At 41.5% G+C, this 57,671-nt stretch carries 46 protein-coding genes (1 of these 46 running past the window's edge); 22 read left to right on the top strand and 24 right to left on the bottom strand.

Annotated features, from left to right (window positions below; genetic code table 11):
* The 6 genes from FK220_RS17070 to FK220_RS17095 all read left to right on the top strand — a co-directional run.
* A partial coding sequence (locus FK220_RS17070; RefSeq protein ID WP_152575571.1) for a glycosyltransferase occupies positions 1 to 228 on the top strand: 228 nt, incomplete at its 5' end.
* Between the two features lie 400 nt (positions 229 to 628).
* Complete coding sequence (locus FK220_RS17075; protein WP_152575572.1) at positions 629 to 1,831, top strand: glycosyltransferase family 4 protein; 1,203 nt, start codon at positions 629 to 631, stop codon at positions 1,829 to 1,831.
* Between the two features lie 182 nt (positions 1,832 to 2,013).
* Positions 2,014 to 3,135, top strand: coding sequence for a glycosyltransferase family 4 protein (locus tag FK220_RS17080; RefSeq protein ID WP_152575573.1), 1,122 nt, complete (start codon positions 2,014 to 2,016; stop codon positions 3,133 to 3,135).
* Positions 3,136 to 3,146: 11 nt separating this feature from the next.
* On the top strand, positions 3,147 to 3,761 hold the full coding sequence (locus tag FK220_RS17085) for a sugar transferase (RefSeq protein WP_152575574.1): 615 nt from the start codon (positions 3,147 to 3,149) through the stop codon (positions 3,759 to 3,761).
* Positions 3,739 to 4,338 (top strand): formyltransferase family protein, encoded by a 600-nt coding sequence (locus FK220_RS17090; protein WP_152575575.1) that lies wholly within the window; start codon positions 3,739 to 3,741, stop codon positions 4,336 to 4,338. Before FK220_RS17085 ends, FK220_RS17090 begins: the two co-directional genes overlap by 23 nt.
* 31 nt (positions 4,339 to 4,369) lie before the next feature.
* Positions 4,370 to 5,392, top strand: a complete 1,023-nt coding sequence (locus FK220_RS17095) for a GNAT family N-acetyltransferase (protein WP_152575576.1) — start codon at positions 4,370 to 4,372, stop codon at positions 5,390 to 5,392.
* A gap of 167 nt (positions 5,393 to 5,559) precedes the next feature.
* Here the strand turns inward: FK220_RS17095 and FK220_RS17100 are convergent, their stop codons facing one another.
* Positions 5,560 to 6,342, bottom strand: a complete 783-nt coding sequence (locus tag FK220_RS17100; RefSeq protein WP_152575577.1) for a class I SAM-dependent methyltransferase — start codon at positions 6,340 to 6,342, stop codon at positions 5,560 to 5,562.
* Between the two features lie 414 nt (positions 6,343 to 6,756).
* Complete coding sequence (locus FK220_RS17105) at positions 6,757 to 7,440, bottom strand: class I SAM-dependent methyltransferase (protein WP_152575578.1); 684 nt, start codon at positions 7,438 to 7,440, stop codon at positions 6,757 to 6,759.
* Positions 7,441 to 7,556: 116 nt separating this feature from the next.
* On the opposite strand from FK220_RS17105, the gene FK220_RS17110 reads away from it, so the two are divergent.
* Entirely contained in the window at positions 7,557 to 7,808 is a 252-nt protein-coding gene (locus FK220_RS17110) for a hypothetical protein (protein ID WP_152575579.1), read from the top strand.
* 270 nt (positions 7,809 to 8,078) lie between these two features.
* Positions 8,079 to 9,737 carry an Ig-like domain-containing protein gene (locus FK220_RS17115; RefSeq protein ID WP_152575580.1) on the top strand — a complete coding sequence of 553 codons (1,659 nt, stop codon included), beginning with the start codon at positions 8,079 to 8,081 and terminating at the stop codon, positions 9,735 to 9,737.
* A 214-nt stretch (positions 9,738 to 9,951) separates the two neighbouring features.
* Here FK220_RS17115 and FK220_RS17120 read toward each other — a convergent pair whose 3' ends face one another.
* The 8 genes from FK220_RS17120 to FK220_RS17155 form a co-directional block, all read right to left on the bottom strand.
* Positions 9,952 to 10,902, bottom strand: a complete 951-nt coding sequence (locus tag FK220_RS17120) for a glycosyltransferase (protein WP_238719088.1) — start codon at positions 10,900 to 10,902, stop codon at positions 9,952 to 9,954.
* Complete coding sequence (locus FK220_RS17125; RefSeq protein ID WP_152575581.1) at positions 10,889 to 11,992, bottom strand: glycosyltransferase family 4 protein; 1,104 nt, start codon at positions 11,990 to 11,992, stop codon at positions 10,889 to 10,891. The genes FK220_RS17120 and FK220_RS17125 overlap by 14 nt, the downstream gene beginning before the upstream one ends.
* Before the next feature lie 233 nt (positions 11,993 to 12,225).
* Positions 12,226 to 13,257, bottom strand: a complete 1,032-nt coding sequence (locus FK220_RS17130) for a glycosyltransferase family 2 protein (protein ID WP_152575582.1) — start codon at positions 13,255 to 13,257, stop codon at positions 12,226 to 12,228.
* Positions 13,254 to 14,156 (bottom strand): glycosyltransferase family 2 protein, encoded by a 903-nt coding sequence (locus tag FK220_RS17135; protein ID WP_152575583.1) that lies wholly within the window; start codon positions 14,154 to 14,156, stop codon positions 13,254 to 13,256. The genes FK220_RS17130 and FK220_RS17135 overlap by 4 nt, the downstream gene beginning before the upstream one ends.
* Positions 14,156 to 15,268 carry a polysaccharide pyruvyl transferase family protein gene (locus FK220_RS17140; RefSeq protein ID WP_152575584.1) on the bottom strand — a complete coding sequence of 371 codons (1,113 nt, stop codon included), beginning with the start codon at positions 15,266 to 15,268 and terminating at the stop codon, positions 14,156 to 14,158. Before FK220_RS17140 ends, FK220_RS17135 begins: the two co-directional genes overlap by 1 nt.
* A 1-nt stretch (position 15,269) precedes the next feature.
* Positions 15,270 to 16,703 carry a lipopolysaccharide biosynthesis protein gene (locus FK220_RS17145; RefSeq protein ID WP_152575585.1) on the bottom strand — a complete coding sequence of 478 codons (1,434 nt, stop codon included), beginning with the start codon at positions 16,701 to 16,703 and terminating at the stop codon, positions 15,270 to 15,272.
* Between the two features lie 251 nt (positions 16,704 to 16,954).
* A complete protein-coding gene (locus FK220_RS17150) occupies positions 16,955 to 17,365 on the bottom strand; it encodes a glycosyltransferase (protein WP_152575586.1) in 411 nt (136 codons plus the stop codon).
* Positions 17,366 to 17,524: 159 nt separating this feature from the next.
* Positions 17,525 to 18,733 carry an O-antigen ligase family protein gene (locus FK220_RS17155; RefSeq protein WP_152575587.1) on the bottom strand — a complete coding sequence of 403 codons (1,209 nt, stop codon included), beginning with the start codon at positions 18,731 to 18,733 and terminating at the stop codon, positions 17,525 to 17,527.
* A 659-nt stretch (positions 18,734 to 19,392) separates the two neighbouring features.
* Here FK220_RS17155 and FK220_RS17160 point away from each other — a divergent pair.
* The 6 genes from FK220_RS17160 to FK220_RS17185 all read left to right on the top strand — a co-directional run bounded on the left by FK220_RS17160 (position 19,393) and on the right by FK220_RS17185 (position 27,474).
* Positions 19,393 to 21,120, top strand: coding sequence for a N,N-dimethylformamidase beta subunit family domain-containing protein (locus FK220_RS17160; RefSeq protein ID WP_152575588.1), 1,728 nt, complete (start codon positions 19,393 to 19,395; stop codon positions 21,118 to 21,120).
* Between the two features lie 119 nt (positions 21,121 to 21,239).
* Complete coding sequence (locus tag FK220_RS17165; RefSeq protein ID WP_152575589.1) at positions 21,240 to 22,901, top strand: glucosamine inositolphosphorylceramide transferase family protein; 1,662 nt, start codon at positions 21,240 to 21,242, stop codon at positions 22,899 to 22,901.
* A gap of 138 nt (positions 22,902 to 23,039) precedes the next feature.
* Positions 23,040 to 24,155 carry a GDP-mannose 4,6-dehydratase gene (gmd, locus tag FK220_RS17170; protein ID WP_152575590.1) on the top strand — a complete coding sequence of 372 codons (1,116 nt, stop codon included), beginning with the start codon at positions 23,040 to 23,042 and terminating at the stop codon, positions 24,153 to 24,155.
* A 2-nt stretch (positions 24,156 to 24,157) separates the two neighbouring features.
* On the top strand, positions 24,158 to 25,243 hold the full coding sequence (locus FK220_RS17175) for a GDP-L-fucose synthase family protein (RefSeq protein WP_152575591.1): 1,086 nt from the start codon (positions 24,158 to 24,160) through the stop codon (positions 25,241 to 25,243).
* 411 nt (positions 25,244 to 25,654) lie between these two features.
* Positions 25,655 to 26,884 carry a DegT/DnrJ/EryC1/StrS family aminotransferase gene (locus FK220_RS17180; RefSeq protein WP_152575592.1) on the top strand — a complete coding sequence of 410 codons (1,230 nt, stop codon included), beginning with the start codon at positions 25,655 to 25,657 and terminating at the stop codon, positions 26,882 to 26,884.
* Positions 26,884 to 27,474, top strand: coding sequence for a sugar transferase (locus FK220_RS17185; protein WP_152575593.1), 591 nt, complete (start codon positions 26,884 to 26,886; stop codon positions 27,472 to 27,474). Before FK220_RS17180 ends, FK220_RS17185 begins: the two co-directional genes overlap by 1 nt.
* Before the next feature lie 459 nt (positions 27,475 to 27,933).
* Here the strand turns inward: FK220_RS17185 and FK220_RS17190 are convergent, their stop codons facing one another.
* The 9 genes from FK220_RS17190 to FK220_RS17230 all read right to left on the bottom strand — a co-directional run bounded on the left by FK220_RS17190 (position 27,934) and on the right by FK220_RS17230 (position 39,284).
* Positions 27,934 to 29,115 (bottom strand): OmpA family protein, encoded by a 1,182-nt coding sequence (locus tag FK220_RS17190; protein WP_152575594.1) that lies wholly within the window; start codon positions 29,113 to 29,115, stop codon positions 27,934 to 27,936.
* A 219-nt stretch (positions 29,116 to 29,334) separates the two neighbouring features.
* Positions 29,335 to 29,736, bottom strand: a complete 402-nt coding sequence (locus tag FK220_RS17195) for a hypothetical protein (RefSeq protein WP_152575595.1) — start codon at positions 29,734 to 29,736, stop codon at positions 29,335 to 29,337.
* Between the two features lie 67 nt (positions 29,737 to 29,803).
* Positions 29,804 to 30,949, bottom strand: a complete 1,146-nt coding sequence (gene bshA, locus FK220_RS17200) for an N-acetyl-alpha-D-glucosaminyl L-malate synthase BshA (RefSeq protein WP_152575596.1) — start codon at positions 30,947 to 30,949, stop codon at positions 29,804 to 29,806.
* 150 nt (positions 30,950 to 31,099) lie between these two features.
* The gene (locus tag FK220_RS17205) at positions 31,100 to 34,012 is read right to left on the bottom strand and encodes a glycoside hydrolase family 3 N-terminal domain-containing protein (protein WP_152575597.1); all 2,913 of its coding nucleotides are present in this window, start codon (positions 34,010 to 34,012) and stop codon (positions 31,100 to 31,102) included.
* 132 nt (positions 34,013 to 34,144) lie between these two features.
* Complete coding sequence (locus tag FK220_RS17210; protein WP_152575598.1) at positions 34,145 to 34,627, bottom strand: ABC transporter ATPase; 483 nt, start codon at positions 34,625 to 34,627, stop codon at positions 34,145 to 34,147.
* A 93-nt stretch (positions 34,628 to 34,720) separates the two neighbouring features.
* A complete protein-coding gene (locus FK220_RS17215) occupies positions 34,721 to 35,512 on the bottom strand; it encodes a (Fe-S)-binding protein (RefSeq protein ID WP_152575599.1) in 792 nt (263 codons plus the stop codon).
* A 30-nt stretch (positions 35,513 to 35,542) separates the two neighbouring features.
* A complete protein-coding gene (locus tag FK220_RS17220) occupies positions 35,543 to 36,880 on the bottom strand; it encodes a (Fe-S)-binding protein (RefSeq protein WP_152575600.1) in 1,338 nt (445 codons plus the stop codon).
* Positions 36,881 to 36,886: 6 nt separating this feature from the next.
* Positions 36,887 to 37,855 (bottom strand): MlaD family protein, encoded by a 969-nt coding sequence (locus tag FK220_RS17225; protein WP_152575601.1) that lies wholly within the window; start codon positions 37,853 to 37,855, stop codon positions 36,887 to 36,889.
* Between the two features lie 55 nt (positions 37,856 to 37,910).
* A complete protein-coding gene (locus FK220_RS17230) occupies positions 37,911 to 39,284 on the bottom strand; it encodes an N-acetylmuramoyl-L-alanine amidase family protein (protein ID WP_238719098.1) in 1,374 nt (457 codons plus the stop codon).
* 180 nt (positions 39,285 to 39,464) lie between these two features.
* Here FK220_RS17230 and FK220_RS17235 point away from each other — a divergent pair, with 180 nt between their 5' ends.
* Positions 39,465 to 42,209, top strand: coding sequence for a putative LPS assembly protein LptD (locus tag FK220_RS17235; protein ID WP_152575603.1), 2,745 nt, complete (start codon positions 39,465 to 39,467; stop codon positions 42,207 to 42,209).
* A gap of 82 nt (positions 42,210 to 42,291) precedes the next feature.
* A complete protein-coding gene (locus FK220_RS17240; RefSeq protein ID WP_152575604.1) occupies positions 42,292 to 42,672 on the top strand; it encodes a RidA family protein in 381 nt (126 codons plus the stop codon).
* An 80-nt stretch (positions 42,673 to 42,752) separates the two neighbouring features.
* On the opposite strand, the gene FK220_RS17245 is transcribed toward FK220_RS17240, so the two are convergent.
* The 4 genes from FK220_RS17245 to FK220_RS17260 form a co-directional block, all read right to left on the bottom strand.
* Positions 42,753 to 43,604 (bottom strand): N-acetylglucosamine kinase, encoded by an 852-nt coding sequence (locus FK220_RS17245; RefSeq protein WP_152575605.1) that lies wholly within the window; start codon positions 43,602 to 43,604, stop codon positions 42,753 to 42,755.
* 85 nt (positions 43,605 to 43,689) lie between these two features.
* Entirely contained in the window at positions 43,690 to 44,691 is a 1,002-nt protein-coding gene (gene gap, locus FK220_RS17250) for a type I glyceraldehyde-3-phosphate dehydrogenase (RefSeq protein WP_152575606.1), read from the bottom strand.
* A gap of 24 nt (positions 44,692 to 44,715) precedes the next feature.
* Positions 44,716 to 45,702, bottom strand: coding sequence for a 6-phosphofructokinase (pfkA, locus tag FK220_RS17255; protein ID WP_152575607.1), 987 nt, complete (start codon positions 45,700 to 45,702; stop codon positions 44,716 to 44,718).
* A 300-nt stretch (positions 45,703 to 46,002) separates the two neighbouring features.
* The gene (locus tag FK220_RS17260) at positions 46,003 to 50,466 is read right to left on the bottom strand and encodes a translocation/assembly module TamB domain-containing protein (RefSeq protein ID WP_238719089.1); all 4,464 of its coding nucleotides are present in this window, start codon (positions 50,464 to 50,466) and stop codon (positions 46,003 to 46,005) included.
* A 57-nt stretch (positions 50,467 to 50,523) separates the two neighbouring features.
* On the opposite strand from FK220_RS17260, the gene tsaD reads away from it, so the two are divergent.
* Together tsaD and FK220_RS17270 are read left to right on the top strand one after the other, a co-directional pair.
* Positions 50,524 to 51,546 carry a tRNA (adenosine(37)-N6)-threonylcarbamoyltransferase complex transferase subunit TsaD gene (gene tsaD / locus FK220_RS17265; RefSeq protein ID WP_152575608.1) on the top strand — a complete coding sequence of 341 codons (1,023 nt, stop codon included), beginning with the start codon at positions 50,524 to 50,526 and terminating at the stop codon, positions 51,544 to 51,546.
* Positions 51,547 to 51,633: 87 nt separating this feature from the next.
* Positions 51,634 to 52,341 carry a 16S rRNA (uracil(1498)-N(3))-methyltransferase gene (locus FK220_RS17270; RefSeq protein WP_152575609.1) on the top strand — a complete coding sequence of 236 codons (708 nt, stop codon included), beginning with the start codon at positions 51,634 to 51,636 and terminating at the stop codon, positions 52,339 to 52,341.
* Between the two features lie 57 nt (positions 52,342 to 52,398).
* Here FK220_RS17270 and FK220_RS17275 read toward each other — a convergent pair whose 3' ends face one another.
* Positions 52,399 to 53,187, bottom strand: a complete 789-nt coding sequence (locus FK220_RS17275; protein ID WP_152575610.1) for a DUF1223 domain-containing protein — start codon at positions 53,185 to 53,187, stop codon at positions 52,399 to 52,401.
* A 45-nt stretch (positions 53,188 to 53,232) separates the two neighbouring features.
* Here FK220_RS17275 and FK220_RS17280 point away from each other — a divergent pair, with 45 nt between their 5' ends.
* The 4 genes from FK220_RS17280 to FK220_RS17295 form a co-directional block, all read left to right on the top strand.
* Positions 53,233 to 53,883 (top strand): DUF4159 domain-containing protein, encoded by a 651-nt coding sequence (locus tag FK220_RS17280; RefSeq protein WP_152575611.1) that lies wholly within the window; start codon positions 53,233 to 53,235, stop codon positions 53,881 to 53,883.
* Positions 53,884 to 53,898: 15 nt separating this feature from the next.
* Entirely contained in the window at positions 53,899 to 54,999 is a 1,101-nt protein-coding gene (locus tag FK220_RS17285; RefSeq protein WP_152575612.1) for an AI-2E family transporter, read from the top strand.
* A gap of 7 nt (positions 55,000 to 55,006) precedes the next feature.
* A complete protein-coding gene (locus FK220_RS17290; RefSeq protein WP_152575613.1) occupies positions 55,007 to 56,209 on the top strand; it encodes a class I SAM-dependent methyltransferase in 1,203 nt (400 codons plus the stop codon).
* A gap of 489 nt (positions 56,210 to 56,698) precedes the next feature.
* Positions 56,699 to 57,671 carry the 5' portion of a SusC/RagA family TonB-linked outer membrane protein gene (locus tag FK220_RS17295; protein WP_152575614.1) on the top strand. 2,384 nt of this gene lie beyond the right edge of the window, so only the first 973 of its 3,357 coding nucleotides appear in the window; the start codon lies at positions 56,699 to 56,701; its stop codon lies off the right edge, out of view.

Consider the following 57,671-nt stretch of genomic DNA (forward strand, 5'->3'; position numbering starts at 1 on the left):
GACTGTATTTCCGGACCGTCGGAAATAATAACCCATAACCATGACGGGTTGTTGGTGGAAGACCAAAATATCGAGGCCATGGCCGTACAACTGCACCAACTGATGAACGATGACTCCTTAAGGGCGAAACTAGCAAGAAATGCCCCTAGGGCACTGGATAAGTTCTCAATCGAAAATGTTGGGCGACAATGGGAGGACATGTTCCGAAAAGTCCTGGCCGACAATTGACCATTGGGGCTTGCGCCCATTCAGAAATTCCGACCGGAAAAATTCGAACGAGAACTAAATAAGTATCAACAAAAAGTCACTTTCGGCAAACCAAAAACAAATGAAGTCACCGGGTACAAAGGAGAATCAAAGCTGTGCTATCAATTTACTAAAGTACATGATATATGAATATTTGTGCAAGATTACCTATAAACATTTTTAACGACATATAAATGTCATATGAACATAAGACGAAAAATATACATATGAAAGCTACAATTTTGTTTACCGAAACGGCATAAATAAACGTATACGTATAGTCTTTATTCGATTAATATGAAAAAGAAAGGAAGATGGATAGGATACCCAATTTACTTTAGAGCGATCTCTCCGGCAAAAGAATAAAAAAAGACCAAAAAAAATGAAGCCAAAACTAATTCGTATAACAACGATACCGGCCTCCCTCGGCGGGCTATTGCGTGGCCAGTTAAGGTATATGTCAGACCACTTCGAGGTTATCGGCATCGCTTCGGCCACCGGTGGTGCGAATGCCACGGAAATAGATGTTTTGGAAAATGTAGGAGTCCAGCAGAATAGCCGGGTGATTCCGGTTGAAATGACACGAAAAATCACTCCATGGAAGGACTTAAAAGCTACTTGGCAACTATACAAGATTTTCAAAAGCGAAAAACCCTATATCGTACACACACACACCCCAAAGGCAGGAACCTTAGGTATGATGGCCGCTTTTTTGGCCAGAGTACCCCATAGGCTGCACACCATCGCCGGTTTACCTTTGTTGGAGGCCAAAGGAGCAAAAAGAGTGTTGTTGGATACCGTAGAGAAAATGACTTATGCATGTGCTACCGGTTTATATCCCAACTCCTTTGGTTTGAAGGATATACTCATCCGAAGTAAATATACCAAAGCCAGCAAGTTGAAGGTCATCGCAAATGGAAGCTCCAATGGCGTTGACACAAGTTTATATGACCCAGGACTGTTCGATCAGAAAACCAAAAACGACCTCAAGAGCGAGCTTGGAATTAAATCAACCGATTTTGTATTCATTTTTGTGGGGAGATTGGTAACGGATAAAGGCCTCAATGAATTGGCAAAGGCCTTTAAACTTATCAATTCGGAATTTGAAAATACGAAATTATTGCTAGTAGGCTCGCCAGAAGCAGAACTTGACCCCTTGCTTCCAGAAACCGAACTCATCTTGAAAAATAACAAGGGTATTATTTCCGTGGGTTCACAAAGAAATGTACGCCCCTATTATGCAATAGCAGACATGCTAACGTTTCCGAGTTACAGGGAGGGCTTCCCGAATGTAGTTATGGAAGCGGGCTCGATGGGACTTCCGAGTATTGTATCCGACATTAATGGATGTAACGAGATTATTCTTGAAGGTAAAAATGGCTACATCGTTCCGGTCAAAAATGTCGATACACTTTACGACCGTATGAAAGAGGCCTACCTATTGGCTAAAAAGGGAAAGTCCCTAGAAATGAATGCGATTCGTGAACTGATCATTTCAAGATATAGTCGTAGCATGGTATGGGAAGAAATTTTAAAAGAGTATCAACGCTTACCCAATAAAGATAAGAACCATCCTGACCAATAATTCAACGTTGGGATTATTTTTATGATCGGTAATATGCCTGCCTTTCAACCCGCTTTTAAAGGCCTTTGTCTTAAACCCTTAGTTTTTGTCTTAATTTTATGTAAACTTGCCTTTTGATAGGACCTTAGTACAACATCGATGCTATTTTTTCCTAAGCCGATTTTTTTAAAGTCAATTACCCTATGAAAGTAGCCTTTCTTTTAAGTCGAATTGAGCAAAGTGGGGTTACTACACACACCCTAGATCTTGCCAAAGGCTTGGTAGATATGGGACATGAGGTTTGTCTCATCACTGGGGGTAAGGTACCGAATGCCACTTCAAGGGTAGACGACTTTTATAAGGAGTTCGAAGACCTTGGGATACTGATAAAAGAGTTTAAAACCCCGATTGGAACCATATTACAGAGAGTATATCACTCCCTAACCTCCGTTTTAAAGATTATTACCGAAATCAAGGAATACGACCCTGATGTGATTCATTGCCAATCACCGTACATGACTTTTCTGCCATGGTTGATGCGTACAAAATTCACGACTACCTTGCATATTTTATACTTGAAGAGGAACTTCAAGTTTAAGAACCCTACACATCTTATTGCCATCAGCAAGGAGTCCTATGAGTTTAGTAAAAAAACATTTGGCATCAAAGACAAAGACATTACCCTGATTCATCATGGAGTGTCCGAGCGTTTTTCGATACCTATTTCAAGGGAGGAAAATCAGAGCCTTAAAGAAAGGTTGGGAATTGAGGAACATAAACTGATTATCGGTTTTGCGGGAAGTATTTCGTTACGAAAAGGAAGCGATTTGTTGGTGGCCGCACTTAAGGGGTTGTCGGACAGGACCAAAAACAAAATCCATTTCGTTTTTCTAGGTGGTGTGGCCGGTAGTGATGAGCATACTTGGCTACAAGGTATGATTACAGAGGCCGAGGTTGGTAATTTAATTACCTACGTCCCATTTGAAGATCCCAAACCTTTCTATGATATTTTTGATATTTTTGTATTACCCTCGCGAATGGAATCGTTTCCCTTGGTGACCATAGAAGCCATGATGAGCGAATGTTGCCCCATTCGAAGTAATACAGAGGGCGCCTACGAGCAGATTGATCATGGCGTAAACGGATTGCTATTTGAAAACGAAAACGTACAAGAGTTCATAGAGGCTTTGGAAAAACTGGCCAACGACCCGGCGTTGAGAAAACAACTGGCGGAAAATGCCAAAAAAAAGGCGCTAAGTCGATTCACCATTCCCGAAATGACAAGGAAAACCTTGGAGGTCTATGAAAAAATCAGAATCCATTAAAGGTCCATCATATGTACGGAAATGGCGTAAAAAGACTTCTTGATTTTCTGGTTTCCCTGGTCCTGCTTGTTCTCCTCTCCCCTATTTTTTTGACCGTACTCATTATTTTACTGGTTACTAATCATGGAAAGCCCTTTTTTGTTCAGCCACGACCAGGGAGGGATGAAAAAACATTTAGGTTACTCAAATTTAAGACGATGACCGATGCCAGGGATAAGAACAATACGCTACTGCCCGATACCGACCGATTGACCAAGGTGGGTATATTCGTGCGGAAGACCTCCTTGGATGAAATTCCGCAACTGATCAATGTGTTAAAAGGCGACATGAGCCTTATTGGACCCAGGCCCCTTTTGATGCGGTATCTACCGTACTATTCGGAGAGGGAAAGAAAAAGGCATCAGGTGCGACCGGGTATTACCGGTCTAGCGCAAGTATCCGGTCGGAACAACTTAAATTGGGACGATCGTCTTGCAATGGATGTCAAGTACGTAGAAAACCTATCGTTCACGTTGGATGTAAAAATTTTTTTTAAAACAATTAAAAGTGTTCTCAGCTCCAAGGATATCGTGGTCGATGCCGGAGCAGTAATCCCAGATTTGGATGTATACAGATCAAAAGCTTAAGTGGGCGATTCTAACTACCGGATGGGGTAGAAATGCCAAAGACACGATTGAGGCCTTCCAAAAGGGAATGCTGAAACGTTCTACCATAGATGTACTGTTTTACCAAGCACTGCCCTCGGGTGCGGTCGATGCTGCAACGGAAGCCGGAATAGCCACGAAAAGGTTCATCAGAAAAGAGTACGATACTCCGGAGTCCTACCAGGACGACATCTGTAGTGAGCTAAAAAATAGGAATATCGATTACATATTCCTTTTAAGCTATAAGTATATCGTTCGACAAGGACTGTTGGATGCCTTTCCAAATAGAATAATCAACATACATCCCTCTCTTTTTCCCAGTTTTTTGGCCACTACCACGGCCATCCAAGAAGCTTTGGATTACGGGGTGAAAATCTCCGGAATTACCACCCATATCATTGATGATAAAATCGATGAAGGAACCATATTGTGTCAGGAACCGATTAGGTTCGAGGAGGGCGAGACTTTTGAAACCGTTTATCCCAAATTTGCCGAAAAAGGAAAGAAAATAATATTGGACACCATAACATTGATAGAGCAAAGACAATTCGACCACTAATACCATCGGGTCCCTGAAAATTAATACCTCAATGCCAATACAGATAATCAGTGATAAGACAGCATGGGAAAATGTATTGAATGAAATCGGTGCCTACGATTTTTACCATACCTACGATTACCATCACATTTCTAAAAAGGAGTTTGAAAACCCTATTTTGATTACCTACAAGGAAAAGGATATCGTGATTGCCATTCCTTTTTTAAAAAGACCTATCAATGATACCGATTACTTTGACCTGACCTCGGTGTATGGCTATGCCGGACCCATTTCGAAGAACGTTCCTCCAGATTTTGATAATCAAAGATTCGCAACCGAATTTAAGACCGCTCTTGACGGGCTCGCGGTCGTAAGTGTTTTTTCAAGGCTCCACCCCTATTTTGAAAACCAATCGAATATTTTGGGTGGATTGGGAAACACGCCTGTGTTGGGAAAAGTTGTGAATATAGACTTGACACAGGATTTGGCTACCCAACGCGCCCAGTACGGGAAAAGTACCAAAAATAGAACCAATAAATGTCGTAGGGTCTGTACGGTTAGAAAGGCCGAGACCGATGCCGATATCAACTTGTTCATAGACATATACTACGAGAACATGGACCGTTTATCGGCCAGTAAGGACTATTATTTTACTAGGGAGTACTTTTTCGATTTTATGAAATGTGACGGTTTTAAAACCGACATACTTTTGGTAGTGCACAATGAGACGGGAGAGGCCATGGCAGCTTCTATGTTCGTAAAAACCAAAAATATCGTACAATTTCATCTTTCGGGAACCAGGACCGACTATCTGTATCTGGCACCCGCCAATGTTTTTCTGGATGAGATGCGAATAAAGGCCACTGAAGCAGGGTACAAAATCTTTAACCTGGGTGGCGGTTTAGGGAGTAAGGAAGATTCCTTGTTTGATTTCAAGGCCTCGTTTTCAAAAGACTATAGGGAGTTTAGGGTTTGGAAGTTTGTGGCTGACCAGGCAATCTATGACCAACTCTCCGGAGAAAGGAAAGCTGAAGAAGGCAGGGCGTTTTTTCCGTTGTATAGAAGCCCAAATTAACTAGCAAGCCATAGTACTATTCTCATTTTTTATCGGTAGAAGTATCGCAATCCCTTTACGCCTAAGCCTTATAACTTCTTAGGCTTGAGTATGATTGAAGCAGTGGCGACTTCTATTGACATAGTAGTGCTCACGGTAGGTTTCTGATAATCCAAAACCACCTCTTTCTAATCATTTGGTGTGCGCTTATCCCTTAGGACATAGCAAAATGACCCGGAGAATCCAGTTTTTGCCAAACTTTTTCTCATGCCCATCAATTTGTATTTAAAAACTCCATAGGCCGTGTAATAATGTGGTCCATTTTCCACGCTTACTATTTCAAATCCATGATTTTTAAAAAGGTTTTTCCATTTACGTTTTGTAAAAGAAAAAATATCATGTAAGAAACTCGGGTTTGTGCCAATGGGGTGTAAAAATAAGACATTGATAATCTTACTCTTCGTATTTTGTTTTTCTGTTTCTACTAGATTCTTACCATAACTATTGGCATCTATGACCAAGGTATTGGGTCTTATCCAGTTGATAAAGAATTTTGGCAATAAGAGATAATGCCAAAAATTTGTACCCAAAGACCATGGAGTAGAAGGCACAACATGTACCATCAATCCATTTTTTTTGACAACTCTCCTGCATTCATCAAAAAATAAGTCAAGTTCCCTAATCTCTACAATAAGATGCGAGGTGAAAATAAAATCAAATTGGTTCGATTCAAAGTCCAATTTGGTTGCATCCCCAACCGCCACCGGAAAATGTTGGGGATAGATTGGAAATAAATCAATTGATGTGATGTCGTATCCAAGGTCATGAATCCTTTTTGCCATAAAACCATCTCGACCCCCGATTTCCAGAACTTTGATATCTTTTTCAACCGGTAAATATTTTATAACAGTATCAAGTTCCGCATTTCTTTTAAAAGATAACCAATCTTTTTTCTCTATATTTTGCTGCATATATTTAGACTGTTTAACACCAATTAGATAATTAACCTCAAATCTAAAAAAATATTGTATCCTTTGAAGGCTTCATCTATGGGGGGCTTTTAGTATGTATCATTTTAGGGAAGAATTCTTTCCCGAACAAACCTTTTATTTCCTAGGCGGCACGTCACACAAAGGCAACGAGTGTTTTAGGTATTCTAATCCGCCATACATTTTCCTTTGATCCAAAAAATTGCTTACTGAATTACTACCTACGAGTACTGTCTTTTATTCATATTACTGAAAATGGTCATTGTTATAGGATATTGCGCATTTTTAAATGTAAAGTAAGCAACATGCCATACCGTCGATTCCCTGTTGTGTTATTCAAGTTTATCCCTATCCGTGTAATCATTTTATGACCGCATTCAGTTATTAAGTGTGGTTTTATTTTTCCGCTATACCATAAATTATATATTTCCAATTTTCAGGGCAAGCTTTATTTAAAATTAAATCATCTATTGTTGAAAGAAAAATTCTCTGTCTTTCGTTTCTTCCAAATGTTGCAAGTACACCAGTAGTCTTTATGTCGACACTTGAAAAGTCTTTAAGAAATTCTCTCATTTCTTTTAAAGTCACATATCTCCACGTATTTCCCCACTTGACATATCGTTTTCGTAGTCGCTGATGAAAAGGGGAAGCAAGAAGATTTTCTGCAAACAAAAGCTTCCCTCCCGGTTTTAAAGCTTTATAGATTTCTTTGAAAACCTTTTGTTGACCTTTAAAGTTGTTGTTTCTACCGATTCCGCCGATTATTGATTTAAATACTATAATGTCAAAATAGTCCTCGTATGGAATATCGGCAGCGTCAATGTCTTGATATGTTATTAGCGAAGATATATTGTAGCGCAAGTGAAGTTGTTCTGCCGTTTTTTTCGTGTTAATAAGGTCAGAACAAATGGTTTTTTTTCCTTTTAAAGCAAGCCATAGAGAAAGTCCGCCTTCTCGGCCGCCCAACTCAAGTCCATTTTGAATTTTCTCCCAGTCGATACTTCTTTCCCAATATTCCAGTGCTTTAGACCAAGATTTTATATCCCATTGGATTATATGTCTGGTTAATTCCGTAATCATTGATCGTATTTGTTTTAATTCCGGGCACCATTTTACCCAACCTGGTTGTAAGCAAGCTTCCCTAAAAAACCAACATTTTAAAAGTAGCATAATAATCTCAATCGTAAACAGTAATTATGGGAAAAAGCAGATTTTCACCGAACCGGATTGCAAAGATCTTACGGAGTTCAAATAGAGTGCCATCGCTGCCTAAATATGCTGCGGGCACGGCATGGCCAGGCCCATTTTTAGAATTAAAGGGTAAAATACTAAAGGAGGTCACGAGAAAAGGAAAATTACTTCTTGACGTTTCTCTTACACGTAAACTTGTGGAGAGGGCCATAAGCATTTCGAACAAAAAGGTTATTGTCCATGACATCTTGAAATAAAATTCTTTAGTATTAAAAACATATCTATTGCTATCATCAAAAAAATTAGAGGACTGAAGGTTTATGTTCGGTGCCGACAACATCAAATGTTAAAAAAAAGCGCATCTTATCGAATAAATCGGTATTTCGTAGTCCGAAAACGGATCTCTCCCGTATTTTTAAGCAACCAAATCATAGATTAGAATAAATTGCGAATTAACAGTAAAATCTTAATCACATTTTATTTTTTAAATAACCTGGTAATTACAAATTTTTAGCAAAGACCTACTTATGAAATTTCCCCATGGCAACGTCATCTATCTGACAATGTTTACTATTGTACTGTGTTTAGTTCTCTCCTGTACCAAAGATTCCGATTTGCTTTCCCAATATGCAACAGATGATTCCAGCGGTCAAGTAGACTTCGTAAATTATCTAAAAGACGATAACTATACTGCATCCATGAACGAAAGTCTTACCATGGACGTCTTATCGAACGACACCTTTAGCGATCCGGAACGCGTGAAGATAATTGAAACATCATCCCCGCTAAACGGGGAAATCATAATTATTGAAAATAAAACCTTACTGTATATCCCCGCCAATACTTCGACGGAACAAGAAAATGACCAGGAAGCTGATTCACCGGAAACGGAGTCATTTACTTATACCACGGAGGCAGTAAACCCTGATGAAACGGTCGAAATTGATAGCGCTACCGTCACCGTGAATTTTTCGGATGAAACAGTGGAAAGCGAGGTCTTTGACAAAATGTCTAAAAGTCAACTAGCCCTAAATGCCCATAATGCATTGTATGATATAACGCTACCACCGAGTCCCAATGATCCACTGGGGGAACCATACGATGGCGAATACGGAAGAATACTGAGACTATGTGAGCACGGGAATCAAGGGGATATCTATCATTTAGACGCATTACAGGGGGTTATTGCCCTTTTTGAGGCGACAGGGGATAAAAAATATTTGAATGACTTTATAATCGCCGTCAACACCTTGTTCTCCAAAGCCGTACCAAGTTCAGCGCTCCCTCAAACAGGGGCATCTTACAACGATTCCTATCTAAGTTGGTGGGGAGATGCCGATACAAGTATTTCAGGCAAGCCGGTCCCGAGTGTGGGCGGGCAGTTTCAACTCTACGAAAGTAGAGGATTTATGAGTGTGGCAAGACTGCTGTACGTCATGCATAATAGCCCGGGGCTTTTGGGAGAATCGATTATAGTAGATGGCAAGACGTACCGCGAACACTATGAATATATCCTTAATTTCCTTCAGGTAAATTTTTGGGAGAAATGGCTTTCTAGAAATTCCTTAACCTTCCAACATTCTGGTGTTGACAGCTCCTCCGCTTGGGCCTACATCGGATGGCACCTTTGGAACTGCACCGGGGATTCTCAGTACAAGTATGTTTATGACAGGTTCAATAGTGACATAGGTATCGAAGGAACTACTGGTGGTATGCGAGAGCTACTAAAACCAAACGCGGCGAACGCAAGCGCCTATCAATGGAATACTAGATTTAACGGGGAGCCATATCAGGGAAGAAAAATCGTTGACCATGGCCACGCTGCCAGAGTGGTAAAATTTATGGTCGAAGACTATACAGTTGGTGAAATGTTTTATACGGAAGAGGATATGAGCGCCTTAATTCGCACCGTAGACGTATTTTGGCCTGAAAACTTCACAAATTATCAGATACGTTATTGGCTCGATGGTCAGCCGGATTCTGAGAAAGATAACCGTAATTTTATGCCGGAAGGGTGGATGTGCCTTGGACGTTTTGATGAAGCATTGCAGAATCGATATGAAAATATGGATACTGGCTTTTTTGTAGAAGCTAGAACTTCTGGAGTTCATTGGGCAGAATTGGCCTATAACAGGGCTTATCTGGAAGGTTCTGTTCAATACCCTGAAAACTTTAAACCTAGATGAGATGAGGATTAAAGATATCCAGGTTTAAAACGAGGGTGTTTTTATATCTTAATCAGGGCTTTAATCGTTTTCGGCACATCAGAAATTCTCTGCGGTCCGTCCCAAGAATTCAATTGAGTCTATGAAAGCCTTCGAGTATTAGGAATTATGGTTTTGGTAGTAGGAATTGGGGTTTTATCAAAAATGGATATTATCGGTCAAAATTGGAAACAGCCTATAAATACTTATCGTAAATTTTCTTAAGCGCTGACAGACTTTCATCCAAATTGAAATCCCGTACTAGTCTTCTTAAATCTTCCTCCGGAGCCCGTAATGATTTATAAAGGGCATCGGCGAGTTCCTGCGGGGAATCATTGCAAACAAAGCAATTCTTGGTCCTCGCGGCGTAGGCTTCAAGATCGCTCACCTGTGTACTCACAAAAGGCTTGTTGCAAGCCAACATCTCCTTTACTACGTTGGGCCATCCCTCATGGGTCGAGGTCAATAATAGAACGTCCATACCGTTCATAAAATTACAAACTTCGGAATGGGGTATCCTACTCATGGTTACCAACTCTGTGTTGGGTAGTTTTTTACGCAAAAGTTCAAAACTTCGCTGAGCCAATGAGAATCTTTTTACCGGATTATCCAAGTGTACGGCGGCAAACAATACTTTCTTGACTTTGTTTTCTGCTGGAATTCTTGAGGGTTTAAATTTATCCAAGTCAATCGGGTCTGTTATTGTTTCGACTTCTGCCCCCGGAACACTTTTTAACACCTCTTTCTTCATCGCATCCGACATCACAATGATATGATGAAACCTTTTCAAAGAAATCCTGGTCATTTGAATTCCCATAAGTATTCTTAGTTTTTCTAAAAGCGAAGTACTAGGGGAAACATACCAATCCGACCCCTTAAGTGAAAGTATTCTCGTACAGCCCATTAAGCTTGTTAGAAAACCAACCGCAGAGCCGTATTGGGCATGGGCAATATCGTACTTCTTGGCCAATACTCTCAACTTCAACAAATGCCTTAAAAGAACAAAAGGATTTTTAAGATTGTCTACATGGTATAAATCTACCCGGTCTTTCACAGATTGATATTGGGTATACATCCATCCGCCCCCGACGCCAACGCCTCCAGGCGAACTGTGCACCCATAGAATATTTTTCCTATTTTCTTCCATTTATAGCGGTTTTCAACACAGATGTAAATTTCGATATATTTTCGCTTGTAGAGAATAGGGATGTGGCCGTTGCAAGAGCTCGTTCACACCAGCTCCCGTAATCATCCGATTCCAATATGTCTAACAGGCCTTTTGACAAATCAGAGTAACTTCCTTTACAATCGATTCCTATTGCGTATTTTTTCATTATACCGTCCGGATCGGAATTGAATGCCAATACCGGTGTTCCACACATCCAAGCCTGAATAAACGTGTTTGAAAAACCCTCCGATGCTGAAGTATTGACCAACAAACCTGATTTTATCAAGAATGAATTAATATATGCATTTGTCTTCTCCCCATGATATTCAACATTTGTGGCGACCTTTAGTTTTTCTTGTAAGCTAAAACCGTATTCCGACTCGGGTATTTTTCCAATCACGTGAAATAGAAAATTTGTTGATTCAAAGTCCTTGGCCAATTTTAAAAATACTTCAAGTTGCTTAACTGGTCTTGAGTTGCCAATCCATACAATACTGTTTTTATCCTTCTGTTCGTGTCCCATAACTCTGATATCAGGATGCATGTTGGGAATCTTGGCCGCCGGCTCATACCCTTTTTGACGAATTTTCTGCTTTTGATAATCCGTTTGACAAATGATATAAGGTCGTTGTTTGAGTATATCTTTAAAAATCCTTTCTTTAAAAAAGCTTTTGTAGCCCTTATTGAATTCCACAGAATAATTGTCCGCAATATGGAGCACAAATGGAATTTTAGACTTATTTGCGAATTTCGAGAGCCTGTAGGTAAAAGTATTAAGTATCCGCTGATAGATTACATCAGGATTTTCTTCAGCGATGATAGCGTTTACTTTTGTCATGAACCTCCTATAAAGCGTAGCTTTTTCAACTGTGCCAAAAGGGGTTGTCAACTTATAAACCTTGAAACCATTGTGCAATTCTTGACCTTCCAATTCGTGTCCTTCGGAAATATAGATTACCTCATAATCGAATTTAGTAAGCTCCTCGGCAATAATTTTTGCCTGATACTCCGCTCCACCTTTTATCAAGGGATAATAAGGAACAAAAAAACATATCTTACAAATAGCCATTAACTGTGTTTAAGACTAATTAGTGTATTTAACAAACTGTGCAAATATCGAATAACGGTTTTTAAATCAATAAAACCGTCATCTATCTTACTTGACAAATCACTCATTTTACTAAATTTTGGATACAGATTTCTTCAACTAATACTTTAGTAACAATCGACAGAAGCAGAAACCGAGACCCAGGGCAAAAGCAGGAATAATTTTTTAAAAGATTAGACTTTCATAATTTACTTCTATCTTGAAATGGCAAAATCTTTCTTTCCAAGTTTTTTCTTCAGGACATTTACCAAAAAATAGCCCTTTAAATAGCCCCAACCATAACTTACATGTATCAGAGGAAACAAAAAAGGGACTACAAAAAAAAGGGCGGGTCGATTTACTTTTTTGGCTAAGGTGGCCCCGACCAAAAATGCCATTATTAAATAAACGAAAAGGAGACAAGCCCAAATCAGCTGAAAAATTAAAGGTATAACAGGTAGCAGGATCGCCGAAACCAAAAATAATGTGAATAGTGGTGGTACAAATTGACGCAAAGTAGCGGAAGCACCCAATTTTTTATTTACCAAAGGTTTAAACAGGCCGTAGTGGTAAAACATTTTCATTAAACTATGCACATTGCCACGCGCAAAATATTTTATTTTTATCTGCGGTATTAAATGGATTTTTCCGCCATTTTTAATAATTCTACCATTGAACTCATCATCTTGATTGCGAATAAGGTCGGTATCGAACATACCGATCTTGTCAAACAACGACCTTTTAAAACATCCAAAAGGTACGGTATCCACCTCCCTGATATCCTTACTCCCAATTCTAAACGTAGAGTTGCCAATGCCAAAGGGATGAGATATTGCCAAGGCTATACCCGTGGCGACCAACCCGTCATTTGCCGGCAAAGTAACACATACACCACCAACGTTGTCAGAATTTAGGCGATTCATTTCACCGACCAGCAGGGAGATGTAATTCAAGGGATATATGGAATGCGAATCCATCCTAATGATAATTTCGCCCGTAGATGCCTTGATGGCATAATTTAAGGCATAGGGAACCACCTTTTCAGGGTTTGAAATTAATCTTGCATTCGGCCGATCGGCGATCATATTGGCTACAACGTTTGGCGTATTGTCGTCGCTATCGCCGTCAACGATGATTACCTCGGTAAACTTAGAAGGATAATCTTGGGCAAAGATAGATTTCAACGTGTCAGCAATATGTGCCGATTCGTTTCGTGTAGGTACAATTATTGACACTTTCTTCTTCATGGTCGAAATTCTTCTTCAATAATTTTTGGTTTTCTCTTCAATCCTATCTTTGTCAAAAATCGATTTATCATATAATCGACCAGCACACCCATGGTAATTAAACCCCTTTGTCTTTTTAATAGCGCTAAAGCTCCTTTTACATCGAAATTAGAAACTCTCTCAACAATACTGTTCAATATTCGGGTTTTTTGGTATAACCTTTCTTCGTCACTCGTTATTTCGGAACTATCTACATAATATAGTCTGTGTTTCTCAATATCCGGCAGTTTCCCCATCGCCCTATTCTCAGCATCCATGACGTAATAAGAAAGCACTTTGTTCACAATCCAAATATTGCCTCTACGTGCCAATTTTTCAAAAACTTCCATATCCTCCCCATGGGTTAGGTGTTTGCTGAACATTCCGATGGAAAGTAAGGATGTTTTTTTTACACAAAAAGTAGACATATTCAACACGTTGTACCCTGACTCATTGGTTGCTTTGAAATAATCGACAATTCCACTCCTAAGCGCCACACTTGATTTTAATATGGTACCATCCTTATTGATACGTGCAAAACCAGTAGCAATTACCTCAATATCAATGGGCCTTTCAATTACCTTTGAGATTTCCAACAGATAATCTTCATGCCAAAAGTCGTCCGCATCCAAGAATGCTAGCCAGTCGTAATTGGCCGCTTCAATACCCTTGTTCCGTGCACTTGAAACACCACCGTTCGCTTTTTTAATCAAGCGAATACGATCATCGGTGAAATTCTCCACAATCTCTACACTTTTGTCCGTAGACCCATCATCAACGACAATAAGCTCAAAACTAGCATACGTTTGCTTTAATACGGACGCAATGGTTCGCTCGATACTTAACTCCTTATTATATAAAGGTATTACTACAGAAAGCATTAGCGAATCTTAAAAGCGGTAAAATTTAGTCTAGCCTTTTCTATCATTTCTTCTTTATATGCAGGCGGGATATAGGTTCTATCATTTTGCAAAATCGACAATACACTTTGAGCGGCCTTTACAAAATCAATTTCCCCATCGCCCCAGAGATACGATTCATCTTGACCAACGTCTTTTAGAAAATCCGTACATTTTTTGTGGTACTCAATGGAAAAGAACGGTACGTCGGCAAAACAGGCAAAAATAGACGCATGAAGACGACTGGAAATCATAACGGCGCATTCGCGAAGTGCATTCCAAGTATTGATGGTAGAACGCTGGTACTGGAAGATCTCATAGTTCACGATTTGGCTTTTTTGAATAATTTCATTTGTGACCGCTTCGTCTCCTCGAACAGGATTGGCATTAAAGACGAAAAACCGAAATTCATAATTGCCGTGGTTCGAAAGATAGCGTAATAAACTGATTATAAAAGTTCTTCTTCTTTTCTCATTCACTAAATCGCCGTTGATCAAATGGGATTCTTCGTTGTTGAAACTAATTCCGATAATATTGCTATTTTTCTCTTTTGGAAGTTTTGAAAAATTATAGATTTCAGGAAGCATAGCCGCTATATCGAAAGACTCCACCGGATTGTATTCGAGGTTTAGACTACTGGCGTATTCATATGATCGTTTATCGCGAACACTTAGAAAATCCATATGTTTTAGATACTCAATAATTTCATTCTCCTTTTTCACGCTCTTGAACGGGCCTATCGATACACCAATTGCTCCGAGTTTTAGTCGCTTGTGCCTTACTTTCATCCGTAAAGTAACATCCTTTATACTCCCTGGTTGTACATCATTAAAGACCGATCCGCCTGCCAATACGGAATACTTCGTTTGGTGTAACAACCATTTTCTTTGTAACAGGTAGGTTTTTGGTATGGAGAAAGGATAACCCAAAACCGGTTCAAGGGTTTTTGGCAATAATCCTTCTTTGGCTAGAAACCGTTTGGATTCCACTCCCCAAAATTTTGAACTTCCCCAATTAGCGATTTCCACAAAAGCATCATCACCGGTATTCTTCATTCCATAATACCCGCTGAAAATAATGTCGGTCTTGAACATATTAATTTTTTAATATCTGTTTAAATTCATTGAAAATAGGCCTGTTTACTAAATAGCTAAAGGAAATATAACATGTGAAATAAACCGGTCCCAGTATCAATAAAACGAAAAAATTATTGAAATCTGATAATGGTAAAACGTTACTAATAAAATATGCCGCAACAAACGAAATCAATCCTAAAATAATAGGGAACATAAAATCATAAAGTTGTTCCTTAAGATGATACCCTATTAATTTTCCGCAAACATATCCATTTAAAAAGGCAAACAAAAAAGAGCTTATGGTCAATAGCCAAATCAAGGCTAAAATGCCATAGGGAAGTATTATAAAAAATGCGGTTGCTCCAATCGTTTTTTTTACAATTTCCAAAATCAGAAGTAAATCACTGCGGCCTTTCACCTTAAGGATATTCAAATTATAGGTGCCAATGGGCCTCACAATCGATGCGATACATAAAATCTCAAAATATGGTACTGCGGGCAGCCACTGATCTCCGAATAAGAATAAAATGACTGGTTCGGCCGCAAGAATTAGAAAGAACATGATAGGTACTATGACAAACAAGACCATTTTCATAGTACGTTTGTATGCGTTTTTTAAAGCTTCATCTCCATCTAGTGCGGCAAAAACGGGAAACGTTACCTTCGAGAGTACACTGCTCAAATTCTGCACTGGAAGGAGACGTAAGGTTTCAGCCTGGGTGTAAAACCCGACCAAAGAGGGTGAAAAATATTTCCCGATAAAAATATTGTACATATTGTTATATATGGTATCAATTGAACCGGTCAGGGTTATCTTATACCCAAAATTAAAATGGTCCTTGAACTTAGTCCAACTAAATACAAGGGTTGGCCTCCACTTAATATAAATCCAATTTAACAGCATGAAAACTATGGACTGCGATAACTGTAACCAGACTAAGCTCCATACCCCATATCCTTCCAACGCCATAACAACGCCGACAATACCGCCAACAATTGTCGATGGAACCTGCAACTTCATTTGGGTCTTAAAATCAAGTTCCTTGGTCAATTTTGTGGTATGCACACCGACCAAAGACCTAATCACAAAAGAAAGGGAATAAATCCTTAATATAAGGGCCAATTGTGGGGTGTCATAAAAATTGGCGACCGCGGGGGCACCAAAAAAAATAAGAAGATAAACCAAGGTGCTAATCGCTATATTAGTAAAAAAAACGGTCGAGTAATCAATTTGGGTAAGCTTCTTACTGCGTATCAATGAGGTGGTCATTCCACTGTCCATCAACATTTGCCCAAGAGAGATAAAAACAGCCAGCATGGCTATCAACCCAAAGTCTTTCGGCACTAATAACCTCGCCAGCACAATTTGGACCAAAAAACCAATGATTTGAGTGCTGAATTGCTGGGAAAATGTCCAAAAAATGCCAGAAAGTGCTTTTTGTTTTAATCCCATGAGTGTCCTGCACAATTATTAATTAACATATTATTCTACAAAAAATTTATGGTAATCCGATTAAAAAAAATGAAATTAATTTTTTGTTCTTTCATCTATTTTTACTTACTATTTCAAATCATTCTTTGGCTGCAAGAAGTTTACAATTCTCTTTGCCCTCTCCTTAATGTCAAATTGCATCGAAGATTAAAAGCATGATTTTACATTTCCATCAGTTTTTCTCCATCGCTAAGAATTTCATCCAGAGCCGACTATATTACATTAACGTCGTGCAGGTCAACCAAAATCGAAACAAACGGGTCGCATTGCACCCTTATTTCAGGCATATCCGACGAAACCACGGGAAGGCCAAAGGCTATGGCTTCAACAATCGCGTTACAAGATCCGTCTTGTAACGTTGGTAGGGCAAATACATCACATTCGAACTGTATTTCCGATACCAACTCGGCTACTACCTTATCTTCAAATACGATGGCTTTGCCAAAACCAGAATCGAGAATTGTTAAGTACGCAATTACGGAAGCTACTAGCGCATAGAGGCCGTACTCGTTTTTGCCCATCATCCGTAGCATGTAAGGGGTGTACAACAGCCCTACAAGACTGCTTACCGCCAAAACCACGTATGACAAGAGAGCGCCTTCCTTTAGTTGGTTTACGGCCATAATGGTTTAGTAAAAGGTTGAATCAAAAAAAACGAAAATGTCTTGCTAACCTTAGATGACCGAGCGCAGACGTTCATAAATCTGCCCTTGCATTTGGTCTTTTTTAGCCAGTGTAAATCGACCAACTTAAACCAACCATTTCGAATTTTTGGCCAATAGCTATAATCTTTCATTAACGCCCTTTTTTTCATAAATATTACTCGAAATTTCTTCAATTTGAGTAGTTGACGCTATTAATAGGGCAAAGAAAATCCACGCGAAAATAATACCAATGGCTCCACCGGACTTCGACAAATTTGCTAGAATGACCAAAAAAAGAACAAGGCCCAATACCTGCCCGGTTTGCCTGTAACGATCCCAAAGCTTTTTAGCAATACGCCAAAGAAAAAGCGAGAAGAAAAATACTCCCAGAATCCCCGAAGTAAGCCAAATCTCAAGAAATATATTGTGGGGCAACTCTGCCTTTTGACCATATTTAAGCATAGCAGGATTAACGCCTGAATGGCCGACACCAAAAATAAAATTATCTTGAATTACTCTTTCTGCAGACTCCCAAAGTTTGGTTCTACCACCTGTTTCAGCATTCTTAATCGTACTTTCAATACGCTTTGCAAAATCACGGTCATTTACCATAATATAATTTATAAAGTATATGGAGAAGAATAGACCGACCGCAATCAAAACTATTTTCTTCACTACTTTGACCTTAAGTAATACCAACATGAAAAAAAGACCTAAAAACAATGAAAGCAGTGCCCCCCTGGAGGCACTTGCTATAAGCAGCATTAGCAATGGCAAGATCAGTAAAATACTTAATACCCATTTTTTTAAGCTCACCTTTTGTCCAGCGACACCTCCTATAACGATCAATATGGCGAGCACACTTTTGAACCCGGTAAGGTTGGCATTCTCCCCAAAAAGAAATAATCTACCACTATGATAAGTGATTCCGACTCCTGCCATGAGCAATAATGCAGTAATTAGAAGGCTTAATACATATACCTTTAATGCATTTTGTAAAACTGTTTTATTAGTAACGGTATGAGCCGTGATCAACACCATTAATAATGCCAGCTGAATAAACCTGGTATTGAATATCTCAATTAAATCCAAAACGTAAATATCATTTACGATTGTTGAGAATATACCAGCAAGCACAAGAAAAAATAAGGGTACAACATACTGTTTTAAAAATCGAAATCTGAGATATTGCTTAAAAAAAGGTAGAGAAGACATTACATACAATACAGTCACCATTCTTGCAATCGTAATAGTGCCTGCAATACCGAAAGGATCCCAATACTCAAAAGTTGCCGAAAAAATTAGCAGGTAAAGTAAGAAGTCATTTAGTTTCTTCAAAAAAATCATTTGGTAATTTTATTCAAAAAATCCACTGGCATGCAACTCTGCGTCTTTACCTAATTGAAATGAATCTTATTCTCATTTTATAGCTGATATCCTTAAACTGAGGATGTTAGTGTTGTTAAACTTCTTCAACATTAAAATCCTCAGCTTTAGTTAAATATATCCGTGCCGCTACTATAACTTTACAATAGCCTTAATAGTATAACGATATCCTCAAAATATCTATTTACACGTATTCAGAAATTACTAATATTGTTTAAACAATTTCACTATTTATTTTGTGAAAACGCACGATGTATTGATTCAATGTCTCTTCTCCATTAGTAAAGAACACTTGATGGCCTAACAAATTTTGCAAGAATTAAGTGTCTCTTTCTTTCATAGCCTGAAATCCCATACGACATTGAGTCTAGACAGTTCTCATCTATTATTCAATGAATGGCCGAACGCTGCCGCAAATATATGTTATATGGAATTACCCCATCCAAACAATTCGATTTCCTGGAATATTCTCTTGATGAAATGGAACCCTTTCATAAATATTGGGATGGCTACAATGCAACCATCATCTACACGAAGGTCTACCTCCTTAAGAACGATCGAACAACACAAGTTGGAATAGAAATATTACCTACTTTTCATTTTCATAATTAACAGTACATTTGAAAAAAACAAATGTGGACATTCAATCATCTAATTTCATTTCGAATAAAATTCTTCTAGAAAACAATAAGGAAGGTACTTTGAACTGGAGACTCACTAAGCCTGCTCTGAATAGGGAGATTGAAGGTTATGCCTCAAAATCGAGCATCAATAAAGGTGAATCCCTTGATTTGTTCGTAAATACCCGGTCAACAACATTTACGCTTACCGTTTATCGAATGGGTTGGTATGGTGGAATGGGCGGCAGAGAGATTGTAGGCCCAATAACTCTTGAGGGTACGGAACAACACATTCCCTTACCTGAAAGAAATACAGGTCTTGTAGAATGCGCATGGAAAAAGCCATACCGGCTCACGTCAAAAAAAGACTGGATCACCGGGATATACGTTGTCAAATTAGAGGAAAAAGAGAATAACAAACAAAGTTATATCCTCTTTGTGGTACGGGACGACGGGGAACCTCATGATGTTTTGTTTCAACTGCCTGTTACTACCTATCAGGCCTATAATTATTGGGGTGGCAAGTGTCTTTATACGTTTGGCAGCGGTTCCTTGACCAACTGGGGCACGGTTTCTGGGGAAAGGGCCCTCAAAGTCTCTTTTAATAGGCCTTACGCACGAAGTAATAATATTGCAGCTGCCTATGGCATGGGGGCCGGGGATTTTTTTACCAATACAAGGCCGGTAACTACCCACAACTACCCGACGAGCAGTGCGGGTTGGGATTATAATATGGTGCGATGGCTGGAAAAAAATAAGTACAATGTTGGATATTGTACCAATATCGACCTCCATAATGACCGTAGCTTACTGAATAATTCAAAAATCTTTTTGTCATCAGGGCATGATGAATACTGGACGGATGAAATGAGAACAAGCGTTCGAAATGCTAGGGATAACGGTGTGAACCTTGCCTTTTTTTCCTCAAATACTATGTACTGGCAAATTAGATTGGAAAAAAGTAAGCTTTCCGAAGAGCATTACCGTACCATTGTTTGTTATAAGGAGGTAGATTTGGACCCAATAAAGGATAAAACATGTACCATAAATTTTTGTGATATTCCTGAACAAGGATCACAGGCATCACTAATCGGTGTTCAATACTTCCTGGATCCCGTCGCGGGCGATATAAAAATTGAAAATGCATCACATTGGGTTTTCGAGGGTACCGACCTGAAAAAAGGAGACCGACTTAAGGGCCTGTTGGGTTATGAAGTTGATGGGGTCGTTTCCGAATCGCCCGCAAACATCGAGATCTTAGCTACTACGGTATGTCAAAGAGTTCAGCTACAAAACAATTCCTTCATTCTAAAGTACATATTTTCGAGGGTTTTAGCCCCGTTCACCAGCTTTTTAAGAAGCAAAGTGCCCACATCAAAAAAATACAGCCCAAAAGTATTGACCTTCACCATTCTACTCGGTCTACTACTGGTCTTTTGCCTTTATTATTTTTTTGACGCACTGATTCCCATTTTTCTTGTTCTAGGAACATTTCTGTTTATTTTGCTATGGTTCGTCAAAATCAAGATATCCGGAAAGGTCACCTCGAACATGACACTCTATCAGGCCAAAAGTGGGGCCCAAGTTTTCGCAACGGGTAGTATGCAGTGGGCATGGGGTTTGGACGATTTCAATTCACCCGAATTAAGATCATCTGTTTTAAACCAAGAGGCCATACTAATAACCAAAAACGTTTTGAAAAAATTTGGGGCGTATGCAGAATCATAATTGGTTAAATGAAATTCTATTAATTTGCCAACCATACTTAAACCAACTACATTTTACAAAGGCACAATGAACGATATTCCCTTGCCTAATCCGAACACCCTTGTGCTGAATCGTACGAAATGACAAAACAAAAATTAAAAATAGGTTTATTACTTGATGACCATAACATTCCCGCCTGGGTATATAAAATGGTCGAAATGATCGGCTCTTCCAAGCATTCCGAAATTTCATTGATCGTAAAAAAAACGCGTGTAACCAATCAAAATGGGGATTCAGCATTCAGAAGAATCTGGAGGAATCGAAATGTATTGCTATATAAGCTCTACTCAAATTTAGACTACAAAATATTCAAATGGAAGCCTGACGCATTTGAGAGAAAAAATATCCTAAACCTAGTCAATTGTAAAGAAATTGAAGTTAATGTCGGTAAAAACCTTACTGATGACCACCTACTACCCGAAGATATCTCAAGAATCAATGAAAAACCCATAGACGTTTTCATTAATATAGGCTTTCAGAGCCTCCAAAAAGAAGTTATAAAAATTCCAAAGTATGGTATTTGGACCTATAGGCATGACACCTATCAAAATGGTATTACATCATTTTCAGGAGTATGGGAAGTTTTAGAGCAAGAAGATATCACCGAAGCGACACTCGAAGTACTTACTGCGGATGGCAACAAGATATTGTACCGTTCTTATTCCCATACCGATGAATTAAGTGTATATCGAAACAAAAACAATTTTTATTGGAAGTCGAGTAGTTTTGTCCCCAGAAAATTGGAAGAATTATATCGATTGGGAGAGAAAACATTCTTAAAAAATATTGATCAAAACAATACTGAATTATCATCTGTAGCGAATAAAAAGCTGAAAAAAGCTCCCGGTAATTATGAAATTTTGATAAAAATAGGGGCCAATTATCTTTTGGCCCTTAAGAGAAAGGTCCGAAGAATGTTTTACATTAAACAATGGATTTTGCTTTATAAGGTTGGGACATCGCCAAAAATACCAAAGTCTTTTTTTGATTACAACAGAATTGTTCCTCCCAAGGATAGAATTTGGGCGGACCCTTTTGTGCTGTTTAGAGATGGTAAATATTTTGTTTTTATCGAGGAGATGCTATATGCTGAAAATAAAGGTAAAATTTCCGTAATTGAAATAAACAAGAATGGAAAATACGAAATGCCCAAGGTAATTATTGAAAACAACTATCATATGTCCTATCCTTTGCTATTCGAAGATGGGGATGATTTGTTCATGTTGCCGGAAACCGGTGCAAACCTTACGATAGAATTGTACAAATGTGTAGATTTCCCGTTGAGATGGGAATTTCATTCGACACTTATGGAAAATGTCCGTGCAGCCGATGCTACCCTCTTTAAGTACAAAGGAAGATATTGGCTTTTCACTAACATGAGAGAGGTCCAAGGAGCCTCTGTCCAAGATGAACTTTTTCTTTTCTATTCAGATGATTTCCAAAATGGAACCTGGCAATCACACCCTGAAAACCCAATAGTTTCAGATGTCAGGTGCTCAAGACCGGCAGGAAATATATTTGAACATGAAGGAAGAATATATAGACCCGCCCAAAATGGCGGCAAACACTATGGATACGGTATGCAAATCAATGAAATTGTTACCCTTACGGAAGAATTTTATCAGGAAAGAGAGGTACAATCAATTCACCCAAATTGGGCGAAAGACCTTATCGGCACGCACACGCTAAACGCAGATGGAGGTCTTACAGTAATAGATGCATTGATAAAAAGGCGAAAATGAAATGTTCCAAAAAGGCCTTAATTTAACCCCTGGCTAGTCCAAAAAGACAAAATCCGCGTATTTTAAGTAGTCGCTCGTTATTCCATTCCATCGGAATGGCCCGCGACCGATTACCTAACGACCGTAAACCTGCTTTGAATGAAAAAAATTGCTTTAATTACTGGTATTACCGGCCAGGACGGAGCCTATTTGAGTGAATTCCTGCTTAAGAAAAATTATATCGTTCACGGTCTAAAACGTCGTTCGTCACTATTTAATACCGATCGAATTGATCATTTGTACCAAGATCCACATGTAGCGAACAGAAATTTTATCCTACACTACGGGGATATGACCGACAGTACCAACCTGATCCGTCTGATTCAAGAAATACAACCGGATGAAATCTATAATTTGGCCGCGATGAGCCACGTGCAAGTTTCGTTCGAAATACCTGAATACACCGCAAACGCCGACGGTATTGGCACCTTACGGATCCTGGATGCCGTTCGTTTGTTGGGGCTTACCAAAAAAACAAGAATTTACCAAGCTTCAACTTCAGAGTTGTATGGCAAAGTACAGGAAGTACCCCAGACCGAGAAAACGCCTTTTTATCCCAGGAGTCCGTATGCAGTGGCCAAAATGTACGCCTATTGGATTACCGTAAACTATAGGGAGGCCTACGGCATGTATGCATGTAATGGCATTTTGTTTAATCATGAATCCCCAATTCGGGGCGAAACGTTTGTTACCCGAAAAATCACCAGGGCAACGGCCAGAATAGCACTTGGTCTACAAGACAAGTTATACCTTGGAAATCTGGATGCCCAAAGAGACTGGGGCCATGCAAAGGATTATGTGCGTATGATGTGGATGATTTTACAGGCCGGGGAACCTGAAGATTGGGTCATTGCCACCGGAAAGACCACAAGTGTACGTGAATTTGTGCGTATGAGTTTTTCGGAAGTCGGTATTGAACTGGAATTCAAGGGAACCGGAATCGATGAAAAAGCCTACATTTCTGAATGTAATAATCCCGAGTTTCAATTGAAAAAGGGCAAAGAGGTATTAGCTATCGATCCAAAATATTTTAGACCTACCGAAGTAGACCTGTTGATAGGTGACGCTTCAAAGGCCAAGGATAAACTGGGATGGGTGCCTGAATATACATTGCCTGAATTGGTGAAAGATATGATGCAAAGTGATATCAAGCTAATGCGGCAAGATCAATATTTACAAGATGGTGGCTATCGAACCAATAACTACTTCGAATAGGAATGCGTAAGGAAGCAAAAATATATGTCGCGGGCCATCGGGGACTCGTGGGAAGTGCCATTTTGGCAGACCTCGATCGAAAAGGGTATACCAACATTACCGTTCGGACACACAAAGAATTGGACTTGATCAATACGAACGAGGTATCCAATTTCTTCAAAAGTGAAAAACCGGAATATGTATTCCTCGCGGCCGCAAAAGTCGGTGGAATCGTTGCCAACAACACCTATAGGGGAGAATTTATCTATGATAATTTGATGATCCAGAACAATGTTATACATCAAAGCTACCTCAACAATGTCAAAAAATTACTGTTCCTCGGCAGTACCTGTATCTATCCCAAAAATTGTCCCCAGCCAATGAAGGAAGAGTACTTGCTAACCGATACTTTGGAGTATACCAACGAGCCTTATGCCATCGCCAAAATAGCCGGTATAAAAATGTGTGAGAGCTATAACATACAATATGGCACCAATTTTATAGCGGTCATGCCCACAAATCTCTATGGCCCCAACGATAATTTCGACTTGGAAAAATCCCATGTATTGCCAGCCTTGCTGAGAAAGATTCATTTAGGTAAAGCCTTAATGGAAGAAGATTGGAATGCCATCCTAAAAGACTTGATGCGGTATCCAATAAAAGGTATTCTGCCTTCGGATACCACAGAATCGATTATAAAAAAACTGGATGAAATTGGAATTACCCGAACATTTGATGGAAAAGTGACAGTTCATATCTGGGGAACGGGGGCGCCCATGCGAGAATTTTTATGGTCGGAGGATATGGCCGATGCCTGTGTTTTTCTCATGGAAAACAGGGATTTTGAAGACATGTATTCCAATACTACAGAAATAAGGAATACGCACATAAACATAGGAACCGGTGTCGACATCTCGATTTCCGATTTGGCCGATCTGATCAAATCAATCGTTGGGTTTGAGGGAGCATTCAAGTTCAATAGTGATAAACCCGATGGTACCCAAAAAAAACTTACGGATGTCTCAAAACTAAACGCTTTGGGATGGAAGCACAAAATTGGATTAGAGCAAGGTATCTATAAACAATACAAATGGTATTTAACGCAATGAACACGGTAATCTTTGTACATCAACCCTTGATTTTGGTAGAGCGGATTCACTCAAATAAACCAACGAAATAGGTTTAATACGCCGAACAGATAACATTTGTTTGCGGAAATATCATTCAAAACAATTCAAATCCATTCAAAAAAGCTTTTTTTTTGTAAATTAGAATTATACAATGGTTAATGTTAATGTTAAACGAATTTAGCTGTCATTTTATCTAGTTTATGCAGTGATTTCCGGGAATTATCCCTGAACATGTTATATTTGTTCGAAGTATATTGTCATTTCATGAAATAATAAACCCGGAATCAAGTTATAAAATCATCGGGTTAAATTGCAGAAGCATTGGAAATTATCCGTCTGCAGGGTAAAAGAAATCTTGTTACAGTACTTAAAAGAAAAGTCGTCTAGCCTATGATTCCGTTTTCTCCACCTTATATCAGTGAGAAAGTTGTCGCCGAAGTGGTTGACTCCCTTAATTCTGGCTGGATTACAACCGGGCCAAAGGTGAAGTTGCTGGAAGAGGAGATTTCGAATTATTTAGATATCCCTAATGTACTCTGTGTGAACTCATGGACTTCCGGTGCCATTATGATACTGAGATGGTTGGGCCTCCAGGAAGGGGATGAGGTCATCATTCCTGCATATACTTACAGCGCAACGGCTTTGGCGGTAATGCATGCTGGCGGAACCCCGGTCATGGTCGATTCGGGCGATGATTTTAATATGGACATGGGTAAGGTTCAGCAAGCGATCACCAAGAGGACCAAAGCCATTATACCGGTAGACTTTGCAGGATATCCTTGTGACTACGAAAGGCTGAACCATATCATCACTAAAAAAGAGGTGGTCGATTTATTCGAACCTACTTCCGAAGTCCAAAAAACACTCGGTCGAATTTTGAATCTTTCCGATGCCGCTCATTCGTTGGGAGGAATATTTGGGCATAAAGCCGTCGGGCATAAAGCGGACATATCAATATTTTCCCTTCATGCCGTGAAAAACATAACTACTGCGGAAGGTGGTGCAATCGCAATCAATATGCCAGCCCCATTTTCAAACGATGGACTTTACGATAGTCTTCGGATGATGACGCTGAATTGCCAAACGAAAGACGCCTTTTCCAAATCCCAGGGCGGGCAATGGCGTTATGATATCACTGGCCTCGGAATGAAAATTAATCTTCCGGATGTAAATGCGGCTATTGGATTGGCTCAAATACGTGAATATTCCCAACTTTTGAAAAGAAGGAAGGAGATTTTTCAGCAATACCTGAATAGGTTCAGTAAAATGGATTGGGCCATAGTTCCACCGATGGAGGCGGATGGGATAGTCTCTTCTTGCCATTTATTCGCACTGAGAATAAAAGACATTAAAGAAGACCAGCGAGACCGGATGATCGATGAAATTACAAAATTGGGTGTTTCGGTAAATGTTCATTTTATTCCGTTGCCTTTGCTATCTTACTTTAAAACTCTCGGATACAGTATCAACGATTACCCGACAGCTCATAAAAATTATATTTCGGAAATTAGCTTGCCCATTTATCCACAACTTACCGACGACCAGGTAGAACTCATCCTGGATAGTGTTTGTACTTCTTATAAAAACGTTACAAGGTCCCTTTCCAAAATAGCGGGTTGATGTTAAAAAGGATTTTCGATTTTGTATGCTCTTTAGTAGGGCTAGGGTTGCTATTTCCTTTCTTCCTTATTGTTGCTTTATGGATAAGGCTGGATTCAAAGGGAAAGGTTTTCTACAAACAAGTTAGGGTTGGTAAACACAATAAGGATTTCTATCTCTACAAGTTTCGAACAATGGCTGATGGCTCGGATAAAAAGACCCTGATCACGATTGGTAATGACGACGCACGGATTACGAACGCAGGAAGGTTTTTAAGAAAATACAAAATCGACGAACTGCCCCAACTGATTAACGTTCTCAAGGGTGATATGAGCTTGGTAGGCCCAAGACCCGAGGTTCGAAAGTATGTTGACCTTTACTCCGAAAGCCAAATGAAAGTTCTGGATACACGACCCGGCATAACTGACATTGCTTCCATAAAGTTCCGAAACGAGAACGAAATCCTTAAAGGCCAAGAAAATCCGGAACAATACTATGTGGAACATCTGATGCCTGAAAAACTTGAACTTAATCTTCAATATTTGGCCGACCGTAGCTTTTTTGGAGACATACAGCTGATATTTAATACTTTTTTCAAGATTATCAAATAAGGTATTACCGTCGCTAGCTTGTTAAGAGGCCGTTCATGGAGGGATTTTTCTTTTCAGGACTCTTTTTGCCCTTCAAGGTTCCTAATTGACTAAACAAATAGGGGATAATTCAAGGTTTCAAAACCTTTTTCTTACACAGCATGGTAATTTTTTAAATCATTTTGGTAAATAACCTTGCCATGTGGTCCTAACTGCAGGAATCGATAGTTCTTACCATATGACCATTCTTCAATTAGGAAGGGAACATCTACTAACCAGAACGGTTAACAAGAACTTCTCATTGATATAACGTCTATGAGTCCGCAATTAAGTTTAAAAGCAGGCAAATAACAGTGATATCCATTGCTTGTTGTTGGTTTCTCCTTTGAATGCAATTCGAATCCCATCCTTTTCATAAACAAAAAACAAAAACCCCACTAAAAGTGGGGTAATGTTTTTGAAACTCAAATTCAATAGAAGCTAAAGACCAATCAGCATAAATTCCGATCTTCTGTTTTCCCTATGCTTTTCTTCCGGGCAATAAGTATTATCATCACATTCATTCATAAGACTCTCTTCTCCTAGGCCTCTGTAAGTCAGTCGATTTAAGGAAATTCCTTTATCCCTTAAATAATTGATTGTCCGTTCTACCCTCCTTTCGGAAAGCCATTTATTGTAATCGGATGAACCTCTCGAATCTGTATGCGAAGTAATCTTCAACTCCATGGTAGGGTTAGTAGCCAAAATCACCGCTAAAGAATCCAGAATGCTTTTTGATTTTCTGTCCAAATATGACGAGTTTAATGCAAAGTAAACATGACCAAGGTCCTTGATTTTATTTTCAAGCTGTTTTCTACGGTCATTCTCAGCATCCTGTTTGGCCTTCTCTACCGCTGCGAGTCGGGCCTTTTCCCTTTCCCTTTCGAGACGTTCTGCCAGCGCTGCTTCTTCCTTTGCCCGATTTACTGCTGCAATGGAATCCTGTACCCGCTGTTTTTCCTGTTCCATAGCCTGAATCAGGGCCAATTTCTCTTCACCTTTTTTTGACAAACCTTTCTCAATTCCAAATTGATATACCACACCTGCTGCATGCTGCAAGTGATTTGTAATTCCACTTTCTTTGTTTATGGCCCATTTTCCCGAAGAGCTAAAGTCCAGCCCCCATCGATCTGAAAACCAGGCCCTAAAACCAACAACGGCATTATAGGTTCCTCTTGAATTGTTATTTGCATCGGTATATCCCAATCCCACGCCCAAATAAGGATCGAACCAGCCGGTCTCACCTACAAGTCGATTAAGGTCGTAGGAAATACGCGCATCTAAACCAAGGTAATCCGATTCTTCGACATTTGTCGCACCGTCTATTATTTTTCCCACCTTGTATTTATTGTAACTGGCTATTGCCTCTATCCCAAGTCCATTTTTAAAATAACGGCCAATACTAATTCTAGAAGGATAAGGAAGCGCGTTCCATTGGGAGTTTACCGCAAAGAGCTCATCGAATACATCACCGGAATCGTCTACAATATTATAACCCAAACCCAACATCCATGAGCTTTTTACAATGCTATCTTTCGAAGTAAGTTTTGGTTCTTCCTGTGAAAAGAGGAGACTGGCAAAAAAGCAAGCCAAGACAGATATTAGTAACGTTTTATTTTTCATAGGTCAAGATTTGGGATTCCGTACCTACAAAGGTACTGGCGGTAAGGACTAAAGGCAAAATGGCCCTTTAAAAGGTAATTATTCTCGTTGGACGGCCTTTATATCGGATTCTTCAATGGAATGCCGCATCTTTGAATACCGATCATCGATTAAAAAGAACCGTTGAGCTACGCTACGGTAAACCAGTGGTAGCTAATTGAAGTAAATGAAAAAAGACCTTTAGTTCATGGTCTTAAAGGTGATTTCCTTCTTCGTTAAGGGCATTTTATAAACGCTGAACGGCCGAGTGGTCGCCGTTGAGCCTTTTTCACTCTTTTTTTGGGTTTTACCCATTCCGATTACTATTTCCTCTTTCGTCTCGTTCAACATGGTTAGCATGGGCATACCATTACCATGTTGCTCTCCAGCACAGTGGATAAGTATCAACTCCTTTGAAAAGTCGACCTGTGGTACGGGAATACCGGGCTTTCTAGTACGGTTTATCCGGGAAAAGAATTTGCGCAGCGATTTATCATCGGTGATGACCATCGTTTCCTGGGTATCGGTCGCAGCATAATTGTCTTGTAGTACCAGTGTTAAACGGTCATTATCCTGTTCTTGGACTTCACTAGCTTTCGCCATCACCGATTTCTTTTGACCGTTACAAGATAGGAACACCATTGTCAAGGTCAAGAAAATAACATGAAAATTAGCTGTAGGCACCTTTAAACCTTCCATCGTATGCTTTTTTATAAATTGCCTCGTAAAGGGGCAGTACCTTCATAATGTCGAATCTCAAGGCCTCTTTTTGAGCATTCACCTTAAATTGCTCCAACACTTCGTCATCCTTTAGGATGCTAAGAGCGTTTTTTGCCATGTCCTCGATATCACCGATATCACTTAGAAATCCAGTCACCCCATGTTTGTTTACCTCTGGAATGCCACCGGCATTACTTGATATTACCGGAACCTTATTAACCATTGCTTCCAAGGCAGCCAACCCGAAGCTTTCGGACTCGGAAGGAAGCAAAAACAGGTCTGAAAAACAAAGAATCCTATCTATTTCATGACTATTGCCCAAGAAAATAACCTTGTTGGAAATACCTAAGTGCTCACAAAGCCATTCCGCATTCTCTTTTTCGGGCCCCTCCCCGACCATTATCAGTTTTGCCGGAAGTTCTTGCTGAATCCTGTAAAATACGTTGATGATATCAGGAATTCGCTTTACTTTTCTGAAATTACTGATATGGGTAATGATTTTTTCATCATCATTGGCCATTAAGGATCGTTGGCAATCCGTGAAGGAATTACTATATTTTTTTCGATCGATAAAATTAGGGACAACCTCTATTTCTTTTTGGATATCGAAAAACTCCAACGTACCTTGTTTTAGATTCTCTGATACCGAAGTTACCACATCGGATTGATTGATACTGAAATTCACGGCAGGCTTATAGAACGGATGTTTGCCTACCAATGTTATATCCGTGCCATGCAAGGTAGTGATCATCGGAATATAGATATCTTCCTCCTCCAACATCTTCTTGGCCATATATCCAGCGTATGCATGGGGAATGGCGTAATGTACATGTAAGAGCTCTATGCCGAATAACTTGATCGTATCCACCAATTTACTGGATAATGCCAATTCATATGGTTGATAATGGAATAATGGGTATTCCGGTACATGTACTTCGTGAAAGTGGATGTTGTTACCCAACAATTCCAGTCTTACAGGCTGACGATAGGTTACAAAATGCACCTCATGGCCCCGATTGGCCAAGGCTATTCCCAGTTCGGTGGCCACCACTCCACTGCCGCCAAAGGTAGGATAACAAACGATTGCTATTTTCATTGTTCAAATTTAGTGAAAAGCTAGTAGTCTGTCGGTTTTCTTAACCTAATATTACAGGTTTTCGGTCTGCGGGGCCCTTGTACGATGTATCGTTACATTTATAGGAATTGATAGGAAACAGATCCTAGGACAGTGGGCAGGGAAGCGCTATTAGTCCATTATGGCATTGTATATTGCCTCTTGAATCCGGGTGCGAAGACCCGACCTCACCAATAAGGTATTGGTCGCCGAGGGGTAGGTACGATTAGATAGAAAAACATACACCAATTCTTCCTCGGGGTCGGCCCATGTGTACGTACCGGTAAATCCGCTATGTCCAAAACTCTTTCGGGATACACATTCACAGGCCGGGCCACCCCCATTTGCATCGGGCTTGTCGAAACCGACACCCCTACGTACCCTTTTATCGCAAAAATAACAGGTGTTGAATTTCTTTACGGTACGCGATTCAAAAAAACGATCACCGCCGTAAAATCCACCCTGAAGATACATTTGCATTATCTTGGCCACATCGTTAGCATTGCTGAAGAGACCGGCATGACCTCCGACCCCGCCCTGCATAGCGGCACCCATGTCATGCACATACCCTTGTACCCGTTGATAGCGAAAATATTTATCTTCCTCGGAGGGTACTATCCTGTTTTTATTAAATTTTTCGAGTGGATTATACGTTGTATAAAAGGCCCCGATACGCTTATAAAGAAATTCATCGACCAGGCGGTCCAATCGTTTCCCTTTTTTTTGTTCTACATATTTTTTCATTACGTAGTAAGCCACGTCGCTATATCGGTATCGGTTCGATTTTAAATCCTGACGACCGATGCGATTATATATCGAATCGGTATAGGCGTCAGTTAGATATAACTGGTCGCTCACTTTTATTGAAAAACCGTCCGTTGGTGCGTTGCGATAGAATTCCCTTGAAGGTTTACGTTTTTTATCCAAAGTACTCACGTAAAAAGCAATCCAGGCGGGAAGTCGTCCGTAATGGGACAACGCCTTTAATACGGTCACATTCTTAAGTTCCGTTGTGTCGTATTGGGGAATAAGTTCACCAAAGGTGTCGCTAAGGCCTATCTCGCCCTGTTCCTCCATCTTCATCACCATCGGTAGTGTAGCAAGAATCTTGGTAACGGAAGCCAAATCGTACAAATGTTCCGTAGTAACACTATCTTTTGCAGTATAGGTAGGTTTTCCAAAGGCCTTATTGTAAATCACCTTCCCTTTTCTGGCAATTAATACCTGGGCACCGGGAAACATCAGGGAATCCAACCCATTTTGAACCAATGTATCGACCTTGGCCAATTTTTCGGTACTTAGGCCAACGCGCTCCGGATAACTATAACCCAAACGCGACAGAGGCTTCAGTTGTACCGATGTATTAACGGGAAACTCGGAGTGACTGGTCACTGGGAGAACTCCTTTGGCAGGAATAGCCCCAAAAATCAATTCCGCTGCTTTACGTTGTGCGATGGCACTGTTTTGATATCCTACTACCACAGCGTCAATAGTATTAAACGTAGGCACTTCTAGAAGCGCATAAGGCTTTGCAAAAACCGATAGAATGGTGTTGGAAGTCCTAGATGCGGCAATCTCTTTCAACCATAACAACTCCCTTTCGGAAAACTTATATGATTTCCAGGGGCTTTCATTACTCTTGTGAAAGCCTATGATGACCAAATTGTAATCGGCCAGTTTTTCTTTTAGCGTCCCGATATCCTTCGCATTGACCTGGGTAACCGTTGCATATTTATTCAGTTCCTCGAAAAAGGGCTTACCGTTGGCATCCCCGAATTTCACATAGGCGATTTTTTTGTTTTCCAATTTTTTAATTCCCATAAGGTAAAAATCATTTTTTACCACGGTAATCGCATTTTCTATGGCCTCTTCGTAAACCAGATCATCTTTCTGCGAATTCAAATCCATATACAGACCCTCTAAGTCTATTGGCCTGTACTTATGCAATCCAACCTTGTACTTCGCCATCAAAATTTTCTTTACAGAGGTAGCCAACCGTTTTTCGGTAATTTTTCCCCGGTTGTAGGCTTTTAAGAGTTTTTCCTTTGCCAGTTCAACATTGGTCGGCATTAGCAAGATATCGTTCCCTGCCAAAAAGGCCGTTAATTCGACTTCCCCGTTTTTGCCATAATTGGTTACCCCCTTCATATTAAGGGCATCGGTGAATACCAACCCCTTAAATTTCATTTCATCGATCAAGATTCCTGAAATAACTTGCTCGGAGAGTGAGGAGGGTAGGTTTTTCTTTAGCTCCATACTGGGAACGTTCAAGTGGGCGACCATTACGCTACTGAGTCCCGCAGCTATCAATTTGCGATAGGGATAAAGCTCAACACTATCCAATCGGCTTCTACTTACGTCGATAAGGGGCAAGGAGTAATGCGAATCGGTCGCGGTATCGCCATGTCCCGGAAAGTGCTTACCACTGGATAAAACCCCTGCGCGTTCCATTCCCTTCACAAAGGCGATGCCCTTTTGCGCCACATTCTCCCTGTCTTCCCCGAACGAGCGGTTACCGATTATGGGATTTTGGGGGTTGATATTGATATCGATATCCGGCGCAAAATTAATATGTACTCCCAACCGTTTGGCATGTGTCCCGATTCGATAACCAACTTTTTCAACAATACTGCTGTCGCGTATCGCCCCCAAGGTCATATTCCAAGGAAAGGCATAGGTAGAATCCAAACGCATCGAAAGGCCCCACTCGGCATCCATGCCTATTAGCAAGGGTGTTTTTGAAAGCTTTTGATAGGTATTGGTCAATTGAGCCTGTCGCACCGGGCCCCCGGTTGAAAAAATGACCCCTCCAATATACTGTTCACTAATGAGTTTTTTGACACGTTCCTTGCTTGCGGCACTTCCATCCGAGGCAACCATGACCATAAAGAGTTGGCCTATTTTTTCTTCCAACGACATCTTATCATATTGATCATCGACCCATTTAACCTGTGCAACGCTGTCTTTTGTGAACAACGGATGACTTTGCCCGTTGGCACATAGAACAAAAAGAAAGAATATAGGGAAGGTTATTAAAAATCGCATGGTACAACTTCTTTGAAATAACTGAAAACATCCGAAATTATTGCCTTTCATCGGTAATATCGCCACTGCTGAAAATATATTCAACTACCGTGCCATCCCAAGGTTATCAATAGTTGTTGAAAGGAAATCGCGTTACATAAAACGGGCATGCCAACTCTCCGAGGCAGGAACTTCCCAGTGTTCCAAGTATTCTCCCTTGTTCGTCACCAGATTGTTAAAGACAACCGTTTTAGGCGACACCGATTTTGATTTGGCCATTTTCTTGAACTCCAATAGGGGTTTATAGGCAACATACTCCCCTTGTTTGTAGGAGACATTCATCTTGTCCAAGAGGTCTACCCCATATCTTTTTTCCAATTCCTGAATAAAGTGTACCGAAGCATCGATAGAACAACCTGAGGCTGAAGACATTGTTTGGTCCAATGCCAGGACAATAAAACGATTGTAGCGTATTTCATAGCCAGCATTCAGATGTTGGCCATGTGCGGTCCATTCCTGTATAAAAGCGTCCATTGCCTGTTTAATTTCGGCGAGTTCTTCTGTGGAAAAGCTCCTGTTCGCCTGATAAATCCACACACGGGAAGTCTCAGGTAATTTTTCAAATTCTACTAGCATTTTTTTATTCTTATTTGGGGAATTCTATGGGTTCCTCTCTCCTTTTTGGGAATCGATTAAGAACCACTTTTTTTTGGTTGATACTACGATAATTTACAAATCCTCCACATCGGCTATCAACTCGGCCACATCCATGACCGCGATCGAGCCTTCCTTTTCCTTGTTCTTTACCCCGTCGGTCATCATGGTATTACAAAAAGGGCAGGCCGCCGCAATAATTTCCGGACGGGTATCCAAGGCTTGTTCGGTACGCTCGATATTTACGTCTTTGTCCCCTTTTTCAGGTTCCTTGAACATCTGTGCCCCCCCGGCACCACAGCAAAGACCTCTTTTTTTACAATTTTTCATCTCGACCAACTCCGCATCCAACTTTCGGATGAGCTCCCTTGGGGCCTCATAGACATTGTTTGCCCTTCCCAGATAGCAGGGGTCGTGGTAGGTAATGCGCTTTCCTTTGAACTTTCCGCCTTCCAAAGCGATCTTTCCCTCCTCCAGCAACTGTGTCAAAAACTGGGTATGATGCACCACTTCGTAGTTACCCCCTAAACCGGGATATTCGTTCTTTAAGGTGTTAAAGCAATGGGGACAGGCGGTCACCACTTTTTGGATTCCGTAGCCGTTCATGACTTCGATATTGGTCACTGCCTGCATTTGGAATAAGAACTCGTTCCCTGCACGTTTGGCCGGATCTCCGGTACAGCTTTCTTCGGTACCCAGCACGGCAAAGGAGACTTTGGCCTTATTCAAAATTTTGATGAAGGCCTTGGTAATCTTCTTTGCCCTATCGTCAAAGCTACCGGCACAACCGACCCAAAACAATACCTCTGGTTGTTGGCCTGCGGCGGATAATTCTGCCATGGTAGGTACTTTTAACTCGTTTCCCATTCCTATTCTTTTCTTAGTTACCCGTATGTTTTAAGATTCCTGCACCCAATTAAGACGATCCATTTGGTTGAAGGGCCAAGGGGCGCCGTTATTCTCAATATTCCCCATCATATTGTTCAGTTCGGCCGGGGCCGCAGATTGCTCCATCACCAAGTACTGCCGCATATCCATGATGATAGACAGCGGGTCGATACTCACCGGACAGGCCTGCACACAGGCATTGCAGGAGGTACATGCCCATAATTCCTCCCTAGAGATATAATCATCCAGCAGCTGTTTTCCATCCTCAACGAAAGTACCTTTATTGGCATCTATATTTTTACCGACCTCTTCTAAACGATCCCGGGTATCCATCATAATTTTCCTCGGAGACAACTTTTTGCCGGTCTGGTTGGCGGGGCATTCACTGGTACAGCGACCACACTCGGTACAGGTATAGGCGTTCAAGAGTTGTACCCAATTTAAATCGGTTACATCGGAGGCTCCGAACTTTTCCGGTTCAGGGGCGTTGTCATCCGATGCGGCAAAAGGATCGGCCTCCGGGTCCATCATCAACTTTACCTCATTCGTCACCGCCTCCAAATTTTTGAATTGCCCCTTCGGTTTTAAATTTCCATAATATGTATTTGGAAAAGCCAATAAGATGTGTAAATGCTTTGAATAGTAGAGGTAGTTCAAAAACAAAAGTATCCCCACGATATGAAGCCACCACGCCGTACGTTCAACTATAATCAAATTAGCTATCGACAAATCCTCCAGCAAAGGGCTTAAAAATTGGCTTACCGGAAAGGCCCCTGCAATACCTGATTCATTGACATAGTGTGCGGCTCCTTTGAGCTGTAACTGGTAGTCGGCTCCATTCATGGTCAAAAACAGGAACATCAACACGAGCTCGATATAGAGGATCATGTTACCATCCTTTTTGGGCCAGCCAGCCATCTCGGGCTTTACGAACCGTTGTAAGCGAATGATATTTCTCCTTGCCCAAAAAGCCACCACCGCAATGATGACCAACAAGGCCAAAATCTCAAATGTGCCGATCAAGAAATCGTAGACGCTTCCTAAAGGGGCGAACAGGCGATGGGTTCCCAACAGACCATCGAGAATGATTTCAAGCACTTCGATATTGATGATAATAAAACCTATATAAACGATAACATGCAATAACCCCGCGATTGGACGTACCACCATTTTGGTCTGCCCAAGAGCAATTTTTGCCATATTCTTCCAGCGTTGTGAACTATTGTCGGATACATCGACATCCTTGCCCAATTTGATGTTTCTGGAAAGCCGCTTTACGTTTCTGGTGAAATAACCGATGCCAACGATTAAGACGAGGGCAAAAAGAATGTTGGGGAGATATTCCATAGGTAGTTATTGATCTTCTATTGTATCGGCGGGATCGTTCTCCGGTAGTTCGTATTCCTTTTGTTTTTTTCCGAACACGGAAACGTTTACATACCTTTTGGGGTTTAGCCTAAAATCCTGCAACAACAAATCCAATTCACGCGACGCATTGTTCAGATTGTTGTAGAGTTCCCGATCGTTTACCAACTTGCCCAAGGTACCATCATTCGCATCAATCTTGGCAATGACCTTATCCAAATTGGCCATGGTAGATTCCAGACTGCTAAGGGTACTCGGCAAACCGGCATTGTTCAGCGAATCGGCCAATTTAGAAAAGCTATAGGTCAACTGCTGAAAATTGGTCAAGGAACTGTCTAATTTGCCTTCGTTGGTTTTCAGGATGTTGTTCAAGGAGATGGCACTACCCTGTAAACTTTGAATTAATCCACTAAGTCCTGAAATAGCAGTTCGTAAATCGTTCTTGGTCTTGGCATCGAGTACTTCGTTGACATTCACCAAAACGGAATCGGCATCCGATACCGCCGATTCGAATTTTTTGAACAGTGGGGTCAATTTTTGTTGTGCCAACTCGGTGAGTCCCGGTCGTGTATTGGTCTTTAACGTATCTCCCGATTTGGCCAAGGGAGACCCGTCAAAAATCGGAATGATCTGTAAACCTTTACCCCCTATTATCCCGGTGTCATATAGTTCGGCCGGACTATTTTTCGAAAAGGAAAAATCACTGTCCACGGTAAAAGTGACCAAAAGATTTCCCTGTGAATCCAAAAAGCGAATATCGTTTACCTTGCCAACATTCAGGCCATTGATCGAGACGGGAGTGCCTGGTTGCAATCCACCTACATCAGGATATATGGCAAACATTTGCTTGCTAGTATCAAATAACGGGGTTGATTTTAAATAACTGAAGCCTAAAATGAAAAGAAGGATACCGCCGATAACGATGATAGCCGTTTTAATTTCCCTGGATAGTTTCAAAAGGATGAATTTTCGGTTCCTAACAAAATTAGAAATAAATTTAAGAAGACCGCCATTAATCCGAAACGTATTTCCGGGCTTCGGGAACCGGAATACGTTCCCCATCTTTGTATGCTACTATAAAGGACGTAGTGTAGCCCTTGACATCGGCATTTGCCTTCAACAATTCTGCCTCCTCAAAGGAAGTCGTACCGCCATACATATAACGATACATATTCTTATAAGGCTCCCGCGACAACTTATTCAAGCCCCTAAAATTATCGGAGCGAAGATCTAAGTCTTTGGTGCTGGCCATAATTTGCACTTTATAGGTGATACTGGTCGACTTTTTAGGTGGCTCCGAAGGTGTCTTGGTCGCTATTTCCGGCTCCCTGGATTTCCCCGTTTCCGAGGCGATTTCTTTCTTTGGGGTTTTCGTAATCCCTTCAACCGAAGACTTCGGTTTTGGGGTCTCTTCCTCCTGCTTTTTCCCTATCTCAGCAACAACCTTGGGTGGCTCTGGCGTTTCTTCTTCCCCAACACTTTGAATCGTTTCAACTGTCTTGGCTTCCAACGTCCCTTTCTCTTTAGAAATGGTCAATTCCTCTGGAATATCTTCTGGCTTTTTTGGTGTTTCCTGCACGACCGCTTCCGTCTTATCATCGGCTTCTACAACGGGAGCTACTGTTTTGTCATCCCCTCCACCACCGGGTTGAACCCCATTTTTATAATCCAGAATGGCCCGTGCGATGGCTCTCCCCATTTCCTCCTGCCCCTTTTTTGAATTCAAATAGGCTCCCTCTTCATTGTTTGTCAAGAATCCTGTCTCGATCAAAACACTGGGCATAAAGGTTTGATGTAAGACAATAAATCCCGCCTGCTTCACCTTTCGGTCGTTGCGCTTCAGCTTATGGGAAAAATTGTCCTGAATACCCTTAGCCAAACGTATGCTCTGGTCCAAAAATTCCTCTTGCATGATGGTGAGTCCAATCACCGATTCCGGAGAGTTGATATCATAATCCGCATATCTGGTTTCATAATTGTCTTCCAAGTAAATAACCGAGTTCTCTTTTTTGGCAATTTCAAAATTCTGTTCGTTGGCATGTAATCCCAATACAAAAGTACCGGCTCCCTGTGCATTGGAAGAATGCGAATCGCAATGAACCGAGACGAAAAGGTCTGCATTGGCCTTGTTGGCAATTTCCCCTCTGACATAAAGATCCACGAACGTATCGTCTTTTCGTGTGTAGATGACCTTGATATCGGGCTCCTTTTCCAAGATCTTCCCGATATTCAATACGATATTTAAGGCAATATTCTTCTCAAAATAGCCGTTTCCAAGGTTTCCAGGATCATGCCCACCGTGCCCGGCATCCAAGACAACTACGAACACCCCGTCTTTGTCACCATCGCTATTATTATTGGCGAACGAAGAAATTAGTGCTCCCATCAGCAAAATGGGAACGAAACTTAATAGCCTAAACTTCATTTCAACAAAGGATTTTAGTCTGTTCAATATGGTTAAATTTATTGTAACGACCCGTGAAGGGAACAAAAAATATATGTAAGTTTGACCCCAAATCACCATCGCCAAGGGTCGCCAAACGGTACAAAAATAGGATATATAGCCTTGCAATCAAATAAACATCATTTACTTTTCCTATTCCTACTTTTGATCGGTACGCTCACCGTGTCCTCCCAAGAAGACGGAATCGTAACCATGCCCATCAAGGCGGAGAAGGATACGATCGTTGCCCCACTCTTTCCGATCTCAGCTATAAGGGACAGTACGGTAACCGATTCTACGCGTATCGATTCCCTTAATAAAAAGCAAAGTATTCTCCTCGACAAAATTAAGTACAAAGCGAAGGATTATGTTAGACTGAGTCAGAAAGATCAAAAGATATATCTGTACAACGAGGCCGAAATCTACTATCAGGACACTGAACTTAAGGCGGGCATTATTGTTATGGATTATGTTAACAACGAGGTCTACGCGGGTCGTTTAAAGGATTCGTTGGGCAACTATTCCCAGTTACCTTTTTTTAAACAAGGTTCGCAAGAGGTACGGCCCGATTCGATACGGTTCAACTTTGATACCCAGAAGGCGTTGATCTGGAACTCGAGAACCGAACAGCAGGCCGATGCGGGGCCACTAGGTGGTAGCGAAATGATGAAGGTATATGCCGAAATTACCAAAAAGGAAAACGATTCGGTGTATTTTTTGAGCGAGGGAAAACTCACAACCTCGCAAGATACGATCAACCCTGATTACTATATACGGGTAAGAAAGGCCAAATTTGTGCCCAAAAAGAAAGTAATAGCCGGTTATAGCAATCTGTACATTGCCGATGTGCCAACGCCTATTGCCTTGCCATTTGCCTATTTTCCGTTAACCGTGGGGCGTACCGCCGGACTAATGATGCCCAGTTTTGGAAACGACCCCAATAGGGGGTATTTTCTACAGAACGGAGGGTATTACCTGCCTTTTGGCGAATATGCCGACCTTACATTAACCGGTGATTTTTATACCAATGGCAGTTACGGTTTTCGTGGCCAATCGGTATATGCGAAACGGTATAAGTATCGAGGGAACGTCAACTTTCGATTCGAAAATTTAGTGACCAGCCAACGAGGTTTTAGCGACTATTCCCGTACTACCATCTATAATATTCAGATATCACATTCCCAAGATACGAAGGCAAGTCCAAATTCCCGGTTCTCGGCATCGGTAAACTTGGGAAGCAGTTCGTACTATCAAAACTCCCTGAACCAATTGAATACGGGCAGTCGATTAAACAACACTTTGAACTCATCTATCTCCTACTCAAAAACCTTTCCCGAATACCCTTCGGTAAATATGAGTCTTACGATGACGCACTCCCAAAACACCACCGCTCCGGAAGGAACGGATAACATACAGATGACCTTGCCCACCTTACAGGCCAGTATGGAACGTATTTTTCCCTTCGCCAAAAGGGATGGAATCAAAAAAGGAGCCATACAAAACATCAATTTCCAGTACGATGTGAATGCCCAGAACAGGCTCACCACGAACGACGACGATTTCTTAACGGGACGTATGTTCGATAATGCCTTGGTGGGTGCCAGACACCGGGTACCAATCAGTACGAATTTTAAGATCGCGAAATTTTTTAGCGTAACCATGGGAGGAACATATGAAGATATTTGGGCCCTGGAGACCTACGGAAGAAGTTACCAACCCGGTGAGGACGGTGCCAGGGGTTCGGTGGTCATCGATACCATGCAAGGTTTCGACCGGTTTAACAAATACGGGCTGAGTACGAGCATCGGGACCACGCTCTACGGGACATTCTTGTTCGGTGAAGACAAGAAAATACAGGCAATTCGTCATGTGATGCGACCATCGATAAGCTACGGGTACACGCCCTCTTTCGAACAGTTTTTCGACGAATACGTCAACACGGACACAGACGAAATCGTTCAATACACCCGGTTCCAAGGGACCTTGAACGGTGCACCGAGTTTGGGAAAGTCGAGCAGTGTGGGCTTCTCGTTGGCCAATACTTTTGAAGCAAAGGTGAGGGACAAGGATTCCACCAAACTCGAGCCAAAGAAAATACCCCTTTTGTCGAACCTCAATCTCAGCACCGCCTATAATTTTGAGGCAGATTCCCTTAATTTAAGCCCCATTAATATCAACGGAGGAACGACGATTACGGTGTTAGACCAGAATATGAGCATTAATTTTGGTGCCGCACTGGATGCCTATGCCTTGGACAATAATGGAAGACGAATCAACACATTCAATATTGACAACGGAGGTAGCCTTTTTAGGCTTACCCGTGCCAATTTAAATATTGGATACAACATAAGCAACAAAACCTTTGCCAGAAAAGAAGGGGAAGAAGAGGATGAAGAAGAAGTAGACCCCTATGATTATGTGGCGCAGAGCGGCGGCCGTGATGACGATTTATTCGGAAGTCCCGAAAGCCTGTACGGAGACCAAGGTGGATTTAAGGATAGGGACTCGGAAGATGTTGAAAATCCTGTTTATGGGACCAAGATACCTTGGGATTTTCGCTTGGCGTACGCCGCCACCTACTCAAACCCGGCCCGACAGAATGAGTTTAGCGCACATTCCCTGATGGTCTCGGGAAACATATCCCTGTCTCCCAGATGGAGAATCGGCGGTAACTCGGGCTATGACTTTAAAAATAAGGGTGTTGTGAATACCAATCTGCGAATCGAAAGGGACCTGAAAAGCTTCACCATGCGATTTAACTGGACCCCGTTCGGACGCTTTAGGCAATGGAACTTTTTTATCGGGATAAAGGCCAGCATTCTTAAAGATCTTAAATGGGAGAATCGAAGCCAACCTTTTAGACAATAGTATACAGGTAGGGTGTTTGAAAAAATAAATACGTAGAGATGTCGGTCTTGCTAAAAAAGAACCAAAAAATAATCGTTAACCAATGAAAAAAATCATCAATACCCCAAATGCCCCGGCCCCGATCGGCCCTTACAATCAAGCAGTGCTAACAGGAAACACCCTGTATATTTCCGGGCAGATTCCAATGGATGCCAAAACAGGGGATTTAATACAGGGAGACATTAAAAAAGAAACCCGGCAATCCATGGAGAACCTTAAGGCCATACTCACCGAGGCGGGCGCAAGTTTTTCCGACGTGGTAAAGGCCACTATTTTCGTCAAGGATATGCACCAGTTCGCCCAAATCAATGAAGTGTACGGAGCTTATTTCGACTCAGCGACAGCCCCGGCAAGGGAAACGGTGGAAGTAGCGAATCTTCCCAAATTCGTCAATGTGGAAATCTCCATGATAGCCGTACTCTGACTATACATTCAAAAGAATGAAGCAGCTGGGATGAACGCCTTAGAAAACCGTGCAGTGTGAGCTAGGGTTTTCGGCAACTTTTATAAATTGGCTTTGTGAAATTCCACTAGCCCTTCGATCGGCCGCTGGCGGATAACACCCACTATCAAATCGTTTCGTTCGAGTACGGTAGTCAGTTCTTCCCTGAGGTAGTATGCGATACTCCCCACGAAGTTGATCGGTACCTTGGTCGCAAGTTCGAACTGCATAATATAGTTGTTCACAAATTGCTGAAACCCCTTATCGATGACACCCTTGCAGTAGGGATGATCTTTGTTCTCTATGAGAAAACGGGCAAAAGTGGCCAAATAGGTATTCGGATTGGGTTGTTTATACAGATTTTCCTTGATAACATCCGCGTCCAAATTATACCCCTTGGCAAACTTCATCCCCAAATCTTGCGGCATTTTATGAAAATAGTAATCACGAATCAATTTTCGACCGAAAAAATTACCGCTGCCATCATCCATGGGAATATAACCCAAGGAAGTTACTTTCTGAAATAGCTGATGTCCATCATAATAGCTGCAGTTAGACCCCGTTCCTAAAATACAGACAATACCCTGATGGCCGATTTTGGTCGTGGCAAAGATAGCGGCATAGGTATCTTCCTTCACTTCGGATTGGGCGTTGGGGAAAAAGTCCTTGAAAATATTCTTCAGAAATCGTTTCATTCGATCGGTACCACAACCCGCTCCATAAAAATAGAGCCGTGACACCTTTTCCCTATTTTTAGAAATCTCAAAATTATTGGCCAAGCGGTCTTCAATGACCTCCCGGGTCAACACCTCCGGACTCAGCCCCAGGGTCTGGGTTAAAAATAACTGTTCTCCCTTTTCGTCCAAGGCTATCCAATCCGATTTGGTCGCGCCACTATCCACTATCAATATCATAATCCAACTATTTAAAAAAAGAATCCCGAAAATAAGCAAAAAAGCGCCTATTTTCAGGAAAATCTTTTTGGTGACCCCTACAATTTTATAAGCTGTTCACATACTGCGCCAAATCTACCAACTTGTGTGAGTAACCGGCTTCATTGTCATACCATGATATGATCTTAAAGAATTTGGAATTCAATTCGATTCCTGCACCCGCATCAAAAATACTGGTTCGAGGGTCTCCTATAAAATCCTGTGAGACCACTGCCTCCTCGGTATATCCCAAAATACCCTTCAACTCCCCTTCAGAGGCTGCCTTGAAGGTTTTTTTTATGTCTTCATAGGAGGTTTCTTTTTCGAGACGAACTGTCAAATCAACCACGGAGACGTCAGCAGTGGGCACCCTAAAGGCCATTCCCGTTAGTTTACCGACCAATTCAGGGATTACCTTCGTAACGGCCTTCGCAGCACCAGTCGATGCCGGAATGATGTTGAGCATGGCACTTCTGCCGCCTCTCCAATCTTTCTTGGAGGGACCATCCACGGTCATCTGCGTGGCCGTAGTGGCATGAACCGTGGTCATCAAAGCCTCTTCGATTCCGTAAGCATCATTCAGCACTTTTGCCAAAGGAGCCAGACAGTTAGTAGTACAGGAGGCGTTGGAAACGATGGTATCGGATGCCTTTACCTCTTTGTGATTTACACCCATTACAAACATTGGGGCATCTTTTGAAGGTGCTGAAATTACCACTTTCTTCGCACCTCCGTCTATGTGGTATTGTGCCATTTCCAGCGTCGTAAAAATACCGGTACATTCTGCAACGATATCGGCCCCGACGGCATCCCACGCCAAATTTTTGGGGTCACGTTCCGCAGTAATTCGTACCGTCTTCCCGTTGACTACCAAGTGACCGTCCTGTACTTCCACCGTACCATCGAAATGACCATGTACCGAGTCGTATTTCAATAAATATGCCAGATGGTTCACATCCAAAAGATCGTTGATCGCTACCACATCTACATCATCTCTTCGTACCGTAGAGCGAAAAACCATTCTACCAATTCTTCCAAAACCATTGATTCCTATGTTCAATTTTGACATCTTCTTTCGTTTTTAGATTTATTATTATGTTGTCATTATTTCCGAAACCCTTATGAGTTCCTTATCAATTTTTGTATGCCCTTTGATTGCCTTGTTGATGGGGGTAAGGATAAGTCTGTTATCCTGTACTCCGACCATTAGGTTGGTCTTGCCCTCTAACAAGGATTCAACCGCTTTGACCCCCATCCTACTGGCCAGCACCCTATCGTAACAAGAGGGTGATCCACCTCGTTGCATATGGCCTAAAACAGAAACTCGAACATCATAAATGGGAAGATGTTCCTCTACGTATTCCTTTAATTCAAATACATTTTTACCCGTTTTGTCCCCTTCGGCAACGATAACAATACTCGATGATTTTCCAGATTTTTTACTGCGTTTCAATGATTCGAGCAGCCTATCCAACCCTAAGTTTTCCTCAGGTATCAAAATTTCCTCGGCTCCGGCACCCACACCGGCATTCAGTGCGATGTGCCCGACATCCCTTCCCATGACCTCGATAAAAAATAATCGGTTATGGGAGCTTGCCGTATCCCGAATTTTGTCGATGGCATCTACCACCGTATTCAAAGCGGTATCAAAACCTAGGGTAAAGGTAGTGCCAAAAATATCATTATCGATAGTGCCTGGAATACCAATCACGGGAAAATTGAACTCTTGGTTAAAGATCATCGCCCCGGTGAAACTCCCGTCCCCACCAATGACCACAAAAGCATCTATGCCCGCGTTTAACAATTGCTCATGGGCCCTTTTTCTACCTTCATACGTACGAAAGTCGTCGCATCTTGCCGATTTTAGTATCGTACCCCCCTTGTTGATAATGTTGTTGACGCTTCGGGCATCCATCGGTTTGAAATCACCTTCGATCATACCTTGGTAACCCCTATAAATAGCGACGCAATCAACCTTTAAATAAGCGCAGGTGCGAACAACCGATCGTATCGCCGCGTTCATACCGGGAGAATCGCCTCCAGAGGTGAAAACTCCAATTTTTTTTATCGCTGACCCCATCAAAAAAATGTAAGCTGCAATATTAGCAAACTTATTTCAAATTATGAATTGTAAACGCCCTAATTTTAGCAATGTCCCAGCATACCCAAAAACCCAACAATCAATAATCCATGTGGTCGTAAAACGAATAACATTATAAATGTAAAAATTTGTATTTCAGAAGTTTATGTGCAGTACATATGAAATATGATTTCAGCTTCTATTAGCACTTTTGATCAAAAACCGACATCGAAAACGTTTGCGAACAAAAGCCATCTCCCAACGGCAAAAAAATAACGATCGGGTTCGTTTTTGTTATAGTCATTTTAATCCTTTTGTCTTAGGAAGTATTCGAATGAGACTGTCATTTCCCATGACGGTCGCCTGGGTGGGTTCGGGTTTTGGCGGTTCTTCCTCTTGGGGTTCCTCCCTTTTCTTTCCAACGACTTTTCTGAAAAGCTCTTTAAAACTGTCAAAATCTACCTCGTAGGAAAGTCCTATACCCTGAGTAGAACCGATACGTTCTGCCAAAAACTCTTGAATTTCGCTCTCACGACTAAAAAACTTTGCACTAATGGTTCCTTCTTCGTTCAACAACAATTGAATCTCAAAATCCCCTGCTACCACAGTGGTACCCGCGGCGCCCACCGGCACCCCGACCTTCCCATTGAATAAAAGTCGGTCACTTATCCTAGACGATACCGTAACCCCCAGCCTGTCCTCTGCCCTTGTATCGGTCAATACATCACCTTGCACATAGGAAACCCCAAAATTGAACTTATCGTTATCACCGCTCAGTAGGGAATTGAAAAGCCCCGAAGCTGATTGCAGCAAATTTCCCGTGACCGTTTGTTGATTGATTCCTCCCTGTTGGCTTGCAAAGGAACCTTGGGCCAATAGGAATATCGCATTTCGTTCTTCCACCGTTGGATCCTGCAGACTGTATTCCAGTTCTGACTGAATAATGGAGTTGGCCCCGGGAAATTCGATATTGAAATCGATTCCTGGGTTTTGCAATTCTTCGGTCAATTTGATGACGACGTCTACAGGAATCTGTCTTGTATAATTACCGCCCACCAATAAGGGCGAGGGATTCGCCTGTAGACTATAAACGGCTTCCATATCCAACTGGGCGCCTAAGGGCTCTCCCAACCAATTGATAGTTCCACCCGGCTTTACTTGAAAGGTTTTGTTCACCACACCGCCGAACCGATAGTTGTACTCTCCCGTTACAACCACAAAGTCTCCCCACATTTGGAAGTCGCCCAAAGTATTGATCCGCATCAACAAGGGTCCCTCACCAGTCCCTGTCAACGTACTGCCCGTCTCCGTATCCGTCACGATCTGGACCTCCGCGTCAGGGGTGATATCCAAATCGAATTCAAGCTCCAGCCCCTGTACATCTTCCAAGGTACGCTTCACCTCGATATCCCCGATTGTATTTTTGTCAATAAAATTTATAAAGGAATAATCGCCCACACTGGCCACATCGCTTAAAGGTATCTTTAGCGACGTACCCCTGGCCGTTTCACCTTTTACATCGATATTCAAAGCCTGGGTCGGCCCGTAAATGCGCCCGGTACCTTTCAAAAACCCGGTACCGTAATACAAAGCCTCTTCCTCAAAGGGAGTATTGAGAATCAACAGTCGATCATTGTTGGTATTCACGTTGAGATCCAAGGTCCAATTCGAGAAGTAGCTATGGGAAATGGTACCGTCTAAAGTGGCCCTGGTGCGTTCGGCAACGTCGGTGATGGCAATTCGATCGAAATCGAAGGTCTGATCAATGAGATTCACTCTTGAATTGGGAGCAAAACTGTAATCAACGTTCAAATAAGGAATGGCTATTCCGGCATTGTCCAAGGTAAGTATTCCGCTAAATTCAGGATTGTCGACCCGACCCTTGATTCTGGCATTTCCACTTAGGTCACCGCGTATATTATCGATAACCCCTTCCCCAAGTGGATTAAAAGGTTCCAAATCAAAGTCATTGAAATTTACCAGAAGATCTGCCGTCGGCATATCGCCCGTATTGCGAATATTACCGACTACACCCATTTTCTCGAATCCCTTATCCGTAATCTGTGAATTGACCACAAAATCGGTAAGATCCCGGTTTCCCGCAATACTTACTGCAAGGTCTCCCATGCGCATTTCGTTGATTGAAAAATCAGCCACGTTAAGATTGGAGGAAGGCAGGTAAACACCATCTTTCTGGAATACATTCAGTGTCCCGTTTACCTCCCCTTCCAAACGCAAACTATCGATAGCGGGTGTGATTTTCTCCAGGGAAACGATCTTAAATTCCAACTGAAGGTCCTTAAAGGTCGAGTCGGCCAATTGTCCCCGAAGCCTTATCTGCTCCTGTTCATTGTTGTTCATCACGATCTCTTGGATGCTCAGGCTATCCAAATTTCGGTTGATGATCACTTTGTTCTGGTTATTGTTGTCCTTGTTGAGTATCCATTCGTTCCCCTTAAAGCTGACATCCGATTTTTTCAAGCCAATGACCGATTTGTTGGCCTTGTTGAAAGTATGGTAGAAGTTAAGGTTGTACACATCATTGTACTCACTGCCTCCATTGAATTCAGCACGAAAGAACAAGGTATCTTTCAAGGTGGTATTAATGATATTAAAATCCTTTACATCGTAGTAGGGGTTCGATAAATCGCCCACCGCCACAAAAGTATTGAACAGCGGGTTCTTATTGTCGATTTGAACATCGATATTGTCAGCTTTGGAGCCATACGCTTCAATGCTTGGGGATTTGAAAGTAAGCTTAAAATCCCCTTCATCGGCTATGATATTTCCTCTTATAAAGGTATTGGGATCAAACCGGACTTCGGGAAAAAAAACACCCACAATTTTATTGTATATCTTAAAATTAAAGGCCAAGGTCTGACCACCGGAAATCTCAAACGGACGGTAATTCGTATAAATACTCCCTAATGAATTCTGTACGAGCCTCCCCAACTCCTTCACTTTGAAATTACCCCGTAAAAAACCTGTTATAATATCCGGTGAATTGATATTGATGACTCTGGTGGAATCGTTCTCAAATCGGGAGGAAATCTCGAAATCCTCAAAGTAATAGGTGTCGTTCTTGTTCTGGAAATTGGTTTTGGTGAATTTGATGTCACCTATAAGATTATCGAGGGTATTGCCGATAACATCCATATTCACATTACCCTTGAAAATCGATACACTATCGTTGATAAAGTTCAGTTTTTTAAGGTCGGCATAGTCTACTGCCGCGATAAAATTAAAGTTGTTTTGGTCAGCCCCAAAATCTGCCAACCCCTTAAAATTAAACTGTAGGTTTTCATCGTTGCTGACCAAACTTCCGTCGAACAACTGTTCCTTTAGTATTCCCGAGACCTTGAGATTATTATATTCATAATCATTGAAAACAATCGAGTATACCTCCCCTATCACTTCGGTATTCAGGCTCTTTGTTAGAAAGCTTTTCCCTTCCACATTAAAATCAAGGGTAGTTTTTCCCAAACGCTTGTTTTCAGCAAAATCGCCCAAATCAAAGTCTATCAACGAAACGAAGCCTTTGTAGGCCGCCTCATCGATATTGTTGATATTGGTAAGCTCCATATCGGCGTAACTACTACCGATAGCGGTATTTACGTTAATCTTGGCGTTGATGGAAGTTTCGGTCACCAAGGCATCTCCCCGAATCGTAAATTGTCCCAATTTCCTGAATATGGAAGGAGGTAACGATTTCCCCAAAATATTCGGCATCAATGCGTTTAATTGATAGTAACTGGAGGTGACGTTTTTCATTTTTGCCTGCATTGAAAAAGGCTGGCTTTTTACAAAGAGGTTCTTGAAATTGAAATCGCCCCGTATGCCGGTGTTATCGGACTGGAGAAAAAGATTCTCCAAATTTAAATCGTTCAAAACGCCGTTAAAGTCGGAAGAAAACGAAACTTCCTTGCCCTTTCCGAACTGGTCGTACAATAAGTTCACCTCATCGAAGGCAACTTTCGATTCATTAAAACTAGCGTCAACTTTAACTTTATTCAGAAAATCAGCAAAGTCTTTTCGCTCGTAATTAAAGATGAGACCACCATTCAATACCGAACCGGGTGTCTGAATGGCCAGGGAATCAAAACGCATTTGTTGTTTGGTATACTTGAAATCGGTCATTAAATTTTCGACACGGATACCGCGACTGCTATTAAACGACATTGCATCGATGCCCGTGGTTACCTCAGGACCTAAAATTTGAAAGTCCGAAGCTTTGATACTCAAATCCTTAAAGTTGAGAGTTTCGGGTCGCTCTAAATTTTCATCGATTAATTTGAACGTACTTTTTGCTACGTTTAATTTCGCCGAGGAGAAAAAGAAAGGAGGTGTTCCCGGCTTTCTAGGTTTTCCATCGTCCAACTTGTCGATGAATACTTCCAAATTGGTGCCGGTACTGTCTTTGTAGGTCTTCAATTTAAAATCGAGTTCTTCTACATCAATATCCCCAAACTCCAGTTTACCATTGACCAAATTACGTACACTTAGGATAGAAGTAGTCAATTCATTCACATAGAACAAGGTATCTTGTCTAAAATCCTCAATGTATACTCCCTTTAGCGCAGTATCCCATGAAATAAGCGAAACACGAAGTCTATCGATGTTGATATTGGTCCCGAACTCCTTATTGATCGATTTTGTCGCATATTGGGCCAATTGAGTCTGTACTATTGGCAAGGAGAGTACTAAAGTCCCTAAAACACAGATGAGCAAAATCACCAGAAGTGTTCGAATCAATATTTTTTTCAATTTTTTGATAGGGCGGTATGTTTTACCTTTGAGCTTTCAATTTTTATTCCAAAACGGGTGAAAAACGAAACTATTTACATTCTTGCCATAGAATCTTCCTGTGATGATACTTCAGCAGCTGTTCTCAAGGACAGAAAGGTGTTGAGCAATATCGTTTCAACCCAAAAAATTCATGAGGAATACGGAGGTGTTGTACCGGAATTGGCCTCTCGGGCACACCAGCAGAACATCGTTCCCGTAGTTCACCAAGCCTTGGCTACCGCAAATATCGACAAAAAACTAGTATCGGCCATAGCTTTTACAAGAGGTCCGGGGCTCATGGGATCTTTGTTGGTAGGCACCTCATTCGCCAAGTCGCTTTCCCTCGGACTAGGGATTCCGTTAATCGAGGTGAATCACATGCAGGCGCACATATTGGCCCATTTCATCGAGGATGGCAAAAGCACACCGCCCTCATTTCCTTTTTTGGCCATGACCATCAGTGGCGGGCACACCCAAATCGTGCAGGTAAATGATTATTTCGATATGGAAATATTGGGGCAGACGTTGGACGATGCCGTGGGGGAAGCGTTTGACAAAAGCGCCAAATTAATGGGCCTCCCCTATCCGGGGGGACCTTTGGTGGACAAATATGCCCAATTGGGCAACCCTTTGGCATTTGATTTTCCAAGACCCAAAGTAGAAGGGTTGAATTTTAGTTTCAGTGGCCTAAAGACCAGCATTTTATACTTCATACAGCGGGAGACCAAGAAAAATCCTAATTTTATCAAAGAGCATTTGAACGACCTATGCGCCTCTATACAACATACGATCATTGCCATTTTAATGGATAAGTTGGAAAAAGCCGTAAAACAAACCGGGATTAAGGAAGTTGCCATCGGCGGGGGGGTATCGGCCAATTCGGGTATACGGAGCACATTGGAAAAAATGGAAATTACCATGGGCTGGCGCACCTATATACCAAAATTTGAATATTGCACCGACAATGCCGCTATGATCGGTATCGTGGGGTATTTGAAATATAAAAAGAGTGAATTTTCCAATCAACGCATCAGCGCAAAGGCCCGATACTACCTGTAGACCAATAATCGTTAAATGCGACTGGTAGGAAAACGAAATTAGTATGATGACACTAGCGGATACTAGAAAACCCCTAAATTTCTAACGATGCAATTATTTTACAGTGCCGATATTGATGACGATGCCCCGGAATTTACTTTTGGTCCCGAGGAAAGCAAACACATCGTACGCGTGCTCCGAAAGAAAGAAGGAGACCGGTTGTATATCACCAACGGAAGGGGATGGTTGTTCGATGTCAAAATCATAGAAGCAAATGGCAAGAAATGCAAAGTCGAAATCGCTTCTACAGAAAAGCGGCATCGCCCTATGCATTCCCTACACATGGCCGTTGCACCTACAAAAACGGGCGAACGCTACGAATGGTTTTTGGAAAAGGCTACCGAAATCGGTGTTGATGAGATAACCCCTATCATTTGTGAACGTTCGGAACGGAAAACGGTTAAACCCGAAAGACTTGAAAAGATAATCCAGTCGGCCATGAAACAAAGTCTTCGTACCTATCTCCCCAAGTTGAACGAAGCAACGACTTTTGAAGAATTTCTTGAACAACCGCATCACGGATTGCTGTTTATTGCCCATTGTGAAGAGGAGGAGCGGCTGGAGCTGAAAAGACGTGTTGCACCGGATAAGGACTTAACCATTCTCATTGGGCCCGAGGGCGATTTTTCACGTCGAGAAATACAACTGGCCTACGAAAAGGGGTTTCTACCCGTTTCTTTGGGGAAAAGCCGTTTACGAACCGAGACCGCAGCAGTGGTGGCTTGTACTATGGTCAATATGATAAACAACGGCTAGATAGGAAACGGCTGCAGCTACCAAAACACCAACGAAATTAGGTCAAAATCGGCAGTATCAAATTTTTAAATCGATTTGAGCCGCTGCGGTGATATCTTTTTCTTCATTTTCTACCAAAACTACCAAGAATATCTTCTCGTTCTTCTGAACGATCCGGGGCAATTTTATAAAAGCGGTTCCGACGGGTCGTGCAAGCTGTGATAGCCGCTCGTGAACTACGATATTACTGTTCGTGACGCGCCGATTGCGGTTTTCTCCCCGTTTTACCTCGGTAATACGTTGATCAAGAACGATGACCGCCCGTACTTTTTTATTTTCAAAGGGGCCTTTAACTTCGTAGCAATAGCTAATCCGTCCGTCTTTCGTCCGAACATCGGTAATCGTTATCGCATTGGTTGTTTTTTCATTCCGGAAAGTTTCAAGGACCCAATTCATTTTTGAAACATCCGAACCTACAAAGTGCTCCTTACCGTTCACCACAATTTCCGGAGTGTAGTTGCCGTGATAACCGAGCTTTCTGTTGTAGTCGCTTTGTCTCAGGGTATGCTCGGCCTTACTGAATGGATCGTTCCATCCTATATAGTTCCAATAATCGATATGGTAGGAGAGGGTGAAGACACGGTCAGGGTTTTCGTGCTTCACTTTTTGCAACAAAATATCGGCGGCCGGGCAGCTCGAACACCCCTGTGAGGTAAAAAGTTCCAGGACTACAAAGGGATCATATAAAGTCTCTTCCGCTTCGGACTGTACCACGATTGAAGACCCATAGGAATCCCAGCTGTTTTTGAAGGCCAAGGTGGCCAATACGGTGAGAACAAATGTCCCAACGATACCCTTTTTGAACATGATTATTAGTATTTTTGAAAATGTACCTGCTTAGTACGGTAGACTATGAAACAGCTTACAATCGTCTTTTTGCTTTTTGTTTATTTCAACACTTTTGACCTACTGGCTCAAGAAATTGCAATCTTGAAATATAATGGTGGTGGTGATTGGTATTCAAACCCGACCGCACTACCCAATCTCATACGGTTTTGCAATGCCAATATCGGAACTCAAATCGATGAAAACACAGAGAATGTCGCTGTTGGAAGCAGTACTATCTTTCAATATCCTTTTTTGCACATGACAGGCCATGGGAACGTCGTTTTTAGCGAAGAGGAGGCCAAAAACCTCCGTACATATCTATTATCCGGAGGTTTTTTGCACATCGATGATAATTACGGCATGGAACCCTATCTTAGAAAAGAACTGCCAAAAGTATTTCCGGACAAGGAATTGGTTGAGATTGGAGCTGACCACCCGATTTTTAAACAGGAGTTCAACTTTCCGGATGGACTGCCGAAAATACATGAGCACGATGGTAAGCGGCCGCAAGCACTTGGCCTGTTTCATGAAAATCGAATGGTACTGCTATTTACCTATGAAAGTGATTTAGGTGATGGCTGGGAAGATCCGGCCGTACATAACGATTCGGAAGAGGTGCGCGAAAAAGCGCTTAAAATGGGAGCCAACATTATCTCCTATGTGTTCAAAAACTAACCAAATTTCATCAAAATGACCGCACAAACCATTTCTAAGGGCATCCTTAGGGCCCTAGGCATTATAGTGGGCATCGCATTGGTGCTTTATTTTCTATATAAAATTCAATCCGTCCTTGCTTACTTGGCAATTGCAGCGGTCATCGCCTTGATCGGAAGACCCGTGGTACTTTTTTTAAGACGAAAACTCAAATTCCCCAACACCTTGGCAGTAATATGTACCATGCTATTAATGGTCGGGGTCCTAGCGGGAATTATTGCTCTCTTCGTGCCGCTTATTTCAGAACAGGGCAAAAATCTATCGCTTTTGAACATCGATGCATTGCAAAAGAACTTAGATCAGCTTTACCGGCAAATTACGGAATATATAGGGGCCTCACCCAGGGTGGTAACCGAGCTGATACAGGAAACGGAAATCGAAAAGAATATTTTGGAAGGCCTCGACATCGGATTTATTCCAAACTTTCTCAACTCTTTTCTAGATATTTTAAGCTCGGCAAGCATCGGTTTATTCTCGGTCCTGTTTATTTCATTTTTTTTCCTAAAGGATAGCAAATTGTTTCAAAATGGCCTCTTAATGTTTGTCCCCAATAACAAAGAGGCCGGTACGGTAAAGTCTATCGACAAAATCAATAATCTGTTGTCGCGATACTTTGTAGGGCTATTGCTACAGATATTTGTATTGTTCGTTATATATACCATCACCTTATTGATTGTTGGCGTGGAAAATGCTATTGTAATCGCTTTTCTTTGCGCCCTTTTCAATATCATCCCCTATGTTGGCCCGATCATTGGTGGGGTTATCATGATTATCTTAACAATGACCAGTTTTCTGGGAATGGATTTTAGCTCGGTAATCCTGCCGAAAGCGGGATACGTTTTGATTGGTTTGGCCATCGGCCAGATAGTCGATAATTTTGCCTCCCAACCGCTGATTTTTTCCAGTAGTGTAAAGTCGCACCCACTTGAAATCTTTTTGATAATCATCATTGCCGGATTGCTTTTTGGAGTCGTGGGAATGATTGTCGCGGTACCAGGATATACCGCGATCAAGGTAATTTTAAAAGAATTTCTAGCAGAAAACAAGTTGGTGAAATCCCTGACCCAAAATTTATAGTATTACTTTGAATAATAATATTTTAAAATCTGATTTACAAGATTTTATAAACAAAAATTATAAAGGTGACATCCTGTCAGTTTTATTTAAAAAACCCATTTTCGAAGGTATTTCCAATCAAGAACTGGCTCAACAATTGGAAGCCAAAGAAAAGTGTCGGACAAAGCTCCCCACCTGGTTCCGAACCTCGAATATTTACTACCCCAAAAAACTGAACATCGAACAAACCTCCTCGGAAATTACGGCCCGGTACAAGGCAGAAATTATAAGCGGAAAAACGTTGGTCGATCTAACCGGGGGCCTAGGGGTCGACTGCTATTTTTTTAGCCAGAAAATAGCACAAGTTTTTTACTGCGAAAAAGATTTGGAGCTGTCCAAGATTGCGAGGCATAATTTTGAAATGTTGGGGGCGAAAAACATAGCGATCTTTTCCGGGGACGGATTGGACTTTTTAAAGAACCAAAAAAAATCCTTTGATTGGATATATATCGACCCATCGAGAAGGCATGGCGCCAAAGGAAAAGTGTTCCTGCTATCGGACTCCACCCCAAATGTCGTAGCGCATTTAGAGGCGCTTTTTGCCAAATCGGATAACTTACTTATCAAGACCTCACCCCTATTAGACCTTTCTACAACCCTAGATGCGCTGAAATTTGCCAAGGAAGTTCATATTGTTTCGGTGCTAAACGAAGTAAGGGAACTGCTCTGGGTGCTACAGAAAGGTTTTGAAGGAAAACCAAAAATCAGGACCATTAACTACGCTAAACACGGTCCGGAAAATTTTGTGTTTGAATGGGAATCGGAGAAGAGTGCGGAAGCAGTCTTTTCAGAACCCATGACCTACTTATATGAACCAAACGCGGCCATAATGAAGTCAGGAGCCTTTAAAACCATTGGAAATCGATTCGGGCTGTACAAACTAGATCCCAACACCCATCTTTACACCTCAAAACAACAGGTAGGGTTTCCCGGCAGGGTTTTTTTAGTAAAAAGCATATTTCCTTATAATAGAAAATCATTGAAGCAATGGGAGGGTGCCAAAGCGAACATCACTACCCGTAATTTTCACGAAACCGTAGCAACAATCCGTAAAAAATATCGCATCAAGGAGGGAGGCGACCAATACCTGTTCTTCACGCGAACAGCAAATCGGTTTTTGGTCCTGTCTTGTATCAAAGTAAGTAAAACCCCAAAAATTGATTCGAATTAAATAGACTTTTAGGAACTTTCTATCCCATCAAAACCACATCCCATTTCAATGATGGATCAGCCAAAAAATAGAACGTAAAAACCTTTCGTTCGCCTATGGTATTATCATAAAAAATTAACATAAAATTCTCACAAAAAAAGACCTTCTAAAACGTTGTAGTAGTCCAAAAAAATCTACTCATTTAACATACTTTTGGTAACATTTTTTACCGCTGTTGTGATTTCATTAAGATTGTGGATATGTAAAATTTCTTGTGGAAAAATTTCACATATCCCAATGAAACAGGGGTTTGAAGGATTGCCTCCGTAAATTTTGAACATTTTTTTTGAGTCGTCTAATGATAAAATATTGGAAGTTATGTGTTTTTAATTCACATAATTTTGCTATTATTAACCTAAATTTGGTTTTTTTTAACAGATGGATGTAGGCCCATAGCTTAAAAAATCCAACTTAATCAAGAATTATTTAAACTAACAAACAACAAGGATTATGAATCAAAAACGTGATTACAATTCGTTGAGGCCCAAAGGCAAGTTTACTTCGCTTAAATTTGGGTTTTTGTCGATGATGATTTGCTTGGGAGCGCAACTTGCTTTTGCGAATCCGGAAACTAATTTTACAGTGGTCGAGGGGGATCCAATTTTCCAAACGACCATAACGGGTACCGTAACCGATTCCGATGGTGTTCCCTTAGCGGGGGCCAACGTGTTGGTAAAAGGAACCACAACTGGTACACAAACCGATTTCGATGGCAACTATACGTTGGAGGCTGAAAGTGACGCCACCCTGGTATTCAGCTATTTGGGTTTCCAGACCTTGGAAGTTCCCGTAAACGGTAATTCTACCGTCAACGCTACGATGCAGGAAGATGCCGCCGCCCTCGATGAGGTAATCGTTACTGGGTACCAAACGGAAACAAAGCGCGAAACGACTGCCGCGGTCTCGATTGTGAAGGCAGAGGAGTTGGCAGCGATCCCTTCCGGAAACGTTGAACAGCAGCTACAAGGTCGTGTGGCCGGGGTTACGGTAGTAACAAACGGTCAACCAGGTACCGCTTCCCAGATCAGGGTTCGTGGTTTTGGTGCCTTTGGCGGTAACGAACCTTTATATGTAGTCGACGGTGTGCCTACCTTGAACATCGACTTCCTAAACCCCGACGATATTGAGAACACGGCAGTACTGAAAGATGCGGCAGCAGCCTCTATCTACGGTGCTCGTGCGGCGAACGGTGTAATCGTTTACACCACCAAGCAAGGACGTAAGGGGAGTAGAAAAGCGAAAATTTCAATTAACATACAAAGTGGTGTTACCGACCCCAATGTCGGTGGATCCCCAGAGATGTTGAACCCTCAGGACATGGCCCGATATACCCATATCGCCTACGAAAACAATGCAGCGGCCAACGGTGTTCCGGTAGAATATACCCATCCGCAATACGGTTCGAATCCTACTCCCGTATTAC

The organism is Pelagihabitans pacificus (assembly GCF_009371985.2).
GTDB classification, from domain to species: domain Bacteria; phylum Bacteroidota; class Bacteroidia; order Flavobacteriales; family Flavobacteriaceae; genus Pelagihabitans; species Pelagihabitans pacificus.

What these genes read in the sequence shown, in the direction of transcription:
- FK220_RS17075 (WP_152575572.1), top strand. Translation starts at nt 629, where the DNA reads ATGAAGCCAAAACTAATTCGTATAACAACGATACCGGCCTCCCTCGGC.
- FK220_RS17145 (WP_152575585.1), bottom strand. Translation starts at nt 16,703, where the DNA reads ATGGGATTAAAACAAAAAGCACTTTCTGGCATTTTTTGGACATTTTCC.
- FK220_RS17245 (WP_152575605.1), bottom strand. Translation starts at nt 43,604, where the DNA reads ATGATATTGATAGTGGATAGTGGCGCGACCAAATCGGATTGGATAGCC.
- FK220_RS17105 (WP_152575578.1), bottom strand. Translation starts at nt 7,440, where the DNA reads ATGATTACGGAATTAACCAGACATATAATCCAATGGGATATAAAATCT.
- FK220_RS17125 (WP_152575581.1), bottom strand. Translation starts at nt 11,992, where the DNA reads ATGGCTATTTGTAAGATATGTTTTTTTGTTCCTTATTATCCCTTGATA.
- FK220_RS17175 (WP_152575591.1), top strand. Translation starts at nt 24,158, where the DNA reads ATGCGTAAGGAAGCAAAAATATATGTCGCGGGCCATCGGGGACTCGTG.
- FK220_RS17080 (WP_152575573.1), top strand. Translation starts at nt 2,014, where the DNA reads ATGAAAGTAGCCTTTCTTTTAAGTCGAATTGAGCAAAGTGGGGTTACT.
- FK220_RS17100 (WP_152575577.1), bottom strand. Translation starts at nt 6,342, where the DNA reads ATGCAGCAAAATATAGAGAAAAAAGATTGGTTATCTTTTAAAAGAAAT.
- FK220_RS17130 (WP_152575582.1), bottom strand. Translation starts at nt 13,257, where the DNA reads ATGAAGAAGAAAGTGTCAATAATTGTACCTACACGAAACGAATCGGCA.
- FK220_RS17205 (WP_152575597.1), bottom strand. Translation starts at nt 34,012, where the DNA reads ATGCGATTTTTAATAACCTTCCCTATATTCTTTCTTTTTGTTCTATGT.
- FK220_RS17155 (WP_152575587.1), bottom strand. Translation starts at nt 18,733, where the DNA reads ATGATTTTTTTGAAGAAACTAAATGACTTCTTACTTTACCTGCTAATT.
- FK220_RS17270 (WP_152575609.1), top strand. Translation starts at nt 51,634, where the DNA reads ATGCAATTATTTTACAGTGCCGATATTGATGACGATGCCCCGGAATTT.
- bshA (WP_152575596.1), bottom strand. Translation starts at nt 30,949, where the DNA reads ATGAAAATAGCAATCGTTTGTTATCCTACCTTTGGCGGCAGTGGAGTG.
- FK220_RS17165 (WP_152575589.1), top strand. Translation starts at nt 21,240, where the DNA reads ATGACAAAACAAAAATTAAAAATAGGTTTATTACTTGATGACCATAAC.
- FK220_RS17110 (WP_152575579.1), top strand. Translation starts at nt 7,557, where the DNA reads ATGGGAAAAAGCAGATTTTCACCGAACCGGATTGCAAAGATCTTACGG.
- FK220_RS17095 (WP_152575576.1), top strand. Translation starts at nt 4,370, where the DNA reads ATGCCAATACAGATAATCAGTGATAAGACAGCATGGGAAAATGTATTG.
- FK220_RS17085 (WP_152575574.1), top strand. Translation starts at nt 3,147, where the DNA reads ATGTACGGAAATGGCGTAAAAAGACTTCTTGATTTTCTGGTTTCCCTG.
- FK220_RS17150 (WP_152575586.1), bottom strand. Translation starts at nt 17,365, where the DNA reads ATGGCCGTAAACCAACTAAAGGAAGGCGCTCTCTTGTCATACGTGGTT.
- FK220_RS17230 (WP_238719098.1), bottom strand. Translation starts at nt 39,284, where the DNA reads ATGGGAGCACTAATTTCTTCGTTCGCCAATAATAATAGCGATGGTGAC.
- FK220_RS17140 (WP_152575584.1), bottom strand. Translation starts at nt 15,268, where the DNA reads ATGTTCAAGACCGACATTATTTTCAGCGGGTATTATGGAATGAAGAAT.
- FK220_RS17120 (WP_238719088.1), bottom strand. Translation starts at nt 10,902, where the DNA reads ATGGAAGAAAATAGGAAAAATATTCTATGGGTGCACAGTTCGCCTGGA.
- FK220_RS17180 (WP_152575592.1), top strand. Translation starts at nt 25,655, where the DNA reads ATGATTCCGTTTTCTCCACCTTATATCAGTGAGAAAGTTGTCGCCGAA.
- FK220_RS17220 (WP_152575600.1), bottom strand. Translation starts at nt 36,880, where the DNA reads ATGGAATATCTCCCCAACATTCTTTTTGCCCTCGTCTTAATCGTTGGC.
- gap (WP_152575606.1), bottom strand. Translation starts at nt 44,691, where the DNA reads ATGTCAAAATTGAACATAGGAATCAATGGTTTTGGAAGAATTGGTAGA.
- gmd (WP_152575590.1), top strand. Translation starts at nt 23,040, where the DNA reads ATGAAAAAAATTGCTTTAATTACTGGTATTACCGGCCAGGACGGAGCC.
- FK220_RS17280 (WP_152575611.1), top strand. Translation starts at nt 53,233, where the DNA reads ATGAAACAGCTTACAATCGTCTTTTTGCTTTTTGTTTATTTCAACACT.
- FK220_RS17215 (WP_152575599.1), bottom strand. Translation starts at nt 35,512, where the DNA reads ATGGGAAACGAGTTAAAAGTACCTACCATGGCAGAATTATCCGCCGCA.
- FK220_RS17190 (WP_152575594.1), bottom strand. Translation starts at nt 29,115, where the DNA reads ATGAAAAATAAAACGTTACTAATATCTGTCTTGGCTTGCTTTTTTGCC.
- FK220_RS17185 (WP_152575593.1), top strand. Translation starts at nt 26,884, where the DNA reads ATGTTAAAAAGGATTTTCGATTTTGTATGCTCTTTAGTAGGGCTAGGG.
- pfkA (WP_152575607.1), bottom strand. Translation starts at nt 45,702, where the DNA reads ATGGGGTCAGCGATAAAAAAAATTGGAGTTTTCACCTCTGGAGGCGAT.
- FK220_RS17210 (WP_152575598.1), bottom strand. Translation starts at nt 34,627, where the DNA reads ATGCTAGTAGAATTTGAAAAATTACCTGAGACTTCCCGTGTGTGGATT.
- FK220_RS17275 (WP_152575610.1), bottom strand. Translation starts at nt 53,187, where the DNA reads ATGTTCAAAAAGGGTATCGTTGGGACATTTGTTCTCACCGTATTGGCC.
- FK220_RS17135 (WP_152575583.1), bottom strand. Translation starts at nt 14,156, where the DNA reads ATGCTTTCTGTAGTAATACCTTTATATAATAAGGAGTTAAGTATCGAG.
- FK220_RS17115 (WP_152575580.1), top strand. Translation starts at nt 8,079, where the DNA reads ATGAAATTTCCCCATGGCAACGTCATCTATCTGACAATGTTTACTATT.
- FK220_RS17195 (WP_152575595.1), bottom strand. Translation starts at nt 29,736, where the DNA reads ATGGCGAAAGCTAGTGAAGTCCAAGAACAGGATAATGACCGTTTAACA.
- FK220_RS17240 (WP_152575604.1), top strand. Translation starts at nt 42,292, where the DNA reads ATGAAAAAAATCATCAATACCCCAAATGCCCCGGCCCCGATCGGCCCT.
- FK220_RS17090 (WP_152575575.1), top strand. Translation starts at nt 3,739, where the DNA reads ATGTATACAGATCAAAAGCTTAAGTGGGCGATTCTAACTACCGGATGG.
- FK220_RS17285 (WP_152575612.1), top strand. Translation starts at nt 53,899, where the DNA reads ATGACCGCACAAACCATTTCTAAGGGCATCCTTAGGGCCCTAGGCATT.